This window comes from Cetobacterium sp. ZOR0034, from assembly GCF_000799075.1.
Classification (GTDB): domain Bacteria; phylum Fusobacteriota; class Fusobacteriia; order Fusobacteriales; family Fusobacteriaceae; genus Cetobacterium_A.
In genome coordinates, this window is sequence record NZ_JTLI01000035.1 from 1 (window position 1) to 52,680 (window position 52,680).

At 28.8% G+C, this 52,680-nt stretch carries 55 protein-coding genes, 1 tRNA gene and 2 riboswitches; of the genes, 39 read left to right on the forward strand and 17 right to left on the reverse strand.

The genetic code is table 11. The features are described 5' to 3' along the window. The 16 genes from L992_RS07745 to rpmH all read right to left on the reverse strand — a co-directional run. Positions 1-282 (reverse strand): prepilin-type N-terminal cleavage/methylation domain-containing protein (locus tag L992_RS07745; RefSeq protein ID WP_047395480.1); only part of this gene is annotated, 282 nt, incomplete at its 3' end. Then, positions 263-598: a hypothetical protein gene (locus L992_RS07750; RefSeq protein ID WP_047395482.1), complete on the reverse strand. Its 336-nt coding sequence runs from the start codon at positions 596-598 to the stop codon at positions 263-265. The genes L992_RS07750 and L992_RS07745, both read right to left, overlap by 20 nt. Continuing rightward, a complete protein-coding gene (locus L992_RS07755) occupies positions 585-1,034 on the reverse strand; it encodes a prepilin peptidase (protein WP_197053405.1) in 450 nt (149 codons plus the stop codon). The genes L992_RS07750 and L992_RS07755 overlap by 14 nt, the downstream gene beginning before the upstream one ends. Beyond that, a complete protein-coding gene (locus L992_RS07760; RefSeq protein ID WP_047382842.1) occupies positions 1,031-1,486 on the reverse strand; it encodes a type II secretion system protein in 456 nt (151 codons plus the stop codon). The genes L992_RS07755 and L992_RS07760 overlap by 4 nt, the downstream gene beginning before the upstream one ends. Before the next feature lie 11 nt (positions 1,487-1,497). Beyond that, positions 1,498-2,520: a type II secretion system F family protein gene (locus L992_RS07765; protein WP_047382841.1), complete on the reverse strand. Its 1,023-nt coding sequence runs from the start codon at positions 2,518-2,520 to the stop codon at positions 1,498-1,500. After that, positions 2,517-3,662, reverse strand: coding sequence for a GspE/PulE family protein (locus L992_RS07770; protein WP_052191738.1), 1,146 nt, complete (start codon positions 3,660-3,662; stop codon positions 2,517-2,519). The genes L992_RS07765 and L992_RS07770 overlap by 4 nt, the downstream gene beginning before the upstream one ends. Then, positions 3,663-3,812: a hypothetical protein gene (locus tag L992_RS13500; protein ID WP_156110663.1), complete on the reverse strand. Its 150-nt coding sequence runs from the start codon at positions 3,810-3,812 to the stop codon at positions 3,663-3,665. It abuts the gene before it with no gap. Then, positions 3,809-4,378: a hypothetical protein gene (locus tag L992_RS07775; protein WP_047382839.1), complete on the reverse strand. Its 570-nt coding sequence runs from the start codon at positions 4,376-4,378 to the stop codon at positions 3,809-3,811. The genes L992_RS13500 and L992_RS07775 overlap by 4 nt, the downstream gene beginning before the upstream one ends. A 21-nt stretch (positions 4,379-4,399) precedes the next feature. Then, entirely contained in the window at positions 4,400-5,215 is an 816-nt protein-coding gene (locus tag L992_RS07780) for a histidinol-phosphatase HisJ family protein (protein WP_047395485.1), read from the reverse strand. A gap of 106 nt (positions 5,216-5,321) precedes the next feature. After that, the gene (gene mnmG, locus L992_RS07785; RefSeq protein WP_047382835.1) at positions 5,322-7,172 is read right to left on the reverse strand and encodes a tRNA uridine-5-carboxymethylaminomethyl(34) synthesis enzyme MnmG; all 1,851 of its coding nucleotides are present in this window, start codon (positions 7,170-7,172) and stop codon (positions 5,322-5,324) included. An 86-nt stretch (positions 7,173-7,258) separates the two neighbouring features. Beyond that, positions 7,259-8,626, reverse strand: coding sequence for a tRNA uridine-5-carboxymethylaminomethyl(34) synthesis GTPase MnmE (gene mnmE / locus L992_RS07790; protein WP_047382833.1), 1,368 nt, complete (start codon positions 8,624-8,626; stop codon positions 7,259-7,261). Positions 8,627-8,637: 11 nt separating this feature from the next. Beyond that, positions 8,638-9,369, reverse strand: coding sequence for a R3H domain-containing nucleic acid-binding protein (locus tag L992_RS07795; RefSeq protein ID WP_047395488.1), 732 nt, complete (start codon positions 9,367-9,369; stop codon positions 8,638-8,640). A gap of 10 nt (positions 9,370-9,379) precedes the next feature. Then, the gene (locus L992_RS07800) at positions 9,380-9,988 is read right to left on the reverse strand and encodes a YidC/Oxa1 family membrane protein insertase (protein WP_047382830.1); all 609 of its coding nucleotides are present in this window, start codon (positions 9,986-9,988) and stop codon (positions 9,380-9,382) included. 1 nt (position 9,989) lies between these two features. Continuing rightward, positions 9,990-10,226: a membrane protein insertion efficiency factor YidD gene (gene yidD / locus L992_RS07805; RefSeq protein WP_047382864.1), complete on the reverse strand. Its 237-nt coding sequence runs from the start codon at positions 10,224-10,226 to the stop codon at positions 9,990-9,992. Positions 10,227-10,239: 13 nt separating this feature from the next. Continuing rightward, the gene (gene rnpA / locus L992_RS07810) at positions 10,240-10,581 is read right to left on the reverse strand and encodes a ribonuclease P protein component (RefSeq protein WP_047382828.1); all 342 of its coding nucleotides are present in this window, start codon (positions 10,579-10,581) and stop codon (positions 10,240-10,242) included. A gap of 63 nt (positions 10,582-10,644) precedes the next feature. Then, positions 10,645-10,779 (reverse strand): 50S ribosomal protein L34, encoded by a 135-nt coding sequence (gene rpmH, locus L992_RS07815; RefSeq protein ID WP_047382826.1) that lies wholly within the window; start codon positions 10,777-10,779, stop codon positions 10,645-10,647. Positions 10,780-11,553: 774 nt separating this feature from the next. Here rpmH and L992_RS07820 point away from each other — a divergent pair. The 11 genes from L992_RS07820 (at position 11,554) to L992_RS07870 (ending at position 25,844) form a co-directional block, all read left to right on the forward strand. Then, on the forward strand, positions 11,554-13,404 hold the full coding sequence (locus L992_RS07820; RefSeq protein WP_047382824.1) for a replication initiator protein A: 1,851 nt from the start codon (positions 11,554-11,556) through the stop codon (positions 13,402-13,404). A 226-nt stretch (positions 13,405-13,630) separates the two neighbouring features. Next, entirely contained in the window at positions 13,631-13,894 is a 264-nt protein-coding gene (locus L992_RS07825; protein ID WP_047382823.1) for an HPr family phosphocarrier protein, read from the forward strand. An 89-nt stretch (positions 13,895-13,983) separates the two neighbouring features. Beyond that, complete coding sequence (ptsP, locus tag L992_RS07830) at positions 13,984-15,726, forward strand: phosphoenolpyruvate--protein phosphotransferase (RefSeq protein ID WP_047395492.1); 1,743 nt, start codon at positions 13,984-13,986, stop codon at positions 15,724-15,726. Between the two features lie 50 nt (positions 15,727-15,776). After that, positions 15,777-16,850 carry an alanine racemase gene (locus L992_RS07835; RefSeq protein ID WP_081982774.1) on the forward strand — a complete coding sequence of 358 codons (1,074 nt, stop codon included), beginning with the start codon at positions 15,777-15,779 and terminating at the stop codon, positions 16,848-16,850. Positions 16,851-16,921: 71 nt separating this feature from the next. Next, a riboswitch (SAM riboswitch) is annotated at positions 16,922-17,008 on the forward strand. 83 nt (positions 17,009-17,091) lie between these two features. Then, complete coding sequence (locus L992_RS07840) at positions 17,092-18,099, forward strand: methionine ABC transporter ATP-binding protein (RefSeq protein WP_047382817.1); 1,008 nt, start codon at positions 17,092-17,094, stop codon at positions 18,097-18,099. Then, positions 18,089-18,739 carry a methionine ABC transporter permease gene (locus L992_RS07845; protein ID WP_047382815.1) on the forward strand — a complete coding sequence of 217 codons (651 nt, stop codon included), beginning with the start codon at positions 18,089-18,091 and terminating at the stop codon, positions 18,737-18,739. The genes L992_RS07840 and L992_RS07845 overlap by 11 nt, the downstream gene beginning before the upstream one ends. A gap of 2 nt (positions 18,740-18,741) precedes the next feature. Further along, on the forward strand, positions 18,742-19,512 hold the full coding sequence (locus tag L992_RS07850) for a MetQ/NlpA family ABC transporter substrate-binding protein (RefSeq protein ID WP_047382813.1): 771 nt from the start codon (positions 18,742-18,744) through the stop codon (positions 19,510-19,512). Positions 19,513-19,725: 213 nt separating this feature from the next. Continuing rightward, on the forward strand, positions 19,726-21,483 hold the full coding sequence (locus L992_RS07855) for a sigma-54-dependent Fis family transcriptional regulator (protein WP_047382811.1): 1,758 nt from the start codon (positions 19,726-19,728) through the stop codon (positions 21,481-21,483). A 239-nt stretch (positions 21,484-21,722) separates the two neighbouring features. After that, the gene (locus L992_RS07860) at positions 21,723-23,000 is read left to right on the forward strand and encodes a serine dehydratase subunit alpha family protein (RefSeq protein ID WP_047395495.1); all 1,278 of its coding nucleotides are present in this window, start codon (positions 21,723-21,725) and stop codon (positions 22,998-23,000) included. A gap of 26 nt (positions 23,001-23,026) precedes the next feature. Next, complete coding sequence (locus tag L992_RS07865; protein WP_047395498.1) at positions 23,027-24,370, forward strand: CoA-disulfide reductase; 1,344 nt, start codon at positions 23,027-23,029, stop codon at positions 24,368-24,370. Positions 24,371-24,413: 43 nt separating this feature from the next. Next, the gene (locus L992_RS07870) at positions 24,414-25,844 is read left to right on the forward strand and encodes a cation:dicarboxylate symporter family transporter (protein WP_047382805.1); all 1,431 of its coding nucleotides are present in this window, start codon (positions 24,414-24,416) and stop codon (positions 25,842-25,844) included. 30 nt (positions 25,845-25,874) lie between these two features. On the opposite strand, the gene L992_RS07875 is transcribed toward L992_RS07870, so the two are convergent. After that, positions 25,875-27,584, reverse strand: a complete 1,710-nt coding sequence (locus L992_RS07875) for an ABC transporter ATP-binding protein (protein WP_047382803.1) — start codon at positions 27,582-27,584, stop codon at positions 25,875-25,877. Between the two features lie 154 nt (positions 27,585-27,738). Continuing rightward, positions 27,739-27,915: riboswitch (cobalamin riboswitch) on the forward strand. Between the two features lie 120 nt (positions 27,916-28,035). Between L992_RS07875 and L992_RS07880 the strand changes: the two genes are divergently transcribed. From L992_RS07880 to L992_RS08015, 28 genes are all read left to right on the forward strand, one after another. Further along, complete coding sequence (locus L992_RS07880) at positions 28,036-28,878, forward strand: sirohydrochlorin cobaltochelatase (protein WP_052191737.1); 843 nt, start codon at positions 28,036-28,038, stop codon at positions 28,876-28,878. 48 nt (positions 28,879-28,926) lie between these two features. Continuing rightward, the gene (locus L992_RS07885; protein WP_047395501.1) at positions 28,927-29,784 is read left to right on the forward strand and encodes an ABC transporter substrate-binding protein; all 858 of its coding nucleotides are present in this window, start codon (positions 28,927-28,929) and stop codon (positions 29,782-29,784) included. A gap of 32 nt (positions 29,785-29,816) precedes the next feature. Then, positions 29,817-30,812 (forward strand): iron ABC transporter permease, encoded by a 996-nt coding sequence (locus L992_RS07890; protein ID WP_231549769.1) that lies wholly within the window; start codon positions 29,817-29,819, stop codon positions 30,810-30,812. Between the two features lie 4 nt (positions 30,813-30,816). Continuing rightward, positions 30,817-31,566 carry an ABC transporter ATP-binding protein gene (locus tag L992_RS07895; protein ID WP_047395503.1) on the forward strand — a complete coding sequence of 250 codons (750 nt, stop codon included), beginning with the start codon at positions 30,817-30,819 and terminating at the stop codon, positions 31,564-31,566. Positions 31,567-31,696: 130 nt separating this feature from the next. Continuing rightward, positions 31,697-32,815: a M23 family metallopeptidase gene (locus L992_RS13140; protein WP_052193944.1), complete on the forward strand. Its 1,119-nt coding sequence runs from the start codon at positions 31,697-31,699 to the stop codon at positions 32,813-32,815. A gap of 62 nt (positions 32,816-32,877) precedes the next feature. Then, positions 32,878-33,870 carry an iron ABC transporter permease gene (locus L992_RS07905; protein ID WP_047395504.1) on the forward strand — a complete coding sequence of 331 codons (993 nt, stop codon included), beginning with the start codon at positions 32,878-32,880 and terminating at the stop codon, positions 33,868-33,870. A 1-nt stretch (position 33,871) separates the two neighbouring features. Continuing rightward, positions 33,872-34,654, forward strand: coding sequence for an ABC transporter ATP-binding protein (locus L992_RS07910; protein WP_047382794.1), 783 nt, complete (start codon positions 33,872-33,874; stop codon positions 34,652-34,654). After that, the gene (locus L992_RS07915) at positions 34,651-35,505 is read left to right on the forward strand and encodes an ABC transporter substrate-binding protein (protein ID WP_047382793.1); all 855 of its coding nucleotides are present in this window, start codon (positions 34,651-34,653) and stop codon (positions 35,503-35,505) included. The genes L992_RS07910 and L992_RS07915 overlap by 4 nt, the downstream gene beginning before the upstream one ends. Positions 35,506-35,587: 82 nt before the next feature. After that, a complete protein-coding gene (locus L992_RS07920; RefSeq protein ID WP_047382791.1) occupies positions 35,588-35,965 on the forward strand; it encodes a hypothetical protein in 378 nt (125 codons plus the stop codon). A gap of 85 nt (positions 35,966-36,050) precedes the next feature. Then, the gene (locus L992_RS07925; protein ID WP_047395505.1) at positions 36,051-36,659 is read left to right on the forward strand and encodes a MotA/TolQ/ExbB proton channel family protein; all 609 of its coding nucleotides are present in this window, start codon (positions 36,051-36,053) and stop codon (positions 36,657-36,659) included. 5 nt (positions 36,660-36,664) lie between these two features. Further along, positions 36,665-37,054 carry a biopolymer transporter ExbD gene (locus tag L992_RS07930; protein ID WP_047382787.1) on the forward strand — a complete coding sequence of 130 codons (390 nt, stop codon included), beginning with the start codon at positions 36,665-36,667 and terminating at the stop codon, positions 37,052-37,054. Then, the gene (locus L992_RS07935; protein ID WP_052193945.1) at positions 37,047-37,715 is read left to right on the forward strand and encodes a TonB family protein; all 669 of its coding nucleotides are present in this window, start codon (positions 37,047-37,049) and stop codon (positions 37,713-37,715) included. The genes L992_RS07930 and L992_RS07935 overlap by 8 nt, the downstream gene beginning before the upstream one ends. A gap of 66 nt (positions 37,716-37,781) precedes the next feature. After that, complete coding sequence (rpoN, locus tag L992_RS07940; RefSeq protein WP_047395506.1) at positions 37,782-38,987, forward strand: RNA polymerase factor sigma-54; 1,206 nt, start codon at positions 37,782-37,784, stop codon at positions 38,985-38,987. 124 nt (positions 38,988-39,111) lie between these two features. Continuing rightward, entirely contained in the window at positions 39,112-39,765 is a 654-nt protein-coding gene (locus L992_RS07945) for a GntR family transcriptional regulator (protein ID WP_047382782.1), read from the forward strand. Between the two features lie 178 nt (positions 39,766-39,943). Beyond that, on the forward strand, positions 39,944-41,329 hold the full coding sequence (locus tag L992_RS07950; RefSeq protein ID WP_047382780.1) for an oxaloacetate decarboxylase subunit alpha: 1,386 nt from the start codon (positions 39,944-39,946) through the stop codon (positions 41,327-41,329). A gap of 24 nt (positions 41,330-41,353) precedes the next feature. Then, positions 41,354-41,665, forward strand: a complete 312-nt coding sequence (locus tag L992_RS07955) for an OadG family protein (protein WP_047382778.1) — start codon at positions 41,354-41,356, stop codon at positions 41,663-41,665. A 16-nt stretch (positions 41,666-41,681) separates the two neighbouring features. Next, a complete protein-coding gene (locus tag L992_RS07960) occupies positions 41,682-42,038 on the forward strand; it encodes a biotin/lipoyl-containing protein (protein ID WP_047395507.1) in 357 nt (118 codons plus the stop codon). A gap of 29 nt (positions 42,039-42,067) precedes the next feature. Then, positions 42,068-43,186 (forward strand): sodium ion-translocating decarboxylase subunit beta, encoded by a 1,119-nt coding sequence (locus L992_RS07965; protein WP_047382774.1) that lies wholly within the window; start codon positions 42,068-42,070, stop codon positions 43,184-43,186. Between the two features lie 23 nt (positions 43,187-43,209). Continuing rightward, the gene (citD, locus tag L992_RS07970; RefSeq protein WP_047382772.1) at positions 43,210-43,488 is read left to right on the forward strand and encodes a citrate lyase acyl carrier protein; all 279 of its coding nucleotides are present in this window, start codon (positions 43,210-43,212) and stop codon (positions 43,486-43,488) included. Positions 43,489-43,500: 12 nt separating this feature from the next. Continuing rightward, entirely contained in the window at positions 43,501-44,400 is a 900-nt protein-coding gene (locus L992_RS07975; RefSeq protein WP_047395509.1) for an aldolase/citrate lyase family protein, read from the forward strand. Position 44,401: 1 nt separating this feature from the next. Further along, positions 44,402-45,952, forward strand: coding sequence for a citrate lyase subunit alpha (gene citF / locus L992_RS07980; protein WP_047382766.1), 1,551 nt, complete (start codon positions 44,402-44,404; stop codon positions 45,950-45,952). 58 nt (positions 45,953-46,010) lie between these two features. After that, entirely contained in the window at positions 46,011-47,363 is a 1,353-nt protein-coding gene (locus tag L992_RS07985; RefSeq protein WP_047382765.1) for a 2-hydroxycarboxylate transporter family protein, read from the forward strand. 122 nt (positions 47,364-47,485) lie between these two features. Beyond that, complete coding sequence (mfd, locus tag L992_RS07990) at positions 47,486-50,239, forward strand: transcription-repair coupling factor (RefSeq protein ID WP_047382764.1); 2,754 nt, start codon at positions 47,486-47,488, stop codon at positions 50,237-50,239. Position 50,240: 1 nt separating this feature from the next. Next, complete coding sequence (gene mazG / locus L992_RS07995; protein ID WP_047395513.1) at positions 50,241-50,993, forward strand: nucleoside triphosphate pyrophosphohydrolase; 753 nt, start codon at positions 50,241-50,243, stop codon at positions 50,991-50,993. 75 nt (positions 50,994-51,068) lie between these two features. Beyond that, positions 51,069-51,359, forward strand: a complete 291-nt coding sequence (locus tag L992_RS08000) for an RNA-binding S4 domain-containing protein (RefSeq protein ID WP_047395516.1) — start codon at positions 51,069-51,071, stop codon at positions 51,357-51,359. Beyond that, positions 51,359-52,219, forward strand: coding sequence for a 4-(cytidine 5'-diphospho)-2-C-methyl-D-erythritol kinase (ispE, locus tag L992_RS08005; RefSeq protein ID WP_047382759.1), 861 nt, complete (start codon positions 51,359-51,361; stop codon positions 52,217-52,219). The genes L992_RS08000 and ispE overlap by 1 nt, the downstream gene beginning before the upstream one ends. 32 nt (positions 52,220-52,251) lie before the next feature. Then, entirely contained in the window at positions 52,252-52,557 is a 306-nt protein-coding gene (spoVG, locus tag L992_RS08010; RefSeq protein WP_047382757.1) for a septation regulator SpoVG, read from the forward strand. A gap of 48 nt (positions 52,558-52,605) precedes the next feature. Next, a tRNA-Gln gene (locus L992_RS08015) sits at positions 52,606-52,680 on the forward strand.

A 52,680-nucleotide genomic window follows, 5' to 3' on the forward strand; every position in this document is an offset into this window, starting at 1 on the left:
TAACATATTTCCTTCTTTTAAGCTTTCTCTTGAATAATCAATTACTTTTGGCATATTTGAATATTGATAAATCTTATAAGTATATGATTCATACATCGAATTCTGAATTTTATTGAAAATAATTTCACTGTTCATTTTTTCTTGAATTTTTTTAAAAACTCTTTTATTTTCTATATTTATATGCCTTATATAACTATAGAACATTTGCAAAATAACTGTAACTATAAACAAAACTACAATCATCTCTACTAAAGTAGTCCCTTTATTTTTGTTTATATACATATAAAATACTCTCTCTCTTTAAATACTTCTTATAAATAATTATTTCAAATTTATAAAGCTCCTCATATATAATTTTCTTTTTTATATCAATTATTATTTCTTTATCTTCAGATAAATAATCTATACCTATATTGTTCCATTTATAAAAAGACCTAACTTTTTCAATTTCATTTTCTAAAATTTTATAATCTTCTAAAAAATTAAGATTTCTTTTTAAATATATGATTCCAGAAAATATTGGATTGATAACTAATAAGATTATAACCAGTGAAATTAATATCTCTATATATGTTGATCCTCTTTTAGAATTTGTCATATAGCTCACCATATTTTAATATTATGTATGAAAAAATTAAAAAAGGTCCAAAAGCTATCTCTTTTTCTAAAGTTTTAAAAAATACATACTTAATAACTATATAGATTAGCGCTGAAATAAAACTTATGTTTATAAACAATAATATATTTATAAAATTTTGAAATTTCAATAACATCCCTATTGAAATCATCAACTTAATATCCCCTAACCCTATGCACTCTTTTTTAAAGAAATCGCTACCATAAGTATATAAAAATATAAATGGTAACGTATAAAGAGCACTTCCTATAACTCGTTCTCTCAAATCACCATAAAAAAATCCAAAGTAAATACCTATACAAAGAAGTGCTATATTACTTTTATTCAATATTATTTTCTCTTTGAAATCTCTAAATATTATTTCAAATAAAATAAATATCTCTAATATATGAATCAAATATCCTCCCATTTTTCTCCTCGAATATTATATTCTTGTTTTGAATCTTTAGGAGTTAAGATAAAATGTGTGTTTCCTGTGTCTAAATTAACTTTTACTTCTCCACCATAAGTTATCTCTCCGTCTGGTGTTGACTTACTTCCTCCTATTTCAAGTAAAAGATCATCTCCATCTCCTGGTTTTGGGACTTTATTTTTTCCAATATAATTTTCTAAATTTTCCAATACTTCAGACATATTAGTTATTCCAGTACTCGGCCATGGATAAGAACCTTTTTCTAAATAGTAAGTCTCTGATGCAACACGCAAATTTTGAAGAGTATTAATAGCTTTTGAATCTTTTGCCATAGCAAGATAATCCCTCACCTTAGGCACAATAAAGCTACTTAAGATTCCAATAACTCCTAAAACTAAGATAATCTCAATAACACTAAACCCTTCTCTTCTTTTCATTAACCCTCCTTCTAAACATTTAAAATATCGTCTATATTTAAAATTGGTAAATATAAACCAACAACAAAAACACTTATTATTATTCCTATTATCAATAATAAAAATGGTTCTACTAATTTTAAAATCATTTTCAATCTTTTATTTAACTCCTCCTCTCTCACTAAAGCAATCTCTTTTAATATCAAAATTACGTTTCCACTCTCTTCTCCAACTCTAACCATATCAATCTCTTCTAAAGAAAAAAAACCTAATCTTTTAAAACAATTAGAAAGAAGATCACCTTTTTTTATATTTTTTAAAATATATATTTTATTTTTTAAAAATCCAGATTCTAAATTCTCTAAAATTATATCAATACCTTTGTCTATAGAAATACCCGATTCTAAAAGAGTTGATAAGTTATCTAAAATACTTATCATATATTTTTCAATTAAAAATTTTTTAACTATAGGAATTTTATATAATGTTTTTTTCATAACTTTCGATTTTAAGCAAAAAAAAACTACACAAATATAAATTAAAATTGTGTAGGGATATTTTGATAATATATTTTTAATTTTTAAGATAAATCTTGTTATTAATGGGAGCTCATTTGGATTTAATGAATAAACAGTCTCAAAATTTGGGACTATAAAATAAAATATTAAAAGAATTATTATTGTCGATATAACTAAAATAAAAATAGGATATGATAGTGCTATTTTTATTTCGTTTTTTAATCTCTCTTTTTTCTCTTTCATTTGTGCTATTTTTAAAAAACCATCTCCCATTTTTCCTATATTTTCAGAGACATAAATAATCAGAAGTTCCCTCTCTTTTATAAGTTCTTCGTCCTTTAATATAAAATAGATATTTTCTCCTTTTTGCAATCTTCTATCCAGATTCAAAATTCTAGATTTTAATAATTTATTTTTTGAACTATTTTTTTGAAATTCAATTGCTTTTTTTAAAGGAATTCCAGCATTTAACAACCTTCCTATCCTTAAATATAGATTTTGAAGCTCCTTATCTTTAATTTTTCTTTTTAAAATCATACAAAACACTCTCTTAATATTTCTTCTTTTGTTGTTATTTTTTCTGATACCTTTGAATATCCGTTTTCTAAAAGATTTTTAAATCCTTCCTCTCTCAAATAATCCTCTAGCTCTTTTGTTGTTCCGTTAAGTATAAAATCTCTTATCTGTTTATTAAAAAAAATTATTTCTTCAACAGCTTCTCTTCCCTTAAATCCTTCATTACAACACTCCCTATTTTTTTCACCTCCACAATAACCACATAGTTTTCTAACTAATCTTTGACTTTCAATCGCTGTTATTGCTGTAGCTATAATAAATCGATCTATTCCAAAATTTATCAATCTATCTATAGCTGATAATGAATCTATCGTATGTAGAGTACTGACAACTAAATGTCCTGTTAAAGAAGCCATTAAAGCAATCTCTGCTGTTTCTTTATCTCTTATCTCTCCAACTAAAATTATATCTGGATCTTGTCTTAAAACACTTCTTAATATCGTTGAAAAATCTAATCCAATCTCACTTTTACACTGAATTTGATTTATTTCTGTTAGTTGATATTCTATTGGGTCTTCAATTGTTACTATATTCAAATTTTCATTTTGTAAATAATTAACAATAGAGTAAAGTGTCGTTGTCTTTCCACTTCCTGTAGGCCCACAAAAAAGTAATAATCCACTCTTTTTTTTCAATAAATCTTTCAATCTAATCAAGTTATTAGATGAAAAACCTAAATTATCTATCGAAAGATCTGATATATTATTTTTTAATAACCTAACTACAACACGTTCTCCAAAAATCGTTGGTGTTAGTGAGACTCTAAAATCTATTTTCTCATCTTTAAATTGTCCTTTAAATCTCCCATCTTGTGGTAATCTTTTTTCCCCTATATCAAGCTCACTCATCAATTTTATTTTGGTTATTAATCTTACACCTAAACTTTTGCTTATCTCAGTATATTTTCTCAAATGTCCATCTATTCTAACTCTTATTTTAATAAAACCCTCTTTTGATTCTATATGAATATCCGAAACTCTTTCTTTCAAGCTATAAAAAATAAGTTCATTTAAAATTTCTGTTATATCTTCTTTGTTATATTTTAAATCTTTCAACTCTTTTATTTCAAAAACATCTCTTTTAAAATATATATCTTCTTGCATTTAAACCCCTCTTTGAATTTTTAGAATTTGAAGGTTCACTTTTTTTTCTGAATTTGAAACTTTAACATATTTTTTCAAATGACCTCTTTCAGTTTCAACTTTTATTAAAACAACAGTTATTAAAAAAAATGCATATATCTTATACCTCAATATATCTCCTCCTCTTTCCAACCAACTCTTTCTTCGCCTTCTGTGGAGTAATGATATTGTATTATATTCTCGTATGTCACTCCTTTTACGTTCATATTTAAATATGTATTTATTTTTAAAATTTTTTCTCTTTGAAAGGTATAAAATGCTAACCTATTTTCTACTTGGTCTCTATAACCAAAAATATAAAGAGTAAAAGCTTTACTTAAATTTCCTGTAATTGTTGTTTCTACATTAAACTTTGGATTTCTAGATCGATTATATGGTATTTCATAATTTAACTTTTTTGATAAAAATAGTTTTTCCACTAAAAAATTATTTCTTTTTATCCTTACTTCCTTTTCTAAAAAATCCAACTCAATTAAATATTTCTCTTTTAAATAAAGCGACTTCATAGAATATTTTGAAAATGTAATTTGCAAAAGTCTTCTATCTTTTTCAAGATCAAATTTTTCATTGATTTTAATAATTTTTACAAATAAAAAAGAGCTAACAATAAAAATAATAGTAACAACCACTATTGTTTCTAAAAAAGTTAGCCCTTTGTTTTTTGTATTTTTGTTCATAATCACCTTCTTTTAAAGAAATTATTTTATTTTTTTAAAAGATACATCTAGCTGATCAAAAGATGATATATATTTTACTCCTATGCTTTCTAAGAAATCATAAGCTCTTTTAAAATCTTTTCCTAAGTCTGATGCTTTATGTGAATCTGAACCTATAGTTATAATCTCTCCACCTAATTCAAAATAACGTTTTATTATATTATCACATGGGTAAAATCTATTTTCATTATATCTTATTCCCGAAGTATTTATTTCAATTCCTTTTCCCTTTGAAATTAGTTTTTTTAAAATAGTGTCAATAAGGTCCTGATACATTATATAATCTATAAATCCTTTTTTGTCAAGTCCCCCATATCTTGTAATAAAATCAAGATGTCCTTGAACACTAAATTGGTTGAAGTTTTCCACGCTTTTTAATATTTCAAAAAAATATTTGTCATGAGCTTCATCTCTTGTTTTATCGCTCCAAAATTCTTTTTGATCAACTAAAAGCCTATCCACAGTATGAACAGATGAAATTATAAAATCAAATGGATATCTCTTTATGATTTCATCTCCAATCTCCCCTAAATGCTTTTGTATTCCAAACTCCATACCTAATTTTATATCTAAGTCATTTTTATAAAACTCTTTTAATTTTAAAATTGTAGGAACATACTCATCTAAATTTAAATAAAAATTTGAATCATTCGATACTGTTTTTATATCTAAATCCATATGATCAGTTATTGCAATCTCTTTAATTCCTAATTCAATAGCTCTTTTACAGATTTTATCTAAGTCCTCAACACTATCTCCAGAAAAACTACTATGTATATGATAATCACTTATAATCAACTTTGTCCTCCTCGATATTTTATTACAAATATAAGTATAACAAAAAAAACTGTAATTACAAGTTTATTTAACTTTGTATTTACAGTTTTTATTTTTGTTCGTAGTACTATTTTTTTAATGTTGCTAATAGAAGTGCGATATCGTTTCCTGTAACACCACTTATTCTAGAAGCTTCTCCTATAGATAAAGGCTTTATCTCTTTCATTCCGGCCCTAGCTATATTAGATATTCCAACAACAGTGTCGAAATCAAAATCTTCAGCTATACTTAAAGCCTCTAATCTTTTAAATCTTTCAATCTGCTCTCTTTCTCTTTCAATAAATACTTCATATTTTATCATTGTTTCTATCTGATTTTTAACAAACTCTGGATATTCAGGAATATCTAAAAGATGTGCTAAATCATCGTATGAAACCTCTTTAAATTTTAAAAGTTCACTAGCTTGAACTCCTTTTGTTAGTCTTTGCTCAGTTCCCTTTTTTTCTAATATTTCATTAGCATCTTTCATCGGAACTTTTGTTTCTTTTATTCTTTCAATTTCAGAGTAAACATCTGCTCTACATTTTTTTAAGAACTCTATTTTTTCTTTAGGTACTATTCCTATCTCTTCAGCTTTATCTAAGAGCCTCATAAAGCCATTATCAAATCTCAGAGTTAATCTATATTCAGATCTTGATGGAAGCACTCTATAAGGCTCTGGAGTCTTTTTATGAATGATATCATCAACTAATACTCCTATATATCCTTCACTTCTATCAAATATCACTGCAGCTTTATTTAAAGTTTTTCTAGCTGCATTAACCCCTGCTATGAATCCTTGAGTAGCTGCCTCTTCATATCCAGAAGTACCATTTATCTGCCCACCAAAATATAATCCTTTTATTTTCTTACTTTCTAAACTTGGATAAAGTTGTGAAGCTGGAGCATAGTCATATTCTACAGCATATCCATATCTCATTATTTTAGCATTTTCCAACCCTTTTATTGATTTTAACATTGCATCTTGAGCAAATGGAGGCATTGCTGTTGTAAGACCATTTACATAAAGTTCATTCGATTCACTAGATTCTAACTCTAAGAAAATTTGATGATCAAATTTATCTGGGAAATTTAAAACTTTTCTATCTAATGAAGGACAATGTCTTGGTCCATGAGTTTCAATTATCCCTGAAACTATCGGAGAATACTTTAACATCTCTTTTGTTACATTCAATGTTTCTTCTGATGTATGTGTTAACCATGTTGGAACAACGTTATTTCTCTCTTTCTCTGTATAGATTGAGAAATATCTAGGGTGTTCTTCTCCATATAGAGGTTTCATTACAGAAAAATCTACTGTTCTTTTATCTATTCTTGGAGGTGTTGCTGTTTGGTATCTTTCAAGTAATATTCCATTTTTTTCTAAACTTTCTGATAATTTCTCTGCAGAATTTTCTCCCATTCTACCCGCAGGATATTTAACATCACCAATAACAATTCTACCTTTTAAAAATGTCCCTGTTGCTAAAACTACAGTTTCAGAATAATAATCTATTCCCAAAGCAGTTCTAACACCTTTTATAACTCCATCCTCAACTAAAATTTCATCGACACTATCTTGCATGATTTCTAAATTTTCAGTTGCTTCTAATAGTGTTTTCATTTTTGTTCTATATAAAAATTTATCTGCTTGACCTCTTGTTATTCTTGCAGCAGGTCCTTTACTTGTATTTAAGTGCTTTAATTGAAGATTATATTGATCAGTATGTCTTCCCATCTCTCCACCTAACACATCTATCTCAGCAACTAAGTTACTCTTTCCAGGACCTCCTATAGAAGGATTACAAGACATCATTCCTATATTATCTAACGATAAAGTAAATAATAGTGTATTTCTATTCAATCTAGCACTTGCTAAAGCTGCTTCAACCCCAGCATGTCCTCCACCTACAACAATTACATCATACTTAAAACTCATACTATTTCTCCTTTTATTTTTGTCCATATACATAAATAAATGTCAAAAAAATTATAGCCACAGACAATAAATCCGTGGCTAATACTTTATTTTCCTACACAGAAATTACTAAAGATATGATCTAAAAGATCTTCGTTACTAATTTCTCCCGTTACCTCTGACAATGAATCTAAAGCCTCTTTTAAATCTACTGCTATTAAATCCATCGGTAATCCCATATCTATTGTTTCAAATATATTTTCTACAGCTTGTTTAGTTTTTTCTAGCGCAGACTTATGTCTAACATTAGTGATAACTAATTTTTGTGAACTGTCCTCAACTTGTCCAGAAACTATATAATTATAAATTTCCTTCTCCATTGAATCTATTCCAATTTTTTCTAATGCAGAAATTTTTATCCATTTTTTTATTTTTGTTAATGGTGTCGTATCTAACTTAGATTCAATATCGGTTTTATTTATAAGCCCAATAACTTTATCCGCTTGAATTCTTTCATGGATTTTTAAATCCTCTTCATCTAGCTCTCTAGAGTTATCAACTACAAATAAAACTAAATCTGCTTTATCTATAAGTTCTTTTGATTTTTCTACACCTATATTTTCTACTAAATCATCTGTTTTTCTGATTCCAGCTGTATCAACTAAAACTAGTGGAACACCGTTTAAGTTTACAACTTCTTCAATTATATCTCTAGTAGTTCCAGCTACATGAGTTACTATAGCTCTTTCTTCTCTTAAAACAGAGTTTAATAAACTTGATTTTCCAACATTAGGTTTTCCAACAATAGCTGTTTTAACTCCCTCTTTAATCATTTTTCCTTTATTATAAGATTTGATTAAAGCATCTGTTGTATTAACAACATTGTGTAAGTTATCTACTAAATCATCTGGTAGAGGGTCATCTATCCCCTCTTCAGGATAATCTAATACAACATTAACATGAGCAGAAACATCTAAAAGTTGCTTTTTTAATATATCTATTTGCTCTCTTAAATCTCCTCTTAATTGATTTAAAGAAAGAGAAATACTTTTATCTGTTTTACCATGAATTAAATCAATTACAGCTTCTGCTTGAGTTAAATCCAATCTTCCATTTAAGAAAGCTCTTCTTGTAAATTCACCAATTTCAGCTATTCTAGCTCCACTTTTTAGAACTAACTCTAAAACTCTTTCTGTAATTAAAAATCCTCCATGACAATTAATTTCTACAATATCCTCTTTTGTATAAGTGTTAGGTCCTTTCATTATAGAAACTAAAACTTCATCTATCAACTCTTCTCCATCATAAAGATGACCGTAGTTTATACTGAAGTTTCTAAGATCACTAACATTTTTATTTGATATAGGTTTAAATATTTTTGTTAGTATACATAAAGAATCACTTCCTGACATTCTAACAATTCCTATTCCACCTTCTCCTCTTGGAGTTGAAATGGCAGCAATAGTATCAAACATATAACTCACCCCTATTTCTTTTTTCTAATAACAATATATCTTTTAGGGTCTTTTCCTTCGCTATAAGTATCTAATTCTGAATATTTATTAACAACTTCATGTATTATTTTTCTTTCTCTTGGTGGCATTGGATTTAATTTTATAGGTTTAGTTGTTTTCATAGCTTTTTCAGCCATTTTTCTAGCTAAATCTCTTAAAGTTACATTTCTTTTTTCTTTAAATCCTTCAACATCAACATCTATTCTAACATCTTTAATCAATGTGTTTAATAGGTATTCATAGCTATTTAATGTTTTTCCTTTTTTTCCAATAATAATTCCATTATCTTCACCATAAAGGTTTATAACACAATTTTTACCCTCTAATCTTAGAACCTCAACTTCTAAGTCAAGTCCCATTCTATTCAATAATTCTTGAGAAAGTCTAATGATATCCTTTTCTCTATTTTCTTTAATCTCTTTTTTTGTTTCTTTTTTTACTTGCTCAATCTCTTCAGTTTCTGTTTTTGATATAGTTTCTACTAGCTCTTCTTCTAAAGCTGAAATCTCAATCTCTTCAGTTTCTACTTCTCTGCTAATTTCAACTTTATACAAACCATCTTTAGCAAAAAAACCAAAGAATGATTTTGGCTTCTCTAGTTCAGTAACCTTAACAACTTGATCAGCAGTAACTTCCAATATTTTTATAGCTCTAGCAATGGCAACTTCTCTATTGCTTGCTTTGATTTCAATCATATTTTCCATAACTTTTGTATTAGTCTCCTTTTTTCATTATGAAATATTGTTGTAAGATTCCTACAAAACTAGATGTTAACCAGTAAATTTGTAAACCAGCTGGCATTTTATAAGAAATAAATATCATCATGATTGGGAATACATACATCATTTGTTTCATTTGTGGGTTACTATCTGTTCCTGTTAACTTTTGTTGGATAAATGCAACAATACCGTTTAAAACAGGTAATATATAATAAGGATCCGGTTGTAATAAATTCATCCATAAGAACGATTCAGCAGGAACTATTCCTCTTTCTGCTCTTAAAACACCAAACAGTGCCCATAATATTGGTAGTTGAACTATTAGTGGTAAACATCCTCCAGCCGGATTAACATTTTTTTCTTTGTAAAGTTCCATTGTTTTTTGGTTTAATAAATTTTTATCGTGACCATATTGTTCTTTATATTTTTCTAACAATGGTTGTAGTTCTTTCATTTTTTTCATTGATTTATCTTGTTTTAAAGTCAATGGTAATAATATTATTTTAATTAATATCGTTAAACCAATTATAGCTAAACCGAAATTTCCTGTAATTCCATTTATAAACATTAATATTTGTTCGAATATCTTGTATAAAAATTCCATTTTATTTTCTTCCTCCGCATTTTTTAAGTGGTGGCACTGGATCATATCCTCCCTTAGAATATGGATGGCACCTTAAAATTCGTATTATTCCTAAATAAGTCCCTTTCAAAATTCCATGTACTTCTATTGCATCATACATATATTTTGAACAAGATGGGTAGAATATACAGTTTTTCCCCAAAAATATTGAAATATATTTTTGATAAAATCTTATTAAATTTAAGATAATTTTTTTCAAAATACAAATTAAACTATTTTTTAAATAGTTTAGAATTTTTAAGAACACGGTCAAGATCTTTTTTCATCTCCTCAAAACTTAATGTTTTAAATTTTTCTCCAGCTGTTCTTTTAGCAACAAAAATTATGTCATAACCAAGATTTAGGTTTTCTTCATTTAAACGACAATACTCTCTAAATAATCTTTTTAATCTGTTTCTACAGACTGCATTTCCTGTTTTTTTACTAACAACAAATCCAAATCTGTTTTCATTTGTTTCATTTGCTTTAAAAAAAATAAGAGAGTAATATCCAAATGATTTTTTTCCATAGTTATAAACAATTTGAAACTCCCTATTTTTTTTTAAATTAGTCATATTATTAACTCCCTAAAATAGTCCTTAAATCTTTAAAAACCCGGTGTTTTAGATCACCGGGTTTTATGCTGATAATACTTGTCTTCCTCTTGCTCTTCTTCTCTTTAATACTTTTCTTCCGTTTTTAGTTGCCATTCTAGCTCTAAATCCGTGATCTTTTTTGTATTTTCTGTTATTTGGCTGATAAGTTCTTTTCATTTTTTCACCTCCTAAAAATATCTATATTTCAGATAAATATTTTAGAAGAATTTTTGAGTTTTGTCAAGTAAATTCTAATAAATAAAAATTTAATCTTAAATCATAAGAAATTCTTTGAATAAATTATGAAAATTATATTATACGCGCATAGTTGTTTTTTGTTTTTTGTATAATGTTATATGTACTGACTAAGTTAAAAAAAAAACATATGTTTAGCCATTGATTTAATTAAGTTTATATAAAAAAAAATATTATTGATAATAGACATAAGCAAAAAGCTTTGTTTTATTGGTAACTAGAATGCTCAAATTAATATAAAGCTAGATAAATCAAAGGTTTGTAAAGAGTTATAAATATTATTGTTTATATACATAATTATAAACCTATGTTTTTAAAGAAGTTCTATAAAATCTATAATTAAGAAACCTAATAAAATCAAGGCATTTAAGAATATAGAAAATATTATTGATAATAGACATAATGACAAAGCTTTATTTTAAAAGAATTAATTAATTTTTAATTCATAATAACTTAGTAAAATCAAGGCATTAAAGAAATCAGAAAATATTATTGTTTATATACATAAAAAAAACATATTGATTTTACTATAAAAAAATAATATTTTTATTTGAAACACTAGATAAATAAAGGGATGAAAAAAGAAAAAAATATTATTGTTAATATACAGAAAAAATGCTATATTATATTACGCTAAATATAATTATTATTGTATATATACATATTTGGTATTATAAAATTTATAGAGAGGTTTTTATGGAGAAGAAGGTGAAAAAGGAAAAAGGAGATGTTGTTGAGAATTTTAATATAGCTTCAACAGGGTCACTTTTAACAGATATAACCAAGATAGATATTAGATTAAATCAATTACCAGACATAGAAGTTAGAGAAGTTATAATAAAAGAAACAGGGAACTTCTTAAATTTAAAAGATAATGTTATAAATATACCTGTTGAAATGATAGTGTTTCCGTTTTTTACTCCACAAAAACAAAATAAGAGAGTAAACTTTCAATATTCGTTTGAAGATTTAGGAGTTACAATGTATTGTACATTGGTTGCTAAAGACTCAAGAGATAAAGTATTCCAACCTTCAATTTTTGAAGAAAAAATATACACATATTTAATATCAACGTATGAAGCAAAAAAAGAGTTAGACAACGAAGATGAGTATATAGAATTTGAAATTTCAGATTTTATAGTTCATTTTCTAGGAAATAAAATGAATAGAACCTATTACACAAAAGTAGAGCAAGCTTTGAAAAATTTAAAAAATACAGAGTATCAATTTATTGTGTCAAATCATACAAAGTTGGGAAAATACAAATTTGAAGATGAAGAGTTTAAGCTTTTAACTTATCAAAAATTAAAAAAAGGAAAAAAGATTTATTATAGAGTTACTTTAAATAAAAATATAAGAAAAAAAATTAGTGACAAAAGATATATAAAGTATAATTCAAAAGCTTTAATGGAAATTTTAGCTAAAGATCCAATTGCTGGAAGAATTTATAAATATATTAGTAAAATTAGATATGAAAAACAAGAAGATAGAATAAACCTTAGAACAATCGCTGCGATTATTCCATTAAAAACAGAACAAACGACAGAAAGAATCAATAAAAATGGAGATACAAAAACATATGTTTTATGTAGAATGAAACAAGTTTTGAAAAGAGTAGAAAAAGCATATGATGTATTGGTAGAATTAGGATATGTTGAATACTATGAATCATATCAAGATAAAGAAGAAGACACATATTATATTGTTTATAAATTTAATAGTGAAAAAGATGGAGAGTGTCATGTTTCTTCGTTTATTGAAAGTAATAAAGTAAGTAAACCAAAAGAGATTACATATTCAAAAGATAGAGAAAAATATAGTAATAAAAAAGAATTGAATGTTGAAGAGATAGAAGAAGCAGAAGTAATAGAAGTTGTTGAAGAGATAAAACAAGAAGAATCGACAAAAGAAAATACAATTGAAAATATAAAAAGAAAAATAATAAAAAAACAACCTCAAAAAGATGAAGAGTTTAGTTATCCAGAAGAAGTTGGGAAATATATTCAAAAAGCTAAAAAAAATATATATGTTTCAAGAGCTTGGGATAAAAGAACAGATACTAAAATAAAAAAAATCTTCTTAGAAGAAGGAGAAATAATTTTAGTAGAAGTTTTAAAAATTATATATAAAAATTTAAATTCAAACATAAAAACAACTTTAGTTCAATATATAAATGGTGTTCTAAAAAACCTATTAAGTCAAGAAGAAGATGTTTCAAAACAAAACTTAACACTTTTCAATAATATAGTTAAAGAGAAAGGATTAATTAGTAAGAAAAAGATTAATCAAGCAAGAAAAACAGTGAAAAAACCAGTTATAAATAGCATAAAAGAGCTTATTGATGAAACAGACATATCAATAGATATATTAAAGGTTTTTGATGAATATGATGAGTATGAAAAATTAAAAATAGAGGAACAAGCAATAAATTTGTGTTCTTTAGAAGAAAACATTGATGTTAACTTTTTATTGACTATGAAAAGAAAATCCAAAAAAATCTATTTTAATACAATAAAGAAGTATATTGAGAGAGTTATTAATGAATAGATTTAACAAAACCTTAGATATGTTAAATCAGAGTGTATAAAAGAGTTAAAATATCATAAAATACACAATTAAAGACTTAAAAATGAACATTTTTTGACAAAAAAACAATTCAAAATAAAAATTGACAAAATTTTGAAAATTAAGTATTCTATATTAGAATAATAGATTTAAATTTTTATATTTTTATTTAATAATAAACAATAAATGTAGAAAGGTGAGTAGGATTATGGCAAATAAGACAGTTGAAATTAAGAATGAAACAGGACTACATACAAGACCTGGTAACGAATTTGTAAGTTTAGCAAAAACATTTACATCTCAAATCGAATTAGAAAATGAAGAGGGGAAAAAAGTAAAGGGAACATCTTTATTAAAATTACTTTCTTTAGGAATTAAAAAAGGTGCAAAAATAACAGTTCATGCTGCTGGAGAAGATGAGAACGAAGCAGTTGAGAAGTTAGCTCACCTACTAGAAAATCTAAAGGACTAATAATATAGTACGATAGTTTGATGTGTGAGAAGGATGGGGGTGACTCTGTCCTTTTTTTTGTCAAAAAAAAATTTTGGGAGAGATAAAATATGAGAAAATTTGTAAAAGGTATAGACGCATCTCCAGGGGTAGCAGTTGGAAAAGTATTTTTATATAAGGAAGAAGAACTTTTCATAGACAAAGGAGAATGCTCAAATGTTGAGGTTCAAAAAGAAAAGTTAATAGAAGGAAGAGATAAAACTAAAGAACAACTTTTAAAAATCAGAGAAAAAACTGCAAGACAATTAGGTGAGGATAAAGCAGCAATATTTGATGGACATATAACACTATTAGAAGATGAAGATTTATTTGAGGAAGTTATTGAATTAATCGAAGATGAAAAAATAACAGCAGAAAATGCATTAGAGCAAGGTATCAGCGGATATTGTGATATGTTAGCAAATTTAGAGGATGAATATTTAAGAGAAAGAGCAGCAGATTTAAGAGATATTGCAAAAAGATGGTTATACAACATTGTTGGAATTGAAATAGTAGATTTATCTTCATTACCGGCTAATTCAATAGTTGTAGCAAGAGATTTAACTCCATCAGATACAGCTCAATTAGATTTAAAAAATGTTGTAGCATTTATAACTGATATCGGAGGAAAGACAGCTCACTCTTCAATTATGGCTAGATCATTAGAAATTCCAGCAGTAGTTGGAACAGGAAATATAACATCATTAGTTTCTAATGAAGCAGCTATAATCGTTGATGCATTAACAGGAGATGTTATATTAAATCCAACAGAAGAAGATGTTGTAAAATACACAAAGAAAAGAGAAAATTATTTAGCAGAAAAAGAACTTTTAAAGCAATTAAAAGATAAAACGGCTACATCAAAAGATGGAGTAACAGTAGGAGCTTGGGCAAATATAGGTTCTCCAAAAGATGTTGCAGGAGTTTTAAGAAACGGAGCTAATGGAATTGGTCTTTATAGAACAGAGTTCTTATTTATGGCTAACGACAGATTCCCAACAGAAGATGAGCAATTTGAAGCGTATAAAATAGTTGCTGAGTCTATGAAAGATGAAAATGGAAATCCATTCCCAGTAACAATAAGAACAATGGATATAGGTGGAGATAAATCTTTACCATATATGGAGTTACCACATGAGGAAAATCCATTCTTAGGATGGAGAGCTTTAAGAATATGTTTAGATAGACCTGAAATTTTAAAAACTCAATTCAGAGCACTTTTAAGAGCATCAGCTTTCGGATATATTAAAATAATGTTACCTATGGTAATCTCAATAGAAGAGTGTAGAAAATCAAAAGAATTATTAGAAGAGTGTAAAGCAGAATTAAGAGCAGAAGGAATAAAGTTCGATGAAGAGATTCAATTAGGAATAATGATTGAAACTCCTGCAACAGCATTCAGAGCTAAATGGTTTGCACAAGAAGTAGATTTCTTCTCAATAGGAACAAATGATTTAACTCAATATACGTTAGCAGTAGATAGAGGAAACGAAAGAATTTCTCACTTATACGATACATATAATCCAGGAGTTTTAGCAGCAATAAAAGCAGCTATCGATGGAGCACACGAGGGTGGAATTTCTATATCTATGTGTGGAGAGTTTGCTGGAGAAGCTAGAGCAACAGCTTTACTATTTGGAATGGGATTAGATGCATTCTCAATGTCAGCTATATCAGTTGCAAAAGTAAAGAAAAACATAATGGCTATGGATAAAGCATCAGCAGAAGCTCTTGTAGAGAGAGTAATGTCTATGAGTACAACTGAAGATGTATTAGCAGAAGTAGATAAATTTAACGATCAATTATTAGGATAATATAAAAAGGTGAAACTTTGTTTCACCTTTTTTTCTTTTTGGAGTATACTATGAGAAAAAACAGGAGAGTGGTTATGGGATTTAAAGATTTTAAAATCGAAGTGAATAAAAAAAATATTCTTCATAACTATGAATATCTAAAAAGATTAAGGAATAAAGAGATTATAGCTGTAGTAAAAGCAAATGCGTATGGCCATGGAATAAAAAATATCGTATCTCTTCTATCAGAGCACGGGTGTAAATATTTTGCTGTTGCTAGAGAGTGTGAAGCAGAAAAAATTTTAGAATTGAAGTTAAAAAATGTAAATATATTAATTTTAGAAACGATAGAGGACTTAAATTTTTTGAAACAAAATAAAAATGTTGAGATGGTTATAAATAGTTTTAAAGACCTTCTTTTTTTATTAGAGAGTGATATTTCGACGGAACAACTTCATTTAAAATTAGATTTTGGATTTGGAAGAAATGGAGTTGTAGAAAGTGATTTTTCAAAATTAAAAAAATTAATTTTAGAGAAAAATTTAAAATTTAAAGGAATCTGTACTCATGTCTTTGCGGCTGATTATGAAGATATGTTGATTGTTGAGAAAAAGTTTAATAATATATTATCAGAGTTAGATAAAAAGCGATTCGATATTATACATATGCAAAATAGTGCTGGAGTTATTTCAATTGAAGGTGCTGGATGTACACATATAAGATGTGGAACAATTTTATTTGGACTTCAAGAGATAGGTTACTATGATCCTAATATAAAAAGAGCTTTTAAGTTAATTGGAAAAATATTAGATATAAAAGATTTAAACGATTTAAAATATATTGGATACGAGAAAAAAGAAAAAATAACTTTGACTGAAAATAAAAAAATAGCAAAAATAAGATTGGGCTATGGAGATGGATTTTCTAAAAGAGGAGAAGGTATTATGTCTATAATCAATAATAAAAAGTTTGAAATAGTTCATATTAGCATGGATAGCTCATTTATTTTAGTTGATGAATCAGTAAAGGAAGGGGATTTTATAGAGATTTTTTATGATTTAGAAGATAGTATAAAATATTTAAAAGTTCCTCATTATGAATTTTTATCGTGTATAAACGAAAGAATCAAGAGAGAGATTATATGACTACGAACAAAAATAAAATTTTATTTTAAAAAAATATTGACTTTTTTTTTCAAATGAGATATTATTACTCAAAACCATCAAGAGAGACCGAGGGACTGGCCCGTCGACGTTTCAGCAACCTACCAATGAGTGTGGTGCTAATTCCAGAAAGATGGGAGAGATCTAAATTTGATTAATTTACTCTCATCTTAATTTTAATAATTAAGGTGGGAGTTTTTTTTATACGGGAGGATTAAAAATTATGATTATATTAGAGAATGTTAATAAAATTTATAGCAATAATTTTCATGCTGTAAAAAATGTAAATTTAAATATTCAAAAGGGGGAAATATTTGGAATAATAGGATTGAGTGGTGCAGGAAAATCCTCTTTGATAAGATTATTTAATGGTTTAGAAGCATTAAATAGCGGTTCTATAAAAATTGAAGGAACAGATATAGCAAAGCTTTCTAAAAAAGATTTATTGGAAAAAAGAAAGAGAATAGGAATGATATTTCAACATTTTAATCTATTAAAATCTAGAAACGTGAGAGATAATATAGCCTTTTCTTTAGAGGTTGCAGGATGGAAAAAATCAGAGATAAAAACTAGAGTTGATGAATTACTGAGATTAGTTGAACTTGAAGACAAAGGAGAATTTTATCCCTCTCAACTTTCTGGAGGTCAAAAACAAAGAGTAGCCATAGCGAGAGCTTTAGCAAATAATCCAAAGATTCTTCTATCGGATGAAGCTACTTCAGCACTAGACCCTAAAACTACAAAATCTATATTATCTTTAATAAAAGATATACAGAAAAAAATGGATTTAACAGTAATTTTAATAACTCATCAAATGGAAGTTATTAGAGAAATCTGTGATAAAGTTGCAGTTATGTCAAATGGGGAAATTATAGAAATAGGTAAAACTCATGAAATATTTTTAAATCCTCAAAATGAGGTTACAAAAGAGTTAATTTCATATATTCCAGCTCAAGAAAAAGAGGAAATTGAGTTTATAAAAAAACCAGGAAATAAAGTAATAAAACTTATGTTTTTAGGATCAGTAGCTGGTGATCCTATCTTATCTAAAGCTGTAAGAAAATTTGATTTAGATATAAATGTTTTAGGAGGATCAATTGATTTATTAGCAACAATGCAAGTAGGACATTTAGTTGTTGAATTAATAGGAGATTTAGAAAAACAAAATGAAGCTATAGAATGGTTTCCAAGTTTAGATGTAGGGGTGGAGGTAGTTTATAATGGTATTTAATATGTTAATACAGGCGACAATAGAAACAATCTATATGGTTATATTTTCTGCAATTGTTTCTCTTATAATAGGTTTTCCATGTGGAATTTTAGCAGCAATAACATCACAAGGTCACATATATGAAAACAAGGTAATTAATAGCTTTTTAAATGGAGTTATAAATATTACAAGATCTTTTCCATATATCATTCTTATGATTTTGTTACTTCCGTTATCAAGATTTGTAATAGGAACTACAATAGGGAGTACAGCAGCAATTGTACCACTTTCAATATCGGCGGCTCCATTTGTAGCAAGAATTGTAGAGAATTGTGTTTTAGAGGTAGACAGAGGTGTTATAGAAGCAAGTGAGAGTCTAGGAGCTAATAATTATACAATAATAACAAAGGTAATTATACCTGAGTCATTACCATCTTTAATTCAAGGAATAACTTTGCTAATTATTAATTTAATTGGATTATCTGCAATGGCTGGAGCTATTGGAGGTGGAGGTTTAGGAGATTTAGCAATAAGATTTGGTTACAATCGTTTTAAATTAGATATTATGATATATTCAGTTTTAGTAATTATTGCTTTAGTTCAAGGGATTCAGTTAATAGGGAGTTTAATATCAAATAGATTGAAAAAAAATGGGAGGTAGTTATGAAAAAATTAGTTTTATTATTAGGATTAGTAGGTTCAATTGTAAGTTATGGAGCAAAATTGAAAGTTGGAGCTTCACCTGTTCCCCATGCACAACTATTACAGCTTGTAAAAGATGATTTAAAATCTCAAGATGTTGATTTAGATATAATTGAGATAACAGATTATGTAACACCAAATTTACTTTTAGATTCGAAAGAGTTAGATGCTAACTTCTTTCAACATAAACCTTATTTAGATACATTTTCTAAAGAAAAAAATCTGAAGTTAGTGATAGCAGGAAATGTACATGTAGAGCCGTTAGGAGTTTATTCAAAAAAAGTTGATAAAATAGAAAATTTAAAAAAAGGTGGTGTTGTAGCAATACCAAATGATCCAACAAACGGAGGAAGAGCTTTAATTTTACTTCATAATAATGGAGTTATAAAATTAAAAGATCCAACTGATCTTTTAGCAACTGAATTTGACATAGTAGAAAACAAAAATAATCTTAAATTTAAATCTTTAGATGCAGCACAAATTCCAAGAGCTTTGAAGGATGTTGATTTGGCAGTTGTAAACGGAAATTATGCTTTAGAAGCGGGACTTAATCCATTAACAGAAGCTTTAATAATAGAAGGAAAAGAATCTCCTTATGCTAATTTAATAGCAGTAAGGGAAGGGGATGAAAAAAGAGAGGATATTCAAAAATTAGTTAAAGCTTTACAAAGTGAAAAAGTAAAAGAATTTATAGAAAAAACATATAAAGGAGCAGTAGTAACTGCATTTTAATTAAAGGACGAGAAAATCTTTTCTCGTCCTTTTTTTGAATTTTGTGTCAAATATATTTCTAAAAAGAACTCTTTTCAAAGTACATACTATATGATATAATCTATACTAGATTTTTTATTAAAAAAGTCAAGATTTATATTTTTAGAAATTGACTATTATAAATATTTTTGATAGTATACATATATTAAAAAAGTATAGTTTAAAGGGAGTAAGATGAAAACTGACTTATTGGTGATAAAGGATGAGTTAAAAAAATATGCTAAAACAATTTCAAAGCTATTTTCTATGGATGTAGGTATCTGTGATAAAAACTTAATAAGAATAACAGGAAGTGGCCCTCAAAAAATAGGTGAAAAAATAAAAGGTAGAGCAAACAAAAAAACATTAGAAACAAAAGAAACTACTGTTATTTTGAATCCAAGAGAGGATGAAATATGTAACGGTTGCTCAGAAAAGAGCTGTTGTTTAGAAGTTCTTGAGATATCAACGCCAATAATGTATGAAGGTGAAATAATAGGTTTAATAAGCTTAGTTTCTTTTGATGAAGAACAGAAAAAAAGAGTTTTAGAAAATTTAAAAAATTATTTAGATTTTGTAGAGCAGATGGCAGAATTAATAAGTGTTAGATTTATAGAATATAATGAAAATCTAGAAAAAACAGAAAGAGAGAACATTCTTTCTACAATATTGAATACAATTCAAAAAGGTGTTTTGAGATTTAATAAAAAAGGAGATATAACAGCAATAAATAACTTTGCATTAAAAAAAATAGATTTAGGAAGATCTATTATAGGTGAAAAAGTAACTATTGATTCTCAGAACGATTTTATCATGGAGCAAGAGATTTATAAATTAAAAGTTCAAAATAAAGAGTTACTTGTTTTAGGTAAAATTCTTCCTTTTGAAGCTTTTGGAAGAAATGAAAAGATTTTTATTTTTGATGATATGAATAAAGTAAATGAAGGAATCAGAGAATTAGTTGAAACATCTAATAGTGTTTCTTTAAAAAATATAATTGGAGAGTCTGAATTTACGGAATTACTAAAAGAAAGAATAAAACATGTAGCACCATCTAAATCTACAGTTTTGATAACGGGTGAAAGTGGAACTGGAAAAGAGCTTGTGGCTAGAGCCTTACACTACCATAGTGACAGAAGAAATGCTCCGTTTGTAGTTATAAATTGTGCAGCAATTCCAGAATCTCTTTTAGAGAGTGAGTTGTTTGGATATGTAAGAGGAGCTTTTACTGGTGCAGATAAAAATGGACGTATGGGAAAATTTGAATTAGCTAATGGAGGAGTTATATTTTTAGATGAAATAGGTGATATGCCACTTTATCTTCAAGCAAAAATTTTAAGAGTACTCCAAGAAAGAAAAGTAACAAGAATTGGCTCAAATAGAGATATAGAATTAGATATTAGAATAATTGCAGCAACTAATGTTGATTTAGAAAAAAAGATAATGGAAAAGAAGTTCAGAGAGGATCTTTATTATAGGTTAAAAGTAATTCCCTTTGAAGTAGCACCCTTAAGAAAAAGGGTTGAGGATATTCTTCCTATCACAAGAAATTTAATAAAAAAATATAATAAAATAACAGAGAGATATATAAACTTTATAGATATAGAAGTAGAGAGATTGTTTTTAAATTATTCTTGGCCAGGAAATATAAGAGAGTTAGAAAATGTTGTAGAGTTTATGTTCAACCTTTCTGATGGTAGTGATATTTTAAGTTTATCAACAATTCCTGAAAAATTATTAGAAGAGAAGTATTTAGATAAAGAATTAAAAAAGGATTGTTCTTTATCTAAAGAAGATAACTATTTAGAAGATTTTGAGAATATTGAAAAAAAATACATTCAAAAAGCTTTAGAAATATTTGGAAAAGACACTGAAGGAAAAAAAATAATAGCAAGTAAAATGAATATAGGTTTAACAACGTTATATAGAAAAATTCAGAGATATGATATCTGATTTTTCAAAATGAAAAAAATTTTTTTCAAAATGAAAAATTTTTCAAAATGAAAAAAATCAAAATTAAGCTATTTCAAATTATGTTAAGTAGAATTAAAAAATAAAAATACTAATACAAAAAAAATAAAAAAATAACACAAATATTAAAAAATATATCTATTGGAACAGAAATTGCTTATTATAATACTTGTATATTGCTTATATTAGTATAAATTTAAATTAAGGAGGATTTTTGTAAAATGATAGATAAAATTTTAAGTATTTTAAATGAAGAGATAGTTCCGGCAGAAGGGTGTACAGAGCCAATAGCTTTAGCTTATATAGGAAGTAAATTAACAACAATATTAGGTGGAGTTCCAGAGAAAGTTGAAATAGCTCTTTCAGGAAATTTAATAAAAAATGTTAAAAGTGTAAAGATTCCTAATTCAGAAGGAATGGTAGGAATTGAAGCAGCAGTTGCGTTAGGAACAATATTGGGGGATTCAAAAAAAGATTTAATGGTTATATCAACAATTGATAAATCAAGATTAAATGAAGTTAAAGAGTATTTAGACAATAAAAAAGTAGTAGCTACTAAAATTGAAGGAGATGTAAAACTTCATATGAGAGCTACTGGAATTTTAGGTGAAGATACAGTAACTATAGAGATAAAAGATTATCATACAAATATTGTTAAGATAGAAAAAAATGGTGAATTAATAAAAGGTGGAACTTGTGATGAAGTTGTTACAGGGGATGCTATGACAGATAAAGAGTTTTTAACAGTAGAGTTAATTCATGACTTGGCTAAAACAATAGATTTAGAGTTAATCGCTCCGATTTTTGAAAAGGTTATAGCTTACAATTCAGCTATAGCAAATGAAGGACTAAAAAATGATTATGGAATCGGAATGGGTAAAGGAATATATGAGGGAATGCAAGAGGGAGTTTACGGTAAAGATTTAAAAAATAAAATCGTAAGTTTTGCAAGTGCAGGAAGTGACGCTAGAATGAATGGATGTTCGATGCCTGTAATGACAACAAGTGGAAGTGGAAACCAAGGAATGTCAGCTTCTTTACCAGTTATAAAATATTGTGAAGAAAAAGGATTATCACATGAAGATTTAATTAGAGGACTATTCTTCTCACATATGACAACAATTCATATAAAATCAAATGTAGGAAGATTATCTGCTTATTGTGGTGTTGTTTGTGCAGGTGGAGGAGTAGCAGGAGCTTTAGCGTTCTTAGATGGTTTATCTTTAGATAGAATTGATTCGGCGATTGAAACAACATTAGCAACATTATCAGGAATGCTTTGTGATGGTGCAAAAAGTTCTTGTGCAACAAAGATTGCGAGCTCGATAGGGATGGCATTTGATTCATACTATTTATCTAAGAAAAAGAGAAACTTTGAATATGGTGAAGGAATAGTAGGAAAGAATGTTGAAGCGACACTAGCGAACGTAAAAGTTTTAGCTCAAGAGGGACTAAGAAAAACAGATGAAGTTGTTTTAGAAATAATGTTAAATAACTAATTATAAGTAAAGTTTTAGGAGGAAAAATGAAAATAATAATTATCGGTGGAGTTGCTGCTGGAATGTCAGCTGCGGCAAAAGCAAGCAGATTAAACAAAAATGCAGAATTAGTAATCTATGAAAAGACAGAGATAGTTTCATGGGGAGCATGTGGATTACCTTATTATGTAGGAGATTTCTTTGAAGATCCAAACAACATGATAGCTAGACCTGTAGAAAAATTTATAGAAGCAGGAATGAATATTAAAATAAAGCATGAAGTAATTGGAATAGATGTTGAAAAGAAAGAGGTAACTATTAAGAATTTAGTGACTGATGAGATATTCACAGACAACTATGACAAGTTAATGGTAGCAACAGGAGCTCACGCTATTATGCCTCCTATTAAAAATTTATCAGCAAAAGGTGTATACACTTTAAAAGATTATACTGATGGAATCGAGCTAAAAGAGGAGATTTTAAAAGAGGAAAATCAAGAGATTGTAATTGTAGGAGCTGGATATATCGGTCTTGAAGTCGCTGAAGCTGCAAAGCATTTAGGAAAAAGAAGTGTAAGAATCATCCAACTTGGAGATAGAGTTTTATTAGAAAGTTTTGATAAAGAAATTACTGATGTTATGGAAGAAGAGATCAGAGCTCATGAAGGTGTAGAGCTACATTTAGAAGAGGTTGTAGAAGAGATTCTTGAAGAGAATGGAAAAGTTGTTGGAGTAAAAACAAACAAAGGTCAATATCCAGCAAATATAGTAGTTATTTCAACAGGTGTTAGACCAAATACAGCTTTCTTAAAAGAAACAGGAATTAAAATGTTAGGAAATGGTGCTTTAGTAATTGATAACCATGGAAGAACAAGTATTGATTCAATCTATTCAGCAGGAGATTGTGCAACAGTTCCACATCTGGTAAGAAATGAAGATGTATATATTCCATTGGCAACAACAGCTAATAAAATTGGAAGAGTTGTTGGAGAAAACTTAGCTGGATTAGAAACTGAGTTCAAAGGAACTTTAGGTTCGGCAGCAGTTAAAGTAATGGAAGTAGAAGCTGGAAGAACAGGAATTACAGAAGCTGAAGCTATAAAAATGGGGATTAATTATAAAACAGTATTCATAAAAGATAAAAATCAAACAAACTATTATCCAGGTAGAGAGGATATATTTGTAAAATTAATATATGATGCAGATACAAGAGTTCTTTTAGGAGGGCAAATAGCAGGAAAGAAAGGTGCTGTATTAAGAGTTGATTCTTTAGCAACAGCAATCTATTCAAAATTAACTGTAGATGAAATTGGAATGATGGATTTCTGTTATGCACCACCATTCGCAAGAACATGGGATGTAATGAACGTAGCTGGAAACGTAGCAAAATAAAAAGGCTTCAATAAAAATTTAAATATAGAAACGGGAGAAAAAAATGAACAACGTATTTTTTGAACAATTTTTAATGATTAGTGATTTAAAAACTGTTGGTTTCTTAGTAGCTTTATTAGTTATTTTATACCTAATAAATATGTTACCAAAGAAAAAATTTAACTTTTCTGCAAAAGTTATGGTTGCAACAGTTGTCGGTTTAATTTTAGGATTAGCAATTCAAGTTGTAGCAGGATTCCCAGAGGATCCAATGAAGTTAGTATTCGTTAGAGAAACTACATTATGGTATAGTTTACTTGGTGGAGGATTTATATCTTTAATAAGAATGCTAGTTATTCCTCTAGTAATGGTTTCAATTATTCATGTTATTATCAACATGAAAGAGGATGCTAACCTAGGAGATTTAGTAAAGAGAAGTTTAGTTATTACTTTAGTAATGGTAGCTATCTCTGTTGGTGTAGGATTACTTTTAGGAAATATATTCCAAGTTGGAAAACTTTCATCTGATGCAGTAGCAACAGTAGCAACAACAGGTGGAAGACAAATTAGAGAAGTAAGTAACATAGTTGATACATTAAAAGCTTTAATTCCTTCAAATCCTGTTGAAGCAATGGTTAAATTAAACATTGTAGGATTAGTAATATTCTCAGCAGTAGTTGGAGTAGCAGCAAAAAGAATGTCAAAGAAATATATGGATATCGTAAAGCCATTCTTTGATTTAATCAATGCAGCTCAAAAGATAATTGTATCTATGGCAATGAGTATCATTAGATGGATGCCTTTAGCAGTAGTACCACTTTTAGCAAATACAATTGCACAAAAAGGTATTGGGGCAATAGCAGAAGTAGGAAAATTCATAGCAGTTTTATACTTAGCAACAGCAATTATGTTTGTTATTCAAATGGTAGCAGTAGCATTCTTCGGATTAAATCCATTTACATATGTTAAAAAGAGTATCTCATTAATGATCTTAGCATTTACTTCAAGATCAAGTGTTGGTTGTTTACCAGTAACAATTTCAACATTAACTAACAAATTAGGTGTTAGTGAGTCAACTGCAAGTTTCGTAGCAAGTTTTGGTACAACAGCAGGAATGCAAGGATGTGCAGGAATATTCCCAGCATTAACAATAGTATTCGTAACTAATATGAGTGGACACTCTGTAGATATGACATTAATAGTTATGTCAATAATAGTTGTGGCAATCAGTTCGTTAGGAATCGCAGGAATTCCAGGAACGGCAACAATGGCAGCATCAGTAGCTTTATCAGGTACTGGTTTAGCAGCTATGTTCCCTTTAATCAATCCAATTTTAGCAATCGACCCAATTATCGATATGCCTAGAACAATGTTAAACGTAATCGGATCGGTTACAAATGCATTAATGGTTGATAAGAGTTTAGGAAATCTAAATACTGAAGTTTATCAAGATATGGAAGCAGGAAGTGAAGCAAACTCTTCTGATGATGAATAATTAAAAAAGTCACCTTTGGGTGACTTTTTTTTATCTGATTCCATTGTAAAGTTTGTAAAATTTTCCTTTTGAAGCCAAAAGTTCTGAGAAGCTTCCTTCTTCAACAATATTATTTTCACCAAGGACATAAATTTTATCAAAATCCTCTAGTAAACTTAATCTATGAGTTATAGCTATAAGAATTCTATCGCTATATTCCTCTTTTATATTTTTTAAAATAGATTTCTCATTTATGATATCTAGTGCATTTGTAGCTTCATCTAAGAGAATTAAATCTGGATTTTTTAAGAATAATCTAGCCATGGCAATCTTTTGTTTTTGTCCAGAGCTAGCATGAACTCCTCCTTCTCCAATTATAGTGTCTTTTCCAAGAGAAAACTTATCAAAAATCTCATATACATAGGATTTATCGATTGCAAATTTTATCTCTTCATCTGAGAAATTTTCTTTAACAAGAGTAATGTTTTCAATCATGCTTCCATTGATTATATAATCACTTTGATCTACAATGGCCAATTTGCTTAAATAACTTTTAAAAGTTATTTCGTTTAAAGGAATTCCATTGATTAAGATTTTACCTTCAGTTGGAATAAGAGATCTTTTTAAAAGAGAAGCAGTAGTACTTTTTCCGATTCCACTTTCACCGACTAAAGCGATTTTTTCGCCTTTATTTATTTTTAGATTAAAGTTTTTTAAAATACTGTTTTCTTCAAAAGAGAAGCTTATATCTTTAAATTCGATAGATTTAATCTGCTCGTTGAAATCAAAATTACCGTCAGGTCTATCTTTTAAATTTATAATCTCATTAAAACGATTAACTCCAGATATTCCTTTCTGATAAATATCAACTAAGCCAACCATTCTCATAATACGTAATCTAAATCGATCAACAAGCAATAAGAAAGATAGTATAATCCCCATAGTAACACCATCTTTTATATATAGATATCCACCTGCGAGTATAATTATAAGTTGGGTTATATTAGAATAGAATGTAACTCCAGAAACAATTAAACTAGATGGAATCATATTTTCCTTCTCGCTATTCAATAAAGATTGATTTTTTTCTAGAAATTTATTTTCTGCATATTTTTCTAAATGATTATCTTTTAAAAATGAGATGGTTCTTAGAGTGTCATGAAAATTAGAGGATAGTATTCCTGAGTTTTTTCGTACCAATCTATGTCCAGCCTTCATTTTTTTATTTTCTTTATATACAAAGAAAAGAGTCAATGGAAGAGGAAATAAAGTTATTAGAGATAACTTTAAATCAAAATCAATCATAATGAAAATGGATGCAATAATTGTAATAACCGAAAATATAAAGTCTTCTAATCCTCTGTGACAAAGTGTTGAAACACTATCTAAATCACTTATTACTCTAGAAATTAGATCACCACTTTGATTTTTTTTAAAAAATTCAGCAGGTTGAGATAATAATTTCTTCACAAGGTCATTTCTCATGGATTGTTTTATTTTACTTCCCATAAGTTTTCCATTAGCTTGAGAATGAACTGCAAAAGCTAGACGAAGTATATATAAAACTATTAAAATTATTGAAAACTTTAGCAGTAGATTTATATTTTTAGTTGGTAAGGCCTCATCAATTAAATTTTTTATTAAAAGAGGAGAGTAGATATCTATAGCAGTCATTGCTAGTCTTATCGAAAGAAAAAAGAGTAGTAATTTTCTTTCTTTTTTTAAATAATATAACAAAGATTTAGATGAAGTTATTTTCATAGAGTTATCTCCTTTGTGTGTTATTAATTTAATAGTAACTTTTTTTATATATAAAAGTCAATACTTTAAGATATAAATAATATAAATAATAGATGATAATGTTATAAATTTTAGATAATTTGATTGAAATTTGTACGATAAAGTGTTAATATTACATATAAAGAAGAGTAATGGTTCTATAGATTAAAAGGGAATTGAGTGTAAATCTCAAACGGTCCCGCCACTGTATAGAGGACAAAAGCAGTAATACCACTGAAATGAAAAGTTTTGGGAAGGGCTGTTAGTAGGATGAATCTAAGTCAGGAGACCTGCCATTATTAAAGATTCTGCGAGGACGGAGAAGCATAATATTGATATATTTGACTTCTCTTTAAAATTCATTGATAAAAGAGAGGTTTTTTTATTGGTGAAAAATTTGTATTACTATAAAAAATGTATATGAGGAGAGAAGATGGATTTTTATAAGGACTTAGAAAAAGGAGCGGTTGTAGTTGCTCATTTTGGAACTACACACGAGGATACTAGAGAGAAAACAATAGATGTTATAAATAAAAAGATAAAGGCTGAGTTTCCAAAATTGGATTTTTATCAAGTGTTTACTTCAAGAATAATAAATAGAATTTTAGCTAAAAGAGGAATAGAAAATTTAAATACAACTCAAATTTTAGAAAAATTACTGGTGGAGGGATATAAGCATGTAATCCTTCAGCCAACATATATAATAAATGGAACAGAGATGGAAGCATTAAAAAGAGAAGTTGAAAGTTTTACAGATAGATTTGAAGATATAAGAGTTGGAACTCCACTTTTGACATCAGTAGAAGATTACTTTCATCTTTTAGAAGTTTTAGAAGATGAGATAGGAGATTTATCGAAAAGTGAAGCTGTCGTTATGATAGGTCATGGAACGGAACATCCAGCACACTCAACATATCCTATGTTAGATTATATAGCTAGAGATTTAGAAAAACCTATTTATGTAGGAACTGTGGAGGGATATCCAGGGTTAGATAAGGTTGTTAAAGAGCTAAAGAAAGATGGAAAAGAGAAGGTTACACTTATGCCTCTTATGTTTGTTGCTGGAGATCATGCAAAAAATGATATAGCTGAAGACTGGAAAGAGGCTTTAGAAGAGAATGGGTTTGAAGTATCTTTAAACTTAAAAGGATTAGGAGAAATAGAAAGAGTTCAAAATATTTTTATTGAAAAGGCTAGAGAGTTAGAAAATATAAGACCTGAAGATATTCTTGTAAAAAAAGCTGAATATGCAAGAGGGAGAAAAGCAAGCCATTAAACTTGGAAGAGATAATCTCTTCCGTTTTTTATTCAAAGGAGAAAGAATATGAAAAAATTATTTTTATTTTTATTACTAACTACGCTTACCTTTTCAAGTGATTCTATAAGAGTTGTATCAACATCACAATTTACAACTGAGATGTTGTTGGCTATAGGAGCAGAAGATTATTTGATTGGAACATCTTTTTTAGATGATGAGATTCTTCCAGAGCTCCAACAGAAATATAATAAAATTCCTGTTTTAGCAGCAGGAGCCCCAACAAAAGAGTTATTTTATTCATTGAATCCAACTTTTTTAACAGGATGGCAATCAATAGCAACACCTAAAAATCTAGGAACTATTGAAGAATTAAAAGAAAATGGAGTAGAAGTTTTTTTTACAAAATCTCAAAAAACATCAAATATAGATGATATCTATGAGGATATTTTATATTTTGGAAAAAGATTTAATCTTGAAAAAAATGCAAATCAAGTTGTAAAAAATATGAAGTCAGATATAGAAGAAGTGAAATCAAAAAATTTAGGAAAGAAAAAGATTAAAATATTTGCTTATGATAGTCAAGAGTCAGCACCATTTGTAATTGGAGGAAATGGAATAGGAAATACAATGATGGAAATAGCTGGAGCTGAAAATATTTTTAGAAAAAGTAGCTTTAGTTTTGGAACTGGAAGTTGGGAGAAAATATTAGATGAGAATCCCTTAGCAATAATTGTTATAGATTATGGAGATAAAAGTTATGAGTCAAAGATAGATTTCTTAAAAAATCGTTCTCCAATATCAGAGCTTGAAGCTGTAAAAAAAGATAGATTTATAAGAATACCTCTAAGTTATCTATCTTCGGGAATAAAAGTGAGTAAAGGAATTGAAAAAATTTCAGAAGGGTTGAGTGAGGAGCAAAAGTGAGAGTGCAGAGCAAAAATCTTATATTAATTTCAGTGACTTTAATATTTATTTTAGGAACTATAGCTGTTACAGTAGGAAGTGTTTCTCTATCACCATTGCATGTTTGGAAGATTATAATAAACAAAAGTTTGAATAGAGAGATTTTTTCTATCGAGTGGAAAAAGTCGACAGAGATGATTGTGTGGAATTTGAGAGTTCCAAGAGTCATATTATCTCTTTTAAGTGGTGGCGGATTGTCATTAGTTGGAATACTAATGCAAGCATTGACAAAAAATTCATTGGCAAGTCCATATATTTTGGGAATCTCCTCTGGAGCTAGTACTGGAGCTGTGATATCAATTGTTTTAGGAGGATTACTAGGAATAGGATTTTCTCCAGGGATAGGGGCTTTTATATTTGGAACACTGACAGCATTTTTAGTTTTTTATTTAGCTGGAAATGGAGGATACTCTAGTACAAAACTTGTATTAATAGGGGTAGCCGTGTCTTCGCTTTTTTCGGGAGTTACTACTTTTTTAGTTACAACAGCTAAAAATGAAGCTCAGTTGAGAGGAGCTATGTTTTGGATATCGGGAAGCTTAGCTGGCGCAAGATGGGATAGTTTGACAACTCTTTTTATTGTTCTTTTAATATCAATAGGACTTATTTCACTAAAGTATAGAGAACTAAATATTTTAATAGCTGGAGATGAGTTGGCAGAAACTTTAGGTGTGGATGTAAAAAGATTAAGGTTTTTGATAGTTATGGTGTCTACTTTTTTAACAGGATTTATAGTATCTGCAACTGGAGTAATTGGGTTTGTTGGATTGGTGATACCTCATATTTGTAGAGGTTTTGTTGGAAGCAATCATAAAAGATTAATACCGTCAGCAATTCTTTTAGGAGCAGTATTTTTGTTAGGAACAGATACATTGACAAGAGCAGTTTTTAAAACCCAAGAGATTCCTATTGGAGTAATTACTTCAATGTTAGGTGCACCATTTTTTATGAGCATGTTAAGAAAAAATAGTTATAATTTTGGAGGATAGATTTGTGATAAAAATAGAAAACCTAGACTTTAAAATAGATGAAAAAGAGATTTTGAAAAATATAAGGTTAAAAATAAAAAAAAGAGAGTTTATAGGAATTATAGGAGAAAACGGATGTGGGAAAAGTACGTTATTGAAAAATGTTTACCGTAACTATATCCCACAAAAAAATAGTGTATATTTAGACGATATAGAACTTAATGATTATTCAGTAAAAGAGTTATCAAGAAAATTATCAGTACTTAGTCAAAACCAAAAGATAAATTTTGATTTTTCTGTTAAAGAGATAGTAGAAATGGGAAGATATAATAGAAGCTCTTTATTTGCTAGTAACTCGAATGAAAAAGATATTGATGATGCATTGAACCAAGTAGGAATGCTTCATTTAAAACAAGCTAGTTTTTTAACTCTTTCTGGTGGGGAGATGCAAAGGGTTTTAATAGCTAGATCAATAGCTCAGGAGAGCGAAGTTTTATTATTGGATGAACCTACAAATCATTTAGATATAAGATATCAATATCAGATTATGGATTTAGTAAAAAAATTAAATAAAACTGTAGTTGCTGTAATACACGATATAAATATTGCTAGCCGGTATTGTGATTATATTTTTGCTATGAAAGATGGAGAGATAAAGTATGAAGGAACTCCTGAAAATATTATAACTTCTGAAAAAATTAATGAGATATTTGGAATAGAGGTAGAGGTCATTAAACATCCAAAAACTCAAAAGCCAATAGTTATTTTTTTGTAAAAAAATATAAAAAGTTGTATGAGTATTCGAAAAAAACACAAAAAAAATAAAAGCTAGACTTAATTTATAAAAATATGGTAAAATCTATAAAAAATTACATAGAATTATAAAAAGAAAAGAATGGTGGATTATGAAAAAAGGAAAAAAGATATTTTTAGGAATTTTAGTCTTTTTAGTAACATCAATTTTTTATAGAGAGATTACATTAAAAAATATTAAGACTAAAGAGGAAAGTATAGCAATAGAAAATAAAGAAACTCCTGAGCTTGGAGATGTAGTGCAAAATGGCAATTTGATTGTAACTATTGATTCTAAAGAGAATGAAGAAAAAGCCGACTTTGAGATTTCAAACTCTCCTGAGGCAATAGAACTACCAAGAATTTCTGAAGAAGTTTTAGCTTTAGATGATAAGGAACTTGAGAATCAAATCTCAAAAGAATGGGAAGAACAAGAAGATAAAGAGTTAATAGCTATTGATGAAACTATTGATTTAGAAGAGAAAATAGTTTTAGAAGATATAGAATATACAATAAAAAAAGGAGATACAATCTCTGATCTTTCAAAAGAATATAAAATAAAAAGTGATTATATCTATGCAAATAATGTTGATAAAAATTTAAGAGTACTTCAAATAGGAAAGAAAATAAATATACCTACAGAGCAAGGTATTTTTTATTCTGTAAAAAAAGGAGATACATTTGAAGCTTTATCAAAAAGATTTGAGGTAGATGTAACAACAATAAAAGAGGACAATAATATCGATAGACTTTTAATAGGTGCAAAAATCTTTTTAAGAGAACCAAAAGTTTCAAGATATTTAAATAGCTTTAAGCAGCAATATGTTAAACAAAATCCGATGGGAAGCTTTGCTAATCCTTTAGTTGCAATGAGTCTAACAAGTAGTTTTGGTTCAAGGAAACATCCAGTTTTAAAGCAAGTATTGAATCATGCCGGAATAGATTTAAGAGCAAAAACAGGAACAAAGGTTGTTTCAGCAAGAGATGGTGTTGTGAGTTTTGCAGGAAGAGCTAGTGGTTATGGAAAACTAATAATAATAAAACATTCAGATGGTTACGAAACAAGATATGCACATTTAAGCAAAATTGACGTTCAAAAAGGGCAGAAAGTTTCTCAGAATCAGCATATAGCTTTAAGTGGAGCAACAGGAAGAGTTAGTGGACCACATTTACATTTTGAAATAAGAAAAAATGGAAAAATAGAGAATCCATTAACATATTTAAAATTTTAATAAAAAATCCCCCAAATCAATTTGGGGGATTTATTTTTTGATAAAATAGTTTGGAGGAAAAAATGCAATATAAAAATAGAGTTATAATTATCGTTTCGAGTTTTATTTTATTATTTTTAATATGTGTTTCTCTTTTAATAGGAAATTATAAAATTGAAGTTTTAAAAGCTATAAATCTTATTTTGGGAAATGGGGATAGAAACTCTTTAGATTACAAAGTTTTATGGACCTTAAGGTTTCCAAGAATTATTATGGCTATAATAATAGGTATGCTTTTAGGAAGTAGTGGTGCTATTACTCAAACACTTTTTAGAAATCCTATGGCAGATCCATATATAATAGGAATATCAGCAAGTGGAACTTTTGGAGCAGTAATAGCCTTTTTATTAGGATTACCAGAAAGTTATTTTGGTATTTTTGGATCTATTTTTTCTTTTATAACCTCTTTGATAATTTTTAAACTTTCAAATGGAAAAAGAGGAGGTGTTGAATTATCAACTCTCTTGATAATAGGTATAGCACTTTCAGCACTTTTAAGAGCTATGATTTCTTTAGCAATGTATTTAGTTGGAGAGGATAGTTTCAGAGTTGTTTTGTGGACTATGGGATATTTAGGCGGAGGGGACTGGAAAAAAATAGGAATACTTTTATTTCCTTTGATATTTTCATTAATATATTTCTATTTAAATCGATATAACTTAGATATTATTTTACTTTCAGATGAAGAAGCACATAGCTTAGGTATTGATATAAAAAAATTTAAATATAAAGTTTTGATGATTTCAACATTTATGGTTGGCTTTTCAGTAGCTTTTTCAGGAATGATAGGATTTGTAGGTTTAATAATTCCTCATTTAGTGAGAATCATATTTGGAAGTAGTAATATAAAATTAGTTCCACTCTCAATGTTTTATGGAGGAATATTTTTATTGTTATGTGATACAGTTTCGAGAGGATTATCTTCAACAATGGAGATACCAATAGGTATAGTGACAGCAATATTTGGGGCACCATTTTTTATATACTTAGCATTTAAAAGTAGAAAAGGAGTTTAAAATGAAGAGTTTAGAATTGAAAAAAATAAGCTATTCCTATGGTAAAAAAGAGATATTAAAAGATATAGATTATAAATTTTTTGAGGGTGAATTAGTTGGAATTTTAGGAGCGAATGGTTCTGGAAAAAGTACTTTATTAAAAATTATTATGGGATTTTTGAATAGAGTTAGTGGAGATATACTCTTAAATAAAAAAAGTACAGATGAGTATTCAAGAAGAGAGTTCGCAAGAAAAGTAGCTTTTATTACACAAAGTTCAAATCAAGATGTCAATTTCACAGTTTTAGAAACTTTAAAATTAGGAAGAGTACCACATATAAAAAATTTTTTTAAAGGATTAGATTTAAAAGATGAAAGTTTAGTTCAAGAGATAGTTGATCTTCTAAAATTAGAAGACTTTTTAGAGCGAGATATAAAAACATTGAGTGGAGGAGAGTTTCAAAGAGTTTTGTTAGGAAGAGCTTTTATTCAGGAGGGTGAGGTTTTGCTTTTAGATGAACCTACTTCAGCTTTAGACATAAATTACTCATTAGAATTTTTAGAACTTTTAAAAGATAGAGTAATACAGAAAAAGTTGATTGGAATAATAGTAATACACGATATAAATTTAGCATCTATATTTTGTGATAAGATAATTTTTATAAAAGATGGAGAGATATCTTTTGAAGGAAAGCCAAAAGATGTTATAAAGTCAAAAATTTTAGAAGAGGTTTATAACTTTAAACCTGTTATATTAGAAGCAGATAATGAAATCTATGTTTTACCAAAAAGGAGAATAAGATGAAAAAATTTTTATTTTTATTTACTGTGTGTTGGTTAAAAGTATTTTCTTTAGAGATTGTTGGAGATTGGGTTGTTAGCGATAAGGGAGAGCGAGTAAAATTAAAAGAATACAATCGGATCTTAGTATATAACTTTGGTGCAGTAGAGATTTTATATAAAATAAATGCTGAGGATAAAATTGTAGGAGTTGGAAATCATAATAAAAAAATATGGCCAGAAGAAAAGACAAAGCATTTAGCTTTAGCGGGACCTATTTCAAAACCATCAGTAGAAACAATCTTATCTTTTAATCCAGATTTGGTAATTTTTAATGTAATGGGAGAGGTAAAAGGTGAGCTCGATAAATTTGATATTCCATCTATAACATTTATAAATAAAAATTTAGATGATATATTGCATAATATATCTATTTTAGGAAAGCTTACAGCAAGAGAAGAGGAAAGTAGAAAGCTTATTTTTGAGCTAGAAGAAAAAAAGAGCTATATAAAAAAAAATTTAAAACTAGATGGAAAAGCTTTAGTTTTATATTCTAACTCACCACCAACATCTTTTGATAAAAAATCATTGCCAGTAGAAATTTTAGAGATATTAGGATTAGAGGTTATTCAGCCAAAATTAGGAAAAAAAGCGATAATATCTTCAGAATATATTTTAAATGAAAATCCAGATTATATAATAGGAACAAGAAGTATTAAAAATATAGATGGCATTGTAAAATCTATTCCACTTATAGAGGAAACGAAAGCATTTAAAAATAAAGATATATATGTAATAGACTCAACCGAGATTTTAAGGGCATCACATAGAGTTTTTGATGAAATAGAAAAAATTTATAATGAACTAAAAAAATAAAAATGTTGCCATATTTTAGCCATAAAAGTTTGTTAAGATATCTTTGTAAACGAAAGCGAAGAAAACTTAGGAGGTATAAGAAATGAAAAAATTTTTATTGGTATCGATGATGGCATTAGGGTTAGGAACAGTAGCAATGGCAAAAGGAAATAACGGGCATAAAATGTCTTCTGAAATGATGAGAAATAATGGTGGAAAAATGATGACAAATCAATGCCAAACAAACGAAGAAAAATTAGCTATGAGAGAGAAAATGAGAACGAATCCTAAACTTCAAGAGGGAAGAATAAAATTACAAGAAAATAAGTTAGCGATGATGAAAGAGATGGCAAAAGAGACTCCAAACTTTACAAACATAGAAAAAATAAACAAAGATAAAGCTAATATTCAAGCAGAGATGAAAACAGAGCAAATGAAAATGAGATATGAGATGTTAAAAGCAAATAAAACAGCAAATTAATTTATGAGAGCAAGGCTAATCCCTTGCTCTTTTTAATTCTATAATATATACTTTAGTTATAGATTTTTTAAACGGAGGAGATTAGATGTTATTTGATTTAAAAGCTGGGGGGCCTATTTTATATATTTTATTATTTTTATCAACGATTTCACTTGGAATTATACTAGAGAGAACAATATGTTTTATAAAAAATAAAACATCGGTAGATTTGATGTTTAAAAAAGAGATAAAAGAACTTTTATTAGATAAAAAATATGATGAAGCTATAGAGTTTTCAAAAAAAGAGAAAGGTGTAGTTGGAAAAACTTTAACTAAATTTTTAACTCGTTATTGCCTAACGGAAGATTATAAAGATAGTGATGAGTTGCTGAGAGAGATAGAACTTGAAGAGATGGATATTTTAGAAAAAAATACATATATTTTAGGAATAATAGCTTATACCGCACCAATGATTGGTTTGTTAGGAACTGTAACAGGAATGATTTCGGCTTTTGGAAAAATTGCTGTAACAGGAACTGGAGATCCTAATGCAATTGCAGGCGGAATTTCACAGGCTTTATTGACAACAGCGGGTGGGTTAATTATAGCTATCCCATCAATAATAGCTTATAATATTTTTAATAAAAAGATAGAAAAAATGAGTTTAGAAGTAGAAAAAATAGCAACATTTATAGTAAATATTGTAAAGAGGTAATATTTATGAAGAGAAGAACGAAGAAAAGAAGTTTAGCTACTCCAGATTTGACACCTCTAATAGATGTAGTATTTTTATTGTTGATATTTTTTATGCTAGTTACAACTTTTGATAAATATAGTGGATTTAAATTGGAGCTTCCAAAATCTGGAGCTATATCAGAGAGTTCAAATTTAGAGTATGAATTAATTATAGATAAAGATGAAAAATATTATATTTCAGTAGATAAAATTTCAACTGAAATAATGTTAGAGAATCTATCTGAGAAACTTAAGAATGTAAAAGAGATAACAATTAGTGCAGATAAAGATTTAAGATATGAAGTTGTAGTTAAAGCTATTGCTAAATTAAAAGATATAGGAATAGATAAAGTGGAGCTGAATTTTAATGAATAAATTTTATATTTTATCAGCAGTTTTACATACTTTAGTAGTAGGTATGTTTTTATTTCTCACTACAGAGGAAGAGATAAAATTTAAAGAGAAAAAAAATATAGTTGTATCCGTGAGAAATAATAGAGCTATAAGTAATAACACAGAAGCTAGTTCAAAACCTAAAAACATTGCATCTGAGATAGAAAGTGAAGCTAAAAAAAACGATGAGAAGATAATACAAAAAAAACAAGAAAAAAAACAAGAAAATAAAGTTATAAAAGAGGTAGAAAAAGCCAAAGTTAAAAAGATAGAATCGCCTAAAAAAGAGGTACAATATAATGAATTTCAAGATAATAATAGATTTTTACAAGGGGAAGATGGAGTATTTACTGCAATTTCTTTAGAAGGAATAGAGTATGAAATATTAAAAGAGGTTGATCCTAAATATCCCATTAGAGCTAAAAAATCAGGTTATAAAGGTATTGGAATAATTAGGGTGAAATTTCTTGTAGATGTTGACGGTAGTGTAAAAAATATAGAGTTTTTATCAGGTGAACAAAAATTTGGATTTAAAGAGGAAGTAGAAAAGGCACTCAATCAATGGAGATTTAAACCAATTCAATATAAAAATAAAAATATAAGAGTACATTTTGAAAAAGAGTTTAAATTTAAAAACATTTGAAAATAGTAGCATGGAGTTGGGTAGAGTTTAATAAGCTCTACCTATTTTTATAAGAAAGGGGAAGTTATGGATTTTAAATTGGGATTAGATCAAAGTTTGAAAATAGCTTTATCTCTAGAGATGAAGTTATCTATTGATATATTAAAAATGAGTTTGAAAGAATTAAAAGAATTTTTGAAAGAAAAAGAGGAGAAATATCCAGGAATTGAGATAGTTTATCCAAAGCAGATAAAATCAAAATCTACTGAAGTAGAAACCTATTTAGAAAACATATCGGATTCAGAAGAGAGTTTAATAGATTTTTTAGAGGAACAGATTAGTTATTTAACTTTATCAAAAGAGATAAAAAATATTTTAGAATATTTAATAAATAATTTAGATGAACGTGGTTATTTAGATGGTTCCTTGGAAGAGTTAAGAAAAGATGGGGGATATAAAAGTGTTGTTTTTAAAGAGAGCTTAAGTATTTTAAGAAAGTTAGATCCAATTGGAGTAGGAGCTTTTGATCTTATCGATTGTTTAAAAATACAACTTTTAAACAGAGGAATAAAAGAAAGAAAAATAGAGGAAATTCTTGAAAAGAATTTAGAAGATATAGCCAATACAAATTTGAATAAAATCTGTTTAGAAAGAGAGATTGATATGTCTACTCTAAAAAGATACATAGAGGTAATAAAAACCTTGAATCCGAAACCAGCAAGAGGATACTATGTAAATAAAAAAACGAAATACATCATACCAGATATTAATCTAGATATAATAGCTGATGAGATTATAATAACTTTAAATGAAGAGGAAATCCCAAAAATTAAAGTAAGAACAGATGATAAACAAAGCTATAATTTAGCTTTAACATTAGAAAGAAGTATTCAAAAAAGACAAAAAACACTTTTAAAAGTAAGTAATTATATTTTAAATTATCAAAAAGATTTTATATTAAGAAATGCTCCATTAAAAACCTTAAAAATAAAAGATATTGCTTACGAATTAGATTTACATGAATCAACAATATCAAGAGCTATAAAGGATAAGTTTTTAAAAAGTGGTAGTAGAATCGAGAGTCTAAAAAAATATATAGTTTTAGATGAAAAAAATCAATATATAAAGAATCAAATATTAGAAATTATAGATTTGGAAAATAAAAAAAATCCTTTATCAGATGAAAAAATATTGAAAGAACTCTGCAATAGAGGTGTTATGATTCAAAGAAGAACAATAGCTAAATATAGAGATGAACTGGGAATACCCTCTAGTCGTCATAGAAAAAAATAGGTAATAAAAAATTATTTGTGATATAATAAAGCCTAAAGATTATTTTTGTATTAAATATATGAATAGTATAATTGAATGGATAAATTAGTGTGATTTACGACGAGTTAAAAAGAAGGGGAATATAATGGTTATAAAGAAAAAAAAATCAATCCGTGAACAAGTATATGATTATTTAAAAGATGAGATTGTAAATGGAAACATAAAAGAAGGGAGCAGGATAGTAGAAGAAGAATATGCTGAAAGATTAAATATAAGCAGAACACCCCTTAGAGAAGCTCTTAGAATGTTAGAGTTAGAAGGGCTTGTAGAAGCTAGAGAAAAAGGTGGAGTAACAGTTCCCAAAACTACTAAAAAAGATGTTGAAGAGGTTGTTAAAATAAGAATAGCTTTAGAAACAGTTATATTTGAAGAGTTATTTGAAAAAGTTACTTTAGAAGATATTAAAAAATTAGAGGAGAATATATATAAGGCAGATGCAATAGTAAATGATGAAGTTAAATGTTTAGAAGTATTTAAATATTTCTCAGAATTTAATAAGATTTTATATGCAATTTCTGATTTACCAAGAGTTATTCATCTAATAAATAATTTGAACTTATATCTAAAAAAGTTTAGAAAGATATCTGCTGAGAATAATGAAAGAAGATTAAGTGCACATGCTGATCATATGAAAATAGTAGAATTAATAAAAAGTGGAAAAAAGCATGAAGCGATTGAAGTTAATAGAAAACACTTGCTAGAAGCTAAAGAGTTTTTAATAAAGCAGGTTGAAAGTTAAAAATCAGAAGAAATTCTGATTTTTTTTTGGAAAAGTAGGTCACACTGTACTAAAATTATATTTTTTATAGGATTAAAGATAGAAAAATAATTTGACAAATATGAAAAATGTTGTATACTGTATTGTAAATATAAAATTGTATACAGAATACGGGACACTGAATGCCGAGGAGGATATTTTGAAAAATAAGGTTAAAATAACGGAAACTTGTCTAAGAGATGGACACCAATCTCTAATAGCAACAAGATTGACAACTGCTGAAATCCTTCCAATTGTTGAGAAGATGGATGAAGTTGGATATCATGCTTTAGAAGTTTGGGGAGGAGCCACTTTTGATGCTTGTATTAGATTCTTAAATGAAGACCCTTGGGAAAGACTTAGAGAAATCAAGAAAAGAGCTAAAAAAACAAAACTACAAATGCTTTTAAGAGGTCAAAACCTTTTAGGATACAGACACTATGCAGATGATATAGTTGAAGAGTTTGTAAAAAAATCAATTGAAAATGGTATCGATATAATCAGAATATTCGATGCACTTAATGATACAAGAAACTTAAAAGTTGCTGCTGAAGCAACTAAAAAATATGGAGGACATTGCCAACTTTCAATAGCTTATACAATAAGTCCTGTTCATACAACAGAGTACTATAAAGAGTTAGCTAAAGAGATGGAAGCTATGGGAGCAGACTCAATTGTAATAAAAGATATGGCTGGAATACTTCTTCCTGAAACAGGATACAACCTAGTAAAAGAGTTAAAGTCTGTTTTAAATGTTCCTTTAGAGTTACATACTCATGCTACAAGTGGAATAGCAAGTATGTTATACCTAAGAGCTGTAGATGCTGGAATTGATATTATTGATACAGGGATATCTACTTTTGCAGGAGGAACAGCACAGCCAGCAACAGAATCTATGGTTAGAACTTTTGAAGGTGGAGAAAGAGACCCAGAGTTAAATTTAACACTTTTAAAAGAGATTGCAGAATACTTCAAACCAATTAGAAAAAAATATGTAGATGAGAAAGTTTTAAATATGCAAGCTTACTTCGTTGAGCCAAGCATTTTAGAATATCAACTACCTGGTGGAATGTTATCAAACTTAGTATCTCAACTTACAGCGCAAAAAGCTGCTGATAAATATGAAGATGTACTAAAAGAGATTCCAAGAGTAAGAGAGGACTTAGGATTCCCTCCACTAGTTACGCCACTTAGTCAAATGGTTGGAACTCAAGCGGTATTTAATGTATTGACTGGAGAAAGATATAAGATGGTACCAAAAGAGATTAAGGATTATGTAAAAGGTCTTTATGGAAAATCACCAGCTCCAATGTCAGAAGAGGTAAAGAAAAAAATAATTGGAGATGAAGCTGTTTTCACAGGAAGACCAGCAGACCTTCTAAAGCCAGAATATGACGAGATAAAAAGAGAGATTGGCGATTTAGCAAAATCTCCTGAAGATGTTCTAATGTATGCTATGTTCCCACAAATAGCTAGACCTTACTTAGAGAATAGAGATAAACCAAAAGTAGAAAAAGAATATAGAAGTATAAATATAGTATTTTAGTTGAAAGGAGAATGATTTATAAGAATGTTTAAAGACGCAATAACGCTTATGATAGCTCTTGAAATAACGTTAATAAGTATGCTTGTTGTATTTACAATATTAGCAATATTAGCTTTCGTTCTTTCACTGTTTAAATATATTCCAGCAGAGAAAGCGGTAGAGGTAAAAAAAGCTACACCAGCAGTAACACCAGCAAAGGTAGAAAGAGAAAAGTTTGATCCATCAAAGATAACAAGCGAAGAGATGAGAGTAGCTATGATGGTAGCATGTATAGAGGCAGCTGGAGAAGATAAGGATGCCAATATAAGAGTTGTAGGAATAAAAGAATTAAACTAATAGGAGTGTAATAAAAATGATAAAAGTATATAAAGTTAAAATTGGAGAAAAAGTATACGAGGTAGAAGTAGAATCAGTAACAGAGGTTAACGGAACAATATCAGCACCAACATCTTCAACGCCAGCACCAGCTGCAGTGGCATCAGTACCAGCAGGAAATGGTACAAAAGTTGAGGCACCTATGCAAGGTTTAGTTGTATCTGTAGATGTAACTGTAGGAGCAAACGTAAAAGCTGGAGATACTTTATTAGTATTAGAAGCTATGAAAATGGAAAATCCAATTGTTTCACCAGTAAATGGAGTTGTTCAATCAATAACTGTAAATAAAGGTGACACAGTAGACGGTGGAACAGTAGTAGTAACAATAGCTTAATCAAAATAATAAAGTCGAAAGGAGTTAAAATGGAGTTTTTAAGTAATCTATTTTCAACAACAGGAATTGCAATGATGACTATGAATCAAGGTATTATGATTTTAGTTGCGTTATTCCTATTGTTTTTAGCAATAAAAAAGCAGTATGAACCTTATCTATTACTTCCAATAGCTTTTGGAATGTTATTGGTAAATTTACCAGCACCAGTGAGTGAAGGAATAATGGATAAAAATGGACTTTTAAATATTTTATATGCAGGAGTAAAGTATGGAGTTTATCCTCCTCTAATCTTCTTAGCGATAGGAGCAAGTACAGACTTCGGTCCATTAATTGCTAATCCTAAGAGTTTACTTCTTGGAGCAGCGGCACAATTAGGTATATTTGGAGCGTTCGTAGGTGCAGTTGCAATGGGAATGACTGGAAACGAAGCAGCATCTATCGGAATTATAGGTGGAGCAGATGGACCAACAGCTATCTATTTAACATCAAAGTTAGCACCACATATGTTAGGACCAATAGCGGTAGCAGCATATTCATACATGGCACTAGTACCAGTAATTCAACCACCTATTATTAGATTATTTACAACGAAAGAGGAAAGACAGATAAAAATGACTCAACTTAGAACTGTAAGTAAAAGAGAGAAAATCTTATTCCCAATAGTAGTAACAATAGTAGTAACATTAATAATTCCATCAGCAATACCTTTAGTAGGAATGCTAATGTTTGGAAACTTAGCTAAGGAAAGTGGATTAGTTCCTAACTTAGTAGAGCATATAAAGGGAGCTTTAATGTATGTAATCACAATATTTATTGGATTGACAGTTGGAGCGACAACAAATGCAGAAGCATTTTTAAATTTAGCAACAATAAAGATAATAGTATTAGGACTTTTCGCGTTTGCATTTGGAACTGCAGGAGGAGTAATCTTTGGAAAAGTTATGTGTAAACTTAGCAAAGGTACAATCAATCCGATGATAGGAGCAGCAGGAGTAAGTGCTGTACCTATGGCGGCAAGAGTAGTTCAAAAAGTAGGACAAGAGGAAAATCCAAGTAACTTCTTACTGATGCATGCAATGGGACCTAACGTAGCAGGAGTTATAGGGTCAGCAGTAGCAGCAGGTGTGTTACTAGCTATGTTTAAATAATTAAAAAAATTGGAGGCCAGGAAATGGAGATCAAAGTAAAAGCAGTGGCAGGAACTCTTGAATCGAGTGATATGTATGTAATAATCGAGCCAAATGCTACAGGAATTGAATTAGAAATTGAAAGCGTTGTAATGGGGCAATATGGAGATGATGTTAGAAGAGTAATTTTAGAATCTTTAGAAGAGTTAGGGGTTACTTCAGCAAAAGTATTAGTAAATGATAAAGGGGCTATTGAGCCTGTAATCAAAAGCAGAATCCAAACAGTTGTTACAAGAGCAGCTCAACAAAAATTCACTTGGTAGTAGGAGGAAAAAATGAAATTAAGACGTTCGATGCTTTTTATTCCGGGAAATAATCCAGGAGTAATAAAAGATGTACATATTTATAGACCAGATTCAATAATGTTTGACCTAGAGGATGCAATTGCTATAACAGAGAAAGACTCAGCTAGATTCCTAGTTTACAACATGTTACAAAAGATGAGACCAATATACAAAAGTTTAAATATTGAGACAGTTGTAAGAATAAATGCATTAGACACTGAATTTGGAGTAGAAGATTTAGAGTTTATTGTAAGAGCTCAACCGGATATAATAAGAATCCCTAAAACAGATACACCAAAAGATGTTTTAGATGTTGAAGCACATGTGGAAAGAATCGAAAAAGAAGCGGGAATTCCTGTTGGAACAACAAAGTTAATGGTTGCAATTGAAAGTCCATTAGGAGCTTTAAATGCTTACCAAATAGCAACTTCTTCAAGCAGATTAGTTGGAATGGCTATCGGTGGAGAGGACTATGTTACTAACTTAAAAACTAATAGATCTCCAGAAGGTGTAGAGTTATTTACAGGAAGAGGACTGATCGTAATGGCAGCTAGAGCAGCAGGAATAGATGCCTTAGATTCAGTTTATGCAGATGTAAATAATGACGAAGGATTTACAAGAGAAGCTACAATGATAAAACAAATGGGATTCTCTGGAAAATCACTGATTCATCCAAGACAAATAGAGTTATTACATAAAGTATATACACCTTCAGAACTTGAAATAAAGAAAGCTAAAAAAATTGTAGATGCAACAAGAGAAGCTTTAGAGCAAAATAAAGGAGTATTTACTGTAGATGGGAAAATGGTAGATAAACCAATAATTGAAAGAGCTGAACATGTTTTAAGACTAGCTAAAGCAGCTGGGGTAAGATTAGGAGGAGACGAGTAATATGATAAATAAAAGAGTTGATGAAAGCCTTTTAAAAACAATAAAAGGTTATGAGGAAAGAAAAGCATATAACTCTCCATTTGCTTATCAACCTGAAGGGTCGATCAATGAAGATGCAGAAAGCTTAAAGGGAACTGTAAAAAGAACTAAAGTTGTAGATTCATTAGAGGAAGCTATAAAAAAATCAGGATTGAAAGATGGAATGACAATCTCTTTCCACCACCATTTTAGAAATGGAGATAAAGTTTTACCGATGGTTTTAGATAAATTAGCTGAGATGGGATTCAAAAATCTTAGAGTTGAAGCAAGTTCGTTCACAAAAGCTCATGAAGGTATTGTAAAACATATTAAAGCTGGAGTAGTAAATAGATTAGGTTCGAGTGGATTAAGAGGTGACCTAGCAAAAGAGATATCGGATGGAATGTTAGGAGACTATCCAGCAGTTATAAGATCTCACGGTGGAAGAGCAAGAGCTATCGTAGAGGGAGATATAAAGATAGACGTTGCATTCTTAGGTGCATCATCAGCAGACTGTATGGGAAATGCAAATGGAGTTAAAGGAAAATCACTATGTGGATCTTTAGGTTATGCAAAAGTAGATGCTGCACATGCAGATAAAGTAGTTATAATAACTGATACTTTAGTTGATTATCCAAATAGTCCAATGAGTATTCCTCAAACTCAAGTTGACTACGTAGTTGTAGTTGATGAGATTGGAGATCCAAATGGAATTATGTCTGGAGCAACAAGATTTACATCAAATCCAAAAGAGTTATTGATGGCTAAAAAAGTTTTAGATGTAATGTTGGCATCAGGATATTTTAACGATGGATTCTCTATGCAAACAGGTTCAGGAGGAGCCTCATTAGCAGTTACAAGATTTATAAGAGAAGAATTAATAAAAAAGAATATAAAGTGTAGCTTTGGATTAGGTGGAATTACAAAAGCCTTTGTTGACTTATTAGAAGAAGGTCTAATGGGACAACTTTATGATACACAATGCTTTGACTTAGCAGCAGTTGAATCGATTGGAAGAAATGAAAAACATGTAGAAGTAAGTGCAGATTTCTATGCAAATCCATTTAATGCATCACCAGCTGTAAATAAGTTAGACTTTGTAATTTTAAGTGCTCTAGAAGTAGATAAAGATTTCAACGTTAATGTAATCTCTGGTTCTGACGGAGTAATCAGAGAAGCTTCAGGGGGACACTCAGATACAGCAGCAGCAGCAAATGTATCAATAATAGTAGCTCCATTAACAAGAGGAAGAATTCCTACAATAATTGATAAAGTAACAACTGTAGTAACTCCAGGAAGTACAGTAGATGTGGTTGTAACAGACTACGGAGTGGTTGTAAATCCAACTAGAACAGATTTATTAGAGAGATTCGAGAAAGCAGGAATTGAACTAGTAACTATGGAGAAGTTAAGAGAGCTAGCAAACTATATCGTTGGAGAACCAAAAGAGATTGAGTTTGAAGATCAAGTTGTAGCAGTTGTTGAGTATAGAGATGGAAGTATAATTGACGTTGTTAGAAAAATAAAAAGATAGTAGGGTATAAAATAAATTTCAATTAACATATATAATAATGAAATAAGGGGAGAAAAACATGGCACAAAAAAATTTCAAAGAACTGTTTGACCCAAAACAGACAAAGTGGAGTGGATTATCAGTTCAAATGTTCTTGGCACTATTGGCAGTAGTGGCGTTAGTAGTTTATGTACCTTTCGGTGGAAAGGAAGCTGCTTTTTTAAGAGGAAACTTTTTAACAGTTTTCACAATTTTAGCAGTATTTGGTATTTTATTTGGTGAGATTGGAGACAGAATTCCAATTTGGAATGACTATATCGGTGGAGGGACAGTTTTAGTATTCTTTACTTCTGCAGTTATGGGAACTTATAATATGATTCCAGCTAAAGTTTTAAAATCAATTGATGTTTTCTATGGTGAGCAACCGGTTAACTTCTTAGAGTTATTTATACCAGCTCTGATAGTAGGATCTGTTTTAACTGTAAACAGAAAAACATTACTTCAATCAATAGCAGGATATATTCCGTTAATTTTAATCGGAGTATTAGGAGCAAGTGTTGGTGGTATTTTAGTAGGATTCCTATTTGGAAAAGAACCTTTAGATATCTTAATGAATTATGTATTACCTATAATGGGTGGAGGAACTGGAGCAGGAGCAATACCTATGTCTGAGATGTGGGCTCAAAAAACAGGTGGAAATCCAAAAGATTGGTTTGCTTTTGCAATCTCAATATTAACAATAGCTAACGTTATTGCTATATTTACAGGTGCTTTATTAAAAGAGATTGGAAAGAAACATCCATCATTAACTGGTTTTGGTAATTTAATACTAGATGATTCGAAAGAAGCTATAAAAGAGGAAGCTGGTCCGAAAGTAGAAGTTGGACAAAAAGAATTTGCCGCTGCACTAGTATTTACAGGAGTATTATTCATATTCTCACATATTTCTGGGGTTATCTGGTCATCTTTAAACTTACCGTTTGAAATGCACAGATTAGCATTCCTAGTAATATACTCAATCATTTTAAATGTTTTAGATGTAGTTCCAGCACCTTTAAAAGCTGGAGCAAAGAATGTACAAACATTCTTCTCTAAGTACACAATTTGGATACTTATGGGTGCAGTAGGATTTGGAACAGATGTAAGAGAAATTATAAACTCTTTATCAATAGCTAACGTTGCAATAGCAATGGCAATTGTTTTAGGAGCAGTTTTATTTATAATGTTAATGTCTAAAAAAATGAAGTTCTACCCAGTAGAAGCAGCTATTACAGCAGGACTTTGTATGGCTAATAGAGGTGGATCTGGAGATATCGCGGTTTTAGGAGCTGCTGATAGAATGGAACTAATATCTTTCGCACAAATTTCATCAAGAGTAGGAGGAGCAATGATGCTTATCCTAGGTTCGATGATATTTGGATTCTTTGCATAATCAAGCTCTTAGTTAATTTAATTTACATACATAAAAGAGGTCAGAGTCGTCTGATCTCTTTTTCTTTTAATTTATAATAAATAATGTATAATAAAGTAATAGAAGGAAAGTGGGAGGAATTTATGTTTAGAAAAGATATTTCTCAATTTTTAATAGATAAAAAAAATAGTGTTGTTTATATAGGTTCATCTAATAAAAATATAGACATCTATTTTGATAATATAAAAGACCATGAAAAAAATATAGTAAAACTTTCAGATTTACAAGATGAAAATGAATACTATAGAGTTAATTACGAATTGTTAGAAAAAATGGCTAAAAAAGAAAAAATTATAATTTTAATGTCATTGGAAGGATTGATAAAAAAATATTCTTTAAATACTAATGTCTTAAACTTAAAATTAGGTGTAGGGTTAAGTAGAAAAGACCTGATAGATACTTTAGAAAAGAATGGATATCAAAAAAATTATTTGGTTCAAAAGAGATTGGAATTTTCTGTTAGGGGAGATATTATTGATATTTTTCCTTTAAATGGTGAAAATCCAGTAAGATTAGAATTTTTTGGAGATGAAATAGATAGAATAACACATTTCTCAATTTTAGATCAAAAAAGTTTTGAGAAGATATCAAATATAAATATGTATATAAACAAAAATAATTTTGAAAAATTAAATTTTTTAGAAATTTTGAATAATTTTAAAAAAGATAATGAAGTTGAGATGTTTTTAGAAAATAATGAGATTATAAAATATAAATTAGAAGAACTAATTATTCGAGAAAGAGATAATGAAGATGAGTTAAGAAGTTTATATGAAAAAATTCAAAACAGATGCATAAAGATAGATGTTTTAAAAAGTGAAGGAGATACAGAAAGAGTTAAAGTTCAAAATAAAAAAGATGGTATAAAATATGAAAATATATCTCAAATTCGAGAAGGCGATTATATAATTCATGAAAACTATGGTGTAGGTCTTTACTTAGGAATTCAAGAGATAAATGGAAAAGATCACTTAGCCATAAGATATGCAGATGAGGATAAATTGTTTGTCCCAATTGAAGGACTAAATAAAATAGAAAGATTTTTAGTAAATCCAGGAAAAACACCAGAACTTTATAATTTAGGAAGAAGAGGATTTAAAAGACGAAGAGAAAAATTAGAAGAGGATATGCTTAAATTTGCAAAAGAAATTGTTGAGATTCAAGCAAGAAGAGCTTTAAATACAGGTTATAAATTTTCAGCAGATACAGTTTGGCAAGAGGAATTTGAAGAAAAGTTCCCCTATATAGAAACAAAAGATCAAAAAAATGCAATAGAAGATGTAAAAAGAGATATGGAATCTTCTAGAGTGATGGATAGAATTGTATGTGGAGATGTAGGTTATGGTAAGACAGAGGTAGCTATTAGAGCAGCTTTTAAATGTGTTATGGATGGAAAACAGGTTTTGATTGTAGCACCAACAACAGTTCTAGCTCAGCAACATTATGAAAGATTTGTGGAGCGATATAAAGATTATCCGATTACTCTTGAACTTTTAAGTAGATTAAGTGGAGATAAAGAACAAAAGGAGATACTAAAAAGATTAGAATCAGGAAGTATTGATATTGTGATTGGAACTCACAGAGTTTTATCTGGAGATTTAAAATTTAAAAATTTAGGCTTAGTAATAGTTGACGAAGAGCAAAAATTTGGAGTTAAAGATAAAGAGAGATTAAAAAAAATGAAAACAAATGTAGATATGTTGACGTTAACAGCTACTCCAATTCCAAGAACGTTGAATTATGCCTTATTGGGTATTAGAGATATATCGGTAATTGAAACTGCACCAGAAGGCAGAGTCCCTGTAGAAACAACTTTTATAAATGATAATAAAAAAGATATCAGAGAATCTATAATGAAAGAGATTGCTCGTGAAGGGCAAGTTTTCTATATATTTAATCGTGTGAAAAGAATAGAAGATAAATTGAATGATTTAAAGAAAATACTTCCTAAGTTTGTAACAATAGATTATATTCACGGAAAGATGTCTCCCAAAAATATAAAAGAAAGACTTAGAAAATTTCAAGATGGAGACATAGATATTCTTTTAAGTACGACTATTATAGAAAATGGAATTGATATAGAAAATGCTAATACTATATTGATTGAAGGAATTGATAAATTAGGATTATCGCAGGTCTATCAACTGAGAGGGCGTGTAGGTAGAGGAAAGAGAAAAGGTTATTGTTATTTGATTATAGATAAAGATAAAAAGATGGGAAAGAAAGCTTCTGAAAGAAAAGAGAGTTTAAAGGAAATTGGTGAATTTGGAGGTGGATTTAAACTTTCTTTAGAAGATATGAGAATTAGGGGAGCAGGAGAAATTTTAGGTGATAAACAACATGGTGCACTAGAAACTTTCGGATATAATCTATATACTAAGTTATTGCAAGAGGAAATATCTCGTGTGAAAGGTGATTATCAAGAGGAATTTGAAACAAAAATAAATTTAAATGAGGAATCGTATCTTCCTAAAGATTATATCGAAGGTGATGAAAGATTAGTTATTTATAGAAGATTAGTTGACATTAGAAATCTAGATGATTTAAAAGAAATAAAATTAGAATTAAAAGATAGATTTGGTGATGAACCAGAAGAGGTTCTAAACTTATTAAAATATTTAGAAATAAAATTACTAGCCAAAGAGTTGAAAATAAAAGAGATTCAAAAAAATGATAATGAGGTTTTCTATAAATTTGATAATAATTTTGTAAACTTTGAGAAATTGATGAAACTTATTGAAGAGAAAGAAGCTCGTTATTCTCAAAAGGATGGTGGTCTTTATTCAAATAAAGATATTTTAGAGTTTTTATACTGGTATAGAGGAGATGAAGAGTAAAATGCAAAAATTTGATGAGTTAGTTGAAATTATAAAAAAATTGAGGGCACCAGATGGATGTCCTTGGGATAGAGAACAAACTTTGGAAAGTTTAAAGCCCCATCTTTTAGAAGAAACATATGAAGTTTTAGAAGCTATGGACGAGGGTGGAGATAAGCTGATGGGAGAATTAGGAGATCTTTTACTTCAGGTAGTTTTTCAATCAAATATCTGCGATGAAAAAGGTGAGTTCTCAATAGAGGATGTGGTTCAAGCTATTTCAGAAAAAATGATAAGAAGGCATCCACATGTTTTTGGTGAATTAAGTGATATTAAAACATCTGATGAGGTTTTAGTAAATTGGGAAAAGATAAAAAAGGAAGAAAAAGAGCACAAAGATAGAAAATCAATTTTAGATGGAGTTCCAAAGGGATTACCAGCTTTATTAAAAGCTGAAAAATTGCAAAAAAAAGCTTCGAAAGTTGGATTTGATTGGCCAGAAGTTCATGGTGTAATAGATAAGGTTGAAGAAGAGATCGATGAATTGAGAGACGAGATAATGGTTGGAAATAAAGAGAAAGCACAGGAGGAACTAGGAGATTTATTCTTTGCTTTAGTAAATTTATCAAGACATTTAGGAGTGAATCCAGAGACATGTTTGAATGCAGCATCAGCTAAGTTTGAAAAACGATTTAGATACGTTGAAGAAAATTGTGATTTGGAAAATGCTACTTTAGAAGAGATGGATAGGATTTGGGAAGAGGCTAAAAAATAAAAATATCTTTTTAAGCTCTTGACATATGAAAAAAATAGGGTATATATAATATTACGGTAAAAGGATGGTATAGTAATGAGATTAGATAAGTTTTTAAAAGTGAGTAGAATAATAAAGAGAAGACCAGTAGCAAAAATAGTTGTTGATGGTGGAAAAGCTAAGTTGAATGGAAAAGTAGCTAAAGCTAGTACAGAAGTAAAAGTTGGAATGGAATTAGAATTAGAATACTATAATAGATATTTTAAATTTAGAATTTTAGAAGTTCCAGAAGGAAATGTTTCAAAAAGTAAAACATCGGAATTGGTTCAAGTTTTAGATAGCAAAGGAATTGTTATTGATTTAGATGGTGAGGAGGATATATTTTAATGCAAGTGTATGAACTTGAATCGAATGCTAAAATAAATATTGGATTAAATATAGTAGGTAAATTAGAAAATGGATATCATCTTTTAGATATGACTATGTTACCAATAACTTTGTCTGATAAGTTAAGAGTGAAAGTAATTGATGAACTTGATAAATTAAAAATAAAAACAAATAAAAAGGATATTCCTGTTGATGAAAGTAATATTCTTTATAAAATATATAAAAAATTTTATGAGAAAACTAAGCTATCTCCTTTAGGAATAGAGGTTTATCTAGAAAAACATATTCCACATCAAGCAGGTTTAGGTGGTGGTAGTTCTAACGGAGCAACGTTTTTAAATTTTTTAAATAACTATCATAAAAACCCTTTAGATTTAAATGAATTAATCGAATTGGGAAAGGAAATAGGAGCTGATATTCCATTTTTTATATCGAATATCCCTTCAAGAGTTGGAGGGATAGGAGAGCAATTACTGAAGATAGAGAATAATTTGAAAACATCTTTAGTTATTATAAAACCTCCGTTTGGTGTTTCTACAATAGAAGCATATAAGCAGCTAAAGAATCTTCGAACTCTTAAAGTAGCAAATATAGATTTAATAGTAGAAGGTTTAAAAAATAATAAATTGGAATTAATTGAAGAAAATATAGAAAATAATTTAGAAGAAGCACTTTTAAAATCTGATAAAAACCTAAAAGATTTTAAAAAGAGATTGTTAGAAGTAGAAGATTTAAACTTTTTTATGTCAGGAAGCGGAAGCGCTTATTACGCATTTTTGATAAAGGATATTGATCAAAGATTTAGTAACATAAAATACAGATTTAATGATTGCGAGGTCTTTCTCTGCAATTTTAAATAAAACTACTAAAACGTAAGGAAGGTGCATTTAGAATGAAAATTACAGATGTAAGATTGAGAACAGTAAAAAATGAAAACGAACTTAAGTTAAAAGCTTATGCAGATGTTACTTTTGAAGAGTGCTTTGTAATTCATGGATTAAAAGTAATTGATGGTCAAAAAGGAATGTTTGTTGCTATGCCTTCGAGAAAAATGCCTGATGGTGAATATAAGGATATAGCTCATCCAATTACACCAGAACTTAGAAAGGATATAACAGACTCTGTTATAGCTAAGTATAAAGAGGTTATGTCGCAAGAGCCAGTATCAGTAGTAGTAGAAGAAATTGTAGAAGAATAAAAAAATCATTGACAAGTTAAAAAAAAAATGATATTATTTTAGCGATGTTGGGGTGTCGCCAAGCGGTAAGGCAACGGACTTTGACTCCGTCATGCGTTGGTTCGAATCCAGCCACCCCAGCCA

Excerpts from the sequence above, each read along its gene's own strand:
- L992_RS07750 (WP_047395482.1), bottom strand. The coding sequence starts at position 598 with ATGACAAATTCTAAAAGAGGATCAACATATATAGAGATATTAATTTCA.
- L992_RS07760 (WP_047382842.1), bottom strand. The coding sequence starts at position 1,486 with ATGAAAAGAAGAGAAGGGTTTAGTGTTATTGAGATTATCTTAGTTTTA.
- L992_RS07765 (WP_047382841.1), bottom strand. The coding sequence starts at position 2,520 with ATGATTTTAAAAAGAAAAATTAAAGATAAGGAGCTTCAAAATCTATAT.
- L992_RS07770 (WP_052191738.1), bottom strand. The coding sequence starts at position 3,662 with ATGCAAGAAGATATATATTTTAAAAGAGATGTTTTTGAAATAAAAGAG.
- L992_RS07775 (WP_047382839.1), bottom strand. The coding sequence starts at position 4,378 with ATGAACAAAAATACAAAAAACAAAGGGCTAACTTTTTTAGAAACAATA.
- mnmG (WP_047382835.1), bottom strand. The coding sequence starts at position 7,172 with ATGAGTTTTAAGTATGATGTAATTGTTGTAGGTGGAGGACATGCTGGG.
- mnmE (WP_047382833.1), bottom strand. The coding sequence starts at position 8,626 with ATGTTTGATACTATTGCTGCCATTTCAACTCCAAGAGGAGAAGGTGGA.
- L992_RS07795 (WP_047395488.1), bottom strand. The coding sequence starts at position 9,369 with ATGGAAAATATGATTGAAATCAAAGCAAGCAATAGAGAAGTTGCCATT.
- L992_RS07800 (WP_047382830.1), bottom strand. The coding sequence starts at position 9,988 with ATGGAATTTTTATACAAGATATTCGAACAAATATTAATGTTTATAAAT.
- rnpA (WP_047382828.1), bottom strand. The coding sequence starts at position 10,581 with ATGACTAATTTAAAAAAAAATAGGGAGTTTCAAATTGTTTATAACTAT.
- rpmH (WP_047382826.1), bottom strand. The coding sequence starts at position 10,779 with ATGAAAAGAACTTATCAGCCAAATAACAGAAAATACAAAAAAGATCAC.
- L992_RS07820 (WP_047382824.1), top strand. The coding sequence starts at position 11,554 with ATGGAGAAGAAGGTGAAAAAGGAAAAAGGAGATGTTGTTGAGAATTTT.
- L992_RS07825 (WP_047382823.1), top strand. The coding sequence starts at position 13,631 with ATGGCAAATAAGACAGTTGAAATTAAGAATGAAACAGGACTACATACA.
- ptsP (WP_047395492.1), top strand. The coding sequence starts at position 13,984 with ATGAGAAAATTTGTAAAAGGTATAGACGCATCTCCAGGGGTAGCAGTT.
- L992_RS07835 (WP_081982774.1), top strand. The coding sequence starts at position 15,777 with ATGAGAAAAAACAGGAGAGTGGTTATGGGATTTAAAGATTTTAAAATC.
- L992_RS07840 (WP_047382817.1), top strand. The coding sequence starts at position 17,092 with ATGATTATATTAGAGAATGTTAATAAAATTTATAGCAATAATTTTCAT.
- L992_RS07845 (WP_047382815.1), top strand. The coding sequence starts at position 18,089 with ATGGTATTTAATATGTTAATACAGGCGACAATAGAAACAATCTATATG.
- L992_RS07850 (WP_047382813.1), top strand. The coding sequence starts at position 18,742 with ATGAAAAAATTAGTTTTATTATTAGGATTAGTAGGTTCAATTGTAAGT.
- L992_RS07855 (WP_047382811.1), top strand. The coding sequence starts at position 19,726 with ATGAAAACTGACTTATTGGTGATAAAGGATGAGTTAAAAAAATATGCT.
- L992_RS07860 (WP_047395495.1), top strand. The coding sequence starts at position 21,723 with ATGATAGATAAAATTTTAAGTATTTTAAATGAAGAGATAGTTCCGGCA.
- L992_RS07865 (WP_047395498.1), top strand. The coding sequence starts at position 23,027 with ATGAAAATAATAATTATCGGTGGAGTTGCTGCTGGAATGTCAGCTGCG.
- L992_RS07870 (WP_047382805.1), top strand. The coding sequence starts at position 24,414 with ATGAACAACGTATTTTTTGAACAATTTTTAATGATTAGTGATTTAAAA.
- L992_RS07875 (WP_047382803.1), bottom strand. The coding sequence starts at position 27,584 with ATGAAAATAACTTCATCTAAATCTTTGTTATATTATTTAAAAAAAGAA.
- L992_RS07880 (WP_052191737.1), top strand. The coding sequence starts at position 28,036 with ATGGATTTTTATAAGGACTTAGAAAAAGGAGCGGTTGTAGTTGCTCAT.
- L992_RS07885 (WP_047395501.1), top strand. The coding sequence starts at position 28,927 with ATGAAAAAATTATTTTTATTTTTATTACTAACTACGCTTACCTTTTCA.
- L992_RS13140 (WP_052193944.1), top strand. The coding sequence starts at position 31,697 with ATGAAAAAAGGAAAAAAGATATTTTTAGGAATTTTAGTCTTTTTAGTA.
- L992_RS07905 (WP_047395504.1), top strand. The coding sequence starts at position 32,878 with ATGCAATATAAAAATAGAGTTATAATTATCGTTTCGAGTTTTATTTTA.
- L992_RS07910 (WP_047382794.1), top strand. The coding sequence starts at position 33,872 with ATGAAGAGTTTAGAATTGAAAAAAATAAGCTATTCCTATGGTAAAAAA.
- L992_RS07915 (WP_047382793.1), top strand. The coding sequence starts at position 34,651 with ATGAAAAAATTTTTATTTTTATTTACTGTGTGTTGGTTAAAAGTATTT.
- L992_RS07920 (WP_047382791.1), top strand. The coding sequence starts at position 35,588 with ATGAAAAAATTTTTATTGGTATCGATGATGGCATTAGGGTTAGGAACA.
- L992_RS07925 (WP_047395505.1), top strand. The coding sequence starts at position 36,051 with ATGTTATTTGATTTAAAAGCTGGGGGGCCTATTTTATATATTTTATTA.
- L992_RS07930 (WP_047382787.1), top strand. The coding sequence starts at position 36,665 with ATGAAGAGAAGAACGAAGAAAAGAAGTTTAGCTACTCCAGATTTGACA.
- L992_RS07935 (WP_052193945.1), top strand. The coding sequence starts at position 37,047 with ATGAATAAATTTTATATTTTATCAGCAGTTTTACATACTTTAGTAGTA.
- rpoN (WP_047395506.1), top strand. The coding sequence starts at position 37,782 with ATGGATTTTAAATTGGGATTAGATCAAAGTTTGAAAATAGCTTTATCT.
- L992_RS07945 (WP_047382782.1), top strand. The coding sequence starts at position 39,112 with ATGGTTATAAAGAAAAAAAAATCAATCCGTGAACAAGTATATGATTAT.
- L992_RS07955 (WP_047382778.1), top strand. The coding sequence starts at position 41,354 with ATGTTTAAAGACGCAATAACGCTTATGATAGCTCTTGAAATAACGTTA.
- L992_RS07960 (WP_047395507.1), top strand. The coding sequence starts at position 41,682 with ATGATAAAAGTATATAAAGTTAAAATTGGAGAAAAAGTATACGAGGTA.
- L992_RS07965 (WP_047382774.1), top strand. The coding sequence starts at position 42,068 with ATGGAGTTTTTAAGTAATCTATTTTCAACAACAGGAATTGCAATGATG.
- citD (WP_047382772.1), top strand. The coding sequence starts at position 43,210 with ATGGAGATCAAAGTAAAAGCAGTGGCAGGAACTCTTGAATCGAGTGAT.
- L992_RS07975 (WP_047395509.1), top strand. The coding sequence starts at position 43,501 with ATGAAATTAAGACGTTCGATGCTTTTTATTCCGGGAAATAATCCAGGA.
- citF (WP_047382766.1), top strand. The coding sequence starts at position 44,402 with ATGATAAATAAAAGAGTTGATGAAAGCCTTTTAAAAACAATAAAAGGT.
- L992_RS07985 (WP_047382765.1), top strand. The coding sequence starts at position 46,011 with ATGGCACAAAAAAATTTCAAAGAACTGTTTGACCCAAAACAGACAAAG.
- mfd (WP_047382764.1), top strand. The coding sequence starts at position 47,486 with ATGTTTAGAAAAGATATTTCTCAATTTTTAATAGATAAAAAAAATAGT.
- mazG (WP_047395513.1), top strand. The coding sequence starts at position 50,241 with ATGCAAAAATTTGATGAGTTAGTTGAAATTATAAAAAAATTGAGGGCA.
- L992_RS08000 (WP_047395516.1), top strand. The coding sequence starts at position 51,069 with ATGAGATTAGATAAGTTTTTAAAAGTGAGTAGAATAATAAAGAGAAGA.
- ispE (WP_047382759.1), top strand. The coding sequence starts at position 51,359 with ATGCAAGTGTATGAACTTGAATCGAATGCTAAAATAAATATTGGATTA.
- spoVG (WP_047382757.1), top strand. The coding sequence starts at position 52,252 with ATGAAAATTACAGATGTAAGATTGAGAACAGTAAAAAATGAAAACGAA.